Source organism: Adonisia turfae CCMR0081, assembly GCF_011009555.1.
Lineage (GTDB): Bacteria > Cyanobacteriota > Cyanobacteriia > Phormidesmidales > Phormidesmidaceae > Leptothoe > Leptothoe turfae.
In genome coordinates, this window is sequence record NZ_QXHD01000003.1 from 493268 (window position 1) to 544967 (window position 51700).

The 51700-nt window shown below is 47.9% G+C and carries 48 protein-coding genes, 1 pseudogene and 1 CRISPR repeat array; of the genes and pseudogenes, 30 read left to right on the top strand and 19 right to left on the bottom strand.

Translation table 11 applies throughout. From position 1 onward, the window contains the following. The 4 genes from DXZ20_RS02800 to tsaA all read left to right on the top strand — a co-directional run. Nucleotides 1-885: phosphohexomutase domain-containing protein (locus tag DXZ20_RS02800; RefSeq protein ID WP_489670941.1), on the top strand; the 885-nt coding region annotated here is incomplete at its 5' end. A gap of 108 nt (nucleotides 886-993) precedes the next feature. Further along, nucleotides 994-1551, top strand: a complete 558-nt coding sequence (locus DXZ20_RS02805; protein WP_163671390.1) for a sigma-70 family RNA polymerase sigma factor — start codon at nucleotides 994-996, stop codon at nucleotides 1549-1551. Then, nucleotides 1548-2297, top strand: a complete 750-nt coding sequence (locus tag DXZ20_RS02810; protein ID WP_163696286.1) for an anti-sigma factor domain-containing protein — start codon at nucleotides 1548-1550, stop codon at nucleotides 2295-2297. Before DXZ20_RS02805 ends, DXZ20_RS02810 begins: the two co-directional genes overlap by 4 nt. Before the next feature lie 85 nt (nucleotides 2298-2382). Beyond that, entirely contained in the window at nucleotides 2383-3126 is a 744-nt protein-coding gene (gene tsaA, locus DXZ20_RS02815; RefSeq protein ID WP_163671388.1) for a tRNA (N6-threonylcarbamoyladenosine(37)-N6)-methyltransferase TrmO, read from the top strand. Nucleotides 3127-3176: 50 nt separating this feature from the next. Here the strand turns inward: tsaA and DXZ20_RS02820 are convergent, their stop codons facing one another. Both DXZ20_RS02820 and DXZ20_RS02825 read right to left on the bottom strand, forming a co-directional pair. After that, nucleotides 3177-3497, bottom strand: a complete 321-nt coding sequence (locus tag DXZ20_RS02820; RefSeq protein WP_163671387.1) for an AzlD domain-containing protein — start codon at nucleotides 3495-3497, stop codon at nucleotides 3177-3179. Next, a complete protein-coding gene (locus DXZ20_RS02825) occupies nucleotides 3494-4225 on the bottom strand; it encodes an AzlC family ABC transporter permease (protein WP_163671386.1) in 732 nt (243 codons plus the stop codon). Before DXZ20_RS02825 ends, DXZ20_RS02820 begins: the two co-directional genes overlap by 4 nt. A 753-nt stretch (nucleotides 4226-4978) precedes the next feature. Here DXZ20_RS02825 and DXZ20_RS02830 point away from each other — a divergent pair. The 10 genes from DXZ20_RS02830 (at nucleotide 4979) to DXZ20_RS02875 (ending at nucleotide 19904) form a co-directional block, all read left to right on the top strand. Then, nucleotides 4979-6295, top strand: coding sequence for an efflux RND transporter periplasmic adaptor subunit (locus DXZ20_RS02830; RefSeq protein WP_163696288.1), 1317 nt, complete (start codon nucleotides 4979-4981; stop codon nucleotides 6293-6295). 163 nt (nucleotides 6296-6458) lie between these two features. Next, nucleotides 6459-9629, top strand: coding sequence for an efflux RND transporter permease subunit (locus DXZ20_RS02835; protein ID WP_163696290.1), 3171 nt, complete (start codon nucleotides 6459-6461; stop codon nucleotides 9627-9629). Between the two features lie 158 nt (nucleotides 9630-9787). Beyond that, nucleotides 9788-10882, top strand: coding sequence for a TIR domain-containing protein (locus DXZ20_RS02840; protein ID WP_163696292.1), 1095 nt, complete (start codon nucleotides 9788-9790; stop codon nucleotides 10880-10882). A gap of 431 nt (nucleotides 10883-11313) precedes the next feature. After that, entirely contained in the window at nucleotides 11314-14304 is a 2991-nt protein-coding gene (locus DXZ20_RS02845; RefSeq protein WP_163696294.1) for a DUF4347 domain-containing protein, read from the top strand. A 706-nt stretch (nucleotides 14305-15010) separates the two neighbouring features. Continuing rightward, complete coding sequence (locus tag DXZ20_RS02850) at nucleotides 15011-15307, top strand: hypothetical protein (protein WP_006518424.1); 297 nt, start codon at nucleotides 15011-15013, stop codon at nucleotides 15305-15307. A gap of 386 nt (nucleotides 15308-15693) precedes the next feature. Next, complete coding sequence (locus DXZ20_RS02855) at nucleotides 15694-16656, top strand: protochlorophyllide reductase (protein ID WP_163671381.1); 963 nt, start codon at nucleotides 15694-15696, stop codon at nucleotides 16654-16656. Between the two features lie 335 nt (nucleotides 16657-16991). Next, nucleotides 16992-17873, top strand: a complete 882-nt coding sequence (locus DXZ20_RS02860) for an S-methyl-5'-thioadenosine phosphorylase (RefSeq protein ID WP_163696296.1) — start codon at nucleotides 16992-16994, stop codon at nucleotides 17871-17873. A gap of 136 nt (nucleotides 17874-18009) precedes the next feature. Beyond that, a complete protein-coding gene (locus DXZ20_RS02865; RefSeq protein ID WP_163671379.1) occupies nucleotides 18010-18594 on the top strand; it encodes a DUF3611 family protein in 585 nt (194 codons plus the stop codon). 211 nt (nucleotides 18595-18805) lie between these two features. Then, nucleotides 18806-18970, top strand: coding sequence for a hypothetical protein (locus tag DXZ20_RS02870; protein ID WP_163696298.1), 165 nt, complete (start codon nucleotides 18806-18808; stop codon nucleotides 18968-18970). 85 nt (nucleotides 18971-19055) lie between these two features. Continuing rightward, entirely contained in the window at nucleotides 19056-19904 is an 849-nt protein-coding gene (locus tag DXZ20_RS02875; protein WP_163696299.1) for an EamA family transporter, read from the top strand. Nucleotides 19905-20034: 130 nt separating this feature from the next. On the opposite strand, the gene DXZ20_RS02880 is transcribed toward DXZ20_RS02875, so the two are convergent. The 6 genes from DXZ20_RS02880 to bchB all read right to left on the bottom strand — a co-directional run bounded on the left by DXZ20_RS02880 (nucleotide 20035) and on the right by bchB (nucleotide 26073). Continuing rightward, nucleotides 20035-21201, bottom strand: coding sequence for a nucleotidyltransferase family protein (locus tag DXZ20_RS02880; RefSeq protein WP_163671376.1), 1167 nt, complete (start codon nucleotides 21199-21201; stop codon nucleotides 20035-20037). 392 nt (nucleotides 21202-21593) lie between these two features. Then, complete coding sequence (locus DXZ20_RS02885; protein ID WP_163671375.1) at nucleotides 21594-22448, bottom strand: segregation/condensation protein A; 855 nt, start codon at nucleotides 22446-22448, stop codon at nucleotides 21594-21596. A gap of 343 nt (nucleotides 22449-22791) precedes the next feature. After that, nucleotides 22792-23148, bottom strand: coding sequence for a lipopolysaccharide assembly protein LapA domain-containing protein (locus tag DXZ20_RS02890; protein WP_163696301.1), 357 nt, complete (start codon nucleotides 23146-23148; stop codon nucleotides 22792-22794). Between the two features lie 136 nt (nucleotides 23149-23284). Further along, nucleotides 23285-23962 (bottom strand): DUF3153 domain-containing protein, encoded by a 678-nt coding sequence (locus tag DXZ20_RS02895; RefSeq protein WP_163671373.1) that lies wholly within the window; start codon nucleotides 23960-23962, stop codon nucleotides 23285-23287. Further along, entirely contained in the window at nucleotides 23950-24456 is a 507-nt protein-coding gene (locus DXZ20_RS02900) for a tetratricopeptide repeat protein (RefSeq protein ID WP_163696303.1), read from the bottom strand. The genes DXZ20_RS02895 and DXZ20_RS02900 overlap by 13 nt, the downstream gene beginning before the upstream one ends. A 90-nt stretch (nucleotides 24457-24546) precedes the next feature. After that, nucleotides 24547-26073, bottom strand: coding sequence for a ferredoxin:protochlorophyllide reductase (ATP-dependent) subunit B (gene bchB, locus DXZ20_RS02905; protein WP_163671371.1), 1527 nt, complete (start codon nucleotides 26071-26073; stop codon nucleotides 24547-24549). Between the two features lie 353 nt (nucleotides 26074-26426). Between bchB and DXZ20_RS02910 the strand changes: the two genes are divergently transcribed. The 4 genes from DXZ20_RS02910 to DXZ20_RS02925 all read left to right on the top strand — a co-directional run bounded on the left by DXZ20_RS02910 (nucleotide 26427) and on the right by DXZ20_RS02925 (nucleotide 28932). Beyond that, entirely contained in the window at nucleotides 26427-27158 is a 732-nt protein-coding gene (locus DXZ20_RS02910; RefSeq protein ID WP_163671370.1) for a tetratricopeptide repeat protein, read from the top strand. 197 nt (nucleotides 27159-27355) lie between these two features. Then, on the top strand, nucleotides 27356-28153 hold the full coding sequence (locus DXZ20_RS02915) for a PhzF family phenazine biosynthesis protein (RefSeq protein ID WP_163671369.1): 798 nt from the start codon (nucleotides 27356-27358) through the stop codon (nucleotides 28151-28153). Nucleotides 28154-28282: 129 nt separating this feature from the next. Continuing rightward, complete coding sequence (locus DXZ20_RS02920; protein ID WP_250565575.1) at nucleotides 28283-28711, top strand: nucleotidyltransferase substrate binding protein; 429 nt, start codon at nucleotides 28283-28285, stop codon at nucleotides 28709-28711. Continuing rightward, nucleotides 28657-28932, top strand: a complete 276-nt coding sequence (locus DXZ20_RS02925; RefSeq protein WP_431732066.1) for a nucleotidyltransferase domain-containing protein — start codon at nucleotides 28657-28659, stop codon at nucleotides 28930-28932. The genes DXZ20_RS02920 and DXZ20_RS02925 overlap by 55 nt, the downstream gene beginning before the upstream one ends. A 20-nt stretch (nucleotides 28933-28952) precedes the next feature. Here DXZ20_RS02925 and DXZ20_RS02930 read toward each other — a convergent pair whose 3' ends face one another. After that, nucleotides 28953-29228 carry a hypothetical protein gene (locus DXZ20_RS02930; protein WP_163696590.1) on the bottom strand — a complete coding sequence of 92 codons (276 nt, stop codon included), beginning with the start codon at nucleotides 29226-29228 and terminating at the stop codon, nucleotides 28953-28955. A 106-nt stretch (nucleotides 29229-29334) separates the two neighbouring features. Here DXZ20_RS02930 and DXZ20_RS02935 point away from each other — a divergent pair, with 106 nt between their 5' ends. Next, complete coding sequence (locus DXZ20_RS02935) at nucleotides 29335-29562, top strand: helix-turn-helix domain-containing protein (protein ID WP_163696305.1); 228 nt, start codon at nucleotides 29335-29337, stop codon at nucleotides 29560-29562. A gap of 158 nt (nucleotides 29563-29720) precedes the next feature. Here DXZ20_RS02935 and DXZ20_RS02940 read toward each other — a convergent pair whose 3' ends face one another. Then, nucleotides 29721-30665, bottom strand: a complete 945-nt coding sequence (locus DXZ20_RS02940) for a helix-turn-helix transcriptional regulator (protein ID WP_163696308.1) — start codon at nucleotides 30663-30665, stop codon at nucleotides 29721-29723. Nucleotides 30666-30779: 114 nt separating this feature from the next. On the opposite strand from DXZ20_RS02940, the gene cas3 reads away from it, so the two are divergent. The 9 genes from cas3 to cas2 are packed head-to-tail and all read left to right on the top strand — an operon-like array spanning nucleotide 30780 to nucleotide 40630. Continuing rightward, nucleotides 30780-32903, top strand: coding sequence for a type I-D CRISPR-associated helicase Cas3' (gene cas3 / locus DXZ20_RS02945; RefSeq protein WP_163696310.1), 2124 nt, complete (start codon nucleotides 30780-30782; stop codon nucleotides 32901-32903). A gap of 32 nt (nucleotides 32904-32935) precedes the next feature. Next, a complete protein-coding gene (cas10d, locus tag DXZ20_RS02950) occupies nucleotides 32936-35893 on the top strand; it encodes a type I-D CRISPR-associated protein Cas10d/Csc3 (RefSeq protein ID WP_163696311.1) in 2958 nt (985 codons plus the stop codon). A 47-nt stretch (nucleotides 35894-35940) separates the two neighbouring features. Then, entirely contained in the window at nucleotides 35941-36930 is a 990-nt protein-coding gene (gene cas7d / locus DXZ20_RS02955; RefSeq protein WP_163696313.1) for a type I-D CRISPR-associated protein Cas7/Csc2, read from the top strand. A gap of 12 nt (nucleotides 36931-36942) precedes the next feature. Continuing rightward, complete coding sequence (gene cas5d / locus DXZ20_RS02960) at nucleotides 36943-37674, top strand: type I-D CRISPR-associated protein Cas5/Csc1 (RefSeq protein WP_163696315.1); 732 nt, start codon at nucleotides 36943-36945, stop codon at nucleotides 37672-37674. Then, entirely contained in the window at nucleotides 37658-38458 is an 801-nt protein-coding gene (cas6, locus tag DXZ20_RS02965; protein WP_250565576.1) for a CRISPR system precrRNA processing endoribonuclease RAMP protein Cas6, read from the top strand. Before cas5d ends, cas6 begins: the two co-directional genes overlap by 17 nt. 40 nt (nucleotides 38459-38498) lie before the next feature. Continuing rightward, on the top strand, nucleotides 38499-38741 hold the full coding sequence (locus DXZ20_RS02970) for a hypothetical protein (protein WP_163696319.1): 243 nt from the start codon (nucleotides 38499-38501) through the stop codon (nucleotides 38739-38741). Nucleotides 38742-38763: 22 nt separating this feature from the next. After that, nucleotides 38764-39351 (top strand): CRISPR-associated protein Cas4, encoded by a 588-nt coding sequence (cas4, locus tag DXZ20_RS02975; protein ID WP_163696320.1) that lies wholly within the window; start codon nucleotides 38764-38766, stop codon nucleotides 39349-39351. 8 nt (nucleotides 39352-39359) lie between these two features. Beyond that, nucleotides 39360-40337, top strand: a complete 978-nt coding sequence (gene cas1d / locus DXZ20_RS02980) for a type I-D CRISPR-associated endonuclease Cas1d (RefSeq protein WP_163696323.1) — start codon at nucleotides 39360-39362, stop codon at nucleotides 40335-40337. After that, nucleotides 40337-40630 carry a CRISPR-associated endonuclease Cas2 gene (cas2, locus tag DXZ20_RS02985; RefSeq protein ID WP_163671356.1) on the top strand — a complete coding sequence of 98 codons (294 nt, stop codon included), beginning with the start codon at nucleotides 40337-40339 and terminating at the stop codon, nucleotides 40628-40630. Before cas1d ends, cas2 begins: the two co-directional genes overlap by 1 nt. 230 nt (nucleotides 40631-40860) lie before the next feature. Continuing rightward, nucleotides 40861-42865: direct repeats of the CRISPR family, unit length 37 nt; unit sequence CTCGCCAAACACTAATCCCGACAACCGGGACTGAAAC. Between the two features lie 381 nt (nucleotides 42866-43246). Here the strand turns inward: cas2 and DXZ20_RS02990 are convergent. Both DXZ20_RS02990 and DXZ20_RS02995 read right to left on the bottom strand, forming a co-directional pair. Further along, nucleotides 43247-44142 (bottom strand): annotated as a pseudogene (locus tag DXZ20_RS02990) (hypothetical protein). 130 nt (nucleotides 44143-44272) lie between these two features. Continuing rightward, on the bottom strand, nucleotides 44273-44473 hold the full coding sequence (locus DXZ20_RS02995; RefSeq protein ID WP_163696325.1) for a hypothetical protein: 201 nt from the start codon (nucleotides 44471-44473) through the stop codon (nucleotides 44273-44275). 111 nt (nucleotides 44474-44584) lie between these two features. Here DXZ20_RS02995 and DXZ20_RS03000 point away from each other — a divergent pair, with 111 nt between their 5' ends. Next, nucleotides 44585-44824, top strand: coding sequence for a helix-turn-helix domain-containing protein (locus tag DXZ20_RS03000; RefSeq protein WP_163696326.1), 240 nt, complete (start codon nucleotides 44585-44587; stop codon nucleotides 44822-44824). A 252-nt stretch (nucleotides 44825-45076) separates the two neighbouring features. Here DXZ20_RS03000 and DXZ20_RS03005 read toward each other — a convergent pair whose 3' ends face one another. The 3 genes from DXZ20_RS03005 to DXZ20_RS03015 all read right to left on the bottom strand — a co-directional run bounded on the left by DXZ20_RS03005 (nucleotide 45077) and on the right by DXZ20_RS03015 (nucleotide 46247). Beyond that, nucleotides 45077-45466: a type II toxin-antitoxin system VapC family toxin gene (locus DXZ20_RS03005; RefSeq protein ID WP_163696328.1), complete on the bottom strand. Its 390-nt coding sequence runs from the start codon at nucleotides 45464-45466 to the stop codon at nucleotides 45077-45079. Beyond that, nucleotides 45456-45677, bottom strand: a complete 222-nt coding sequence (locus tag DXZ20_RS03010) for a hypothetical protein (RefSeq protein WP_163696329.1) — start codon at nucleotides 45675-45677, stop codon at nucleotides 45456-45458. The genes DXZ20_RS03005 and DXZ20_RS03010 overlap by 11 nt, the downstream gene beginning before the upstream one ends. A gap of 81 nt (nucleotides 45678-45758) precedes the next feature. After that, nucleotides 45759-46247: an ureidoglycolate lyase gene (locus tag DXZ20_RS03015; RefSeq protein ID WP_163696331.1), complete on the bottom strand. Its 489-nt coding sequence runs from the start codon at nucleotides 46245-46247 to the stop codon at nucleotides 45759-45761. A gap of 296 nt (nucleotides 46248-46543) precedes the next feature. On the opposite strand from DXZ20_RS03015, the gene DXZ20_RS03020 reads away from it, so the two are divergent. After that, on the top strand, nucleotides 46544-47695 hold the full coding sequence (locus DXZ20_RS03020) for a pyridoxal-phosphate-dependent aminotransferase family protein (RefSeq protein WP_163671352.1): 1152 nt from the start codon (nucleotides 46544-46546) through the stop codon (nucleotides 47693-47695). Nucleotides 47696-47899: 204 nt separating this feature from the next. On the opposite strand, the gene DXZ20_RS03025 is transcribed toward DXZ20_RS03020, so the two are convergent. The 4 genes from DXZ20_RS03025 to DXZ20_RS03040 all read right to left on the bottom strand — a co-directional run. Beyond that, nucleotides 47900-48433, bottom strand: a complete 534-nt coding sequence (locus DXZ20_RS03025) for a DUF192 domain-containing protein (protein WP_163671351.1) — start codon at nucleotides 48431-48433, stop codon at nucleotides 47900-47902. Between the two features lie 118 nt (nucleotides 48434-48551). Next, nucleotides 48552-49241, bottom strand: coding sequence for a response regulator transcription factor NblR (gene nblR, locus DXZ20_RS03030; RefSeq protein ID WP_006518405.1), 690 nt, complete (start codon nucleotides 49239-49241; stop codon nucleotides 48552-48554). 651 nt (nucleotides 49242-49892) lie between these two features. Beyond that, a complete protein-coding gene (locus DXZ20_RS03035) occupies nucleotides 49893-50042 on the bottom strand; it encodes a hypothetical protein (RefSeq protein WP_006518404.1) in 150 nt (49 codons plus the stop codon). Nucleotides 50043-50162: 120 nt separating this feature from the next. Beyond that, a partial coding sequence (locus tag DXZ20_RS03040) for an FAD-dependent oxidoreductase (protein ID WP_163696592.1) occupies nucleotides 50163-51700 on the bottom strand: 1538 nt, incomplete at its 5' end.

The window sequence follows — 51700 nt, forward strand, 5'->3', positions numbered from 1 at the left end:
TTTGCAGATGTGATGCATGGTTCTGCTGCAGGCGGGTTTGAAAAAATCCTTGGCATGCCCATCCATGAAATTAATGGCGACGCAGACCCTCTGTTTGAAGGGGGGGCTCCTGAGCCCTTGCCCAAGTATATTCCCAAGCTCTACAAGGCCATCAAAGAGCGTTACCAGTCTGGTGGCAAAGGTTTGACGGTCGGTATTATCTTCGATGGTGACAGTGACCGGGTAGCTGGCATGGATGGCCAGGGCGAGTTTTTGAGCTCCCAGGTACTCATTCCTATTTTGATTGAGCACCTGAAGGAACGCCGTAGTTTTGAGGGTGAAGTGATCAAAACCATTAGCGGCTCTAACCTGATGCAAAAGGTAGCTGAGCTCCATGGCCTATCGGTGCATGAAACGCCCATTGGCTATAAGTACATTGCCGATCGCATGCTAGAAACTAAGGTGTTAATCGGCGGTGAAGAATCTGGCGGCATTGGCTATGGCCATCACATTCCTGAGCGAGATGCGCTGTTATCGGCGCTGTATCTGCTAGAGGCTGTGGTGAAAAGTGGTAAAGATTTTGGTCAGCTGCACCAGGCTTTACGACAGCAGACTGGTTTCACAGGAGCCTATGATCGGATTGACTTGCCCCTGGCCAATATGGATGTGCGGGCTAAGCTGCTGGACCAACTCCAAAATGCTACACCGACTGAAGTTGCCGGTAAGGTCGTAGGCGATGTGCTTTCCATTGATGGTTATAAGTTCACCCTGGCGGATGGCAGCTGGTTATTGATTCGCTTTAGTGGCACCGAGCCAGTACTGCGTCTCTATTCCGAAGCAGCCACCCTTGAAGAAGTGCACAAGCACTTGAACTGGGCTAAGGATTGGGCTAATTCAGTGGGCTAGTCCTTTATTTGGATTGGTTCAAACTGAGATGAGGATCATGTCCCTTGGGGTGTGGTCCTTTTTATATACTCGTTAGGTAGGCGGTCAATTACCCCAGTACCCTAATACATGGCTCGTTTTTCTACAGATGCTTCTGATAGTGAGTTAATTCGTAGCTTGAGAGCTGGACACCAGGAAGCACTTACTGTTCTCTACGATCGCTATGGTGGCTTAGTTTATACGGTTGCCTTGAGATTTTTAAAACAACCCGCTGAAGCTGAAGACCTCACCCAGGAAATATTTTTTAATTTTTGGAAACAGGATAAGTATGACCCTAATCGGTCTGTCTTAAGTACGTATCTAAGCCTGGTGACTCGCTCGCGAGCCTTAGATCGAATTGCTAAGCGCAGTACCCAAAAGCGTTCTCTACAGCAATTAAAATCCTTACCGGATCGCACCATAACGCCCCTGGAAAATGCCACCTTATCAGAACAGCAAGAAACCTTGCGACAAGCCCTCTCACAACTTAAAGATCAGCAGCGTCAGGTTCTAGAAATGAACTTTTATCAGGGCATTAGCCATGCAGATATTGCTCGACAGTTAAATATGCCTTTGGGAACTGTAAAAACGCGAGCGCGTCAGGGGCTCATTGAACTGAGGAAGCGATTAGGGGATGTGGTTGAATGATGAGCAACAACAGGCCCGGTCCGTTGCCAGAAGAAAAATATATGTTGCTCTCAGGTTATGTGCTGGGGGACTTAACCTCGGAAGAGGTGGCGCAGGTGGAGCAGCTGGCCCTTGATGATCCGGCAGTTTTGAAAGAATTGCATTCTCTGGAGGCGAGTTTTGAGCTGCTGCCCCAAGGATTAACGCAGATATCGCCACCGGCAAGTTTACGGGAGCGGTTTTTCGTACCCTCTAAGTCACTTGAAACGGCACCTGTTCTGCCCCAGGGTTCTAAGGGAGTTATTTGGAAAATTTTGGTGGGGCTGGCTGCGATCGCAACCCTAGCCCTAGCCACTGACAATCTAAGACTACGGCAGCAACTGGCCCAACAGCTCGAAGAAGATCGAGTGGCTGCCATTTTACAACAGCCCAACAGTCGGCTAATTGCGTTGACGGGCAATGGCACCAACGCGGCTGGCACACTATTATTTACCCCCGGTAATTGGCAAGAGGTGATTGTCTCATTAGGCGATTTGCCACCGCTGCCACCAGACGAGGTTTATCGGATGTGGTTAGCGTTAGAGAACGGAACAGTTATTTACTGTGGTGAGTTTAATACGGGAGACGATGGTTCTATATTTGTCAGATTTACCCCCAATGAAACACCACCGGAGGGGGTAAAAACCACAGAGTTATTTGTCACCATTGATGGCCGTCAAACGGACCCTGACCCTTCGGGTGTGCGGGTAATGACGGGGGCAATTTAAGGGCGTGAACTTAGGCAATGTAGGGGCGTTACATGCAACGCCCCTACATCGATTATGCTTGGGAGGTGTTTGATGCCGCTGTCTGATGGTTGCCGAGGTTACGTTTACCCCCATAGCTTATATTCAATCTTGTTATCCCGATCGATTTGGCATTCCTCGGCAGGCGGGGTTGGTAGAGTCGGCCTACGCAGATATTGTTTTTGAGGCTACAGAAGAGAATAAATTAGCACTGCGGGGCATCCAGGAGTTTTCTCATCTGTGGGTTTTGTTTATATTCCATGGGCAATCCTACGGTGATTTTAAGCCCCTGGTGAGACCCCCACGCTTAGGGGGTAATAAGAGTGTTGGCGTCTATGCCACCCGTAGCCCCAACCGCCCCAATGCCATTGGCATGAGTGCTGTCAAACTGTTGGGAATGACTGAAAAGAAGAGAAAATTGCGTTTGCAGGTGCAGGGAGGAGACTTTTTAGATGGTACGCCGGTTATTGATGTCAAACCCTATGTGCCCTATGCAGATGCAATTCCCACAGCTGATGGAGCCTGGACGGTGGAGCAGCAAATATTGTTGCCAGTGCGCTGGAATAACAACGCTGAATCAGTTTTAATTGAAAGCCTAGAGCCTGAACCAGAGAAACTACGCCGTTTAATTGAAGAGACCCTAGCGCAGGATCCACGTCCAGGATATGAACGTGGAAAAGATGGCCGAGAGGGGCAGCGCTGGAATATGCAGGTCAGCCATTACAGCGTCTTTTGGACCGTGAAAAATGGCATAGCTGAAGTTGTGAAATTAGAGCGAGTTGAGAGGAGACCCACCCCGAAAACCCTGTAGGGGCAGTGCCTTGTGCCTGCCCAGAGATAACATACGCCTATGCTGCGATGTCAACTAAAAAGAGTTTGCCACAACAAAAAGACTCCCATGCCGACAAGAATTGTTAGCAGCAGATTCTTTTTCCAAAGCCCCACCCCTAACGCAGCTAGAGCACCCATCAGACGCGGATTACCCACCCCGAGCCAAAGGTTACCGCCTTCTATGAGGACGCTGGGGACAATAATGGCAGTTAATACCGCCGGAGGGACATAGGTTAGGGCCTGCAGTAGTCGAGGTGGCAAGGTAATGTGACCACTCATGGCGAGGAGCGGGTAGCGGATCAAGAAGGTGACAAGGGTCATGCCGCCCAGCAGTAGTACTTCGTTCGTCATAGTTCTTCTTTGAGCTTCTTTGAGTAGTTTTCGAGTAGGACACCCACAAGGATGCCTGCGATCGCAGCGACCATCAGACCCAATTGATGGGGCAAGCCTCGGGCGAGCAGAGCCGTAACGCCTGCCGTGACAACCGTAGCCACCATGGGTCGATTCGTTAAATAGGGAATTGTCATGCCAATAAAGGTGGCGACCATGGCAAAGTCCAACCCCCAGGCACTGGCATTGGGAATGCTTTGACCCAGTGTCAGCCCCAGCAGGGTGCACAGTTGCCAATTAACATACATGGCCAGGGCTGAGCCAAACTGAAACCAATGTTTGTGAGGGGATGGATCATCCTGGCGATAGCGTTGGATGGCCACCATAAAATTTTCATCAGTCAGCCAAAACCCCAACGGTAACTTCCATGTCTGGCTAAGGTGTTTGACATAGGGAACAAGGCTAACGGCGTAGAGCAGATGTCGCAGATTGACCACCCAGGTCGTCAGAATGATAATACCGATGGGGGTATCCGCTGCCAACAGCCCCAAGGCAATAAACTGGGACGAACCAGCAAAGACAACGGCTGACATACCCATCGCCCCCCCAAAGGAGAGTCCGCTGGACTGAGCCAGGGTACCAAAGATAATGCCAAACGGAATTGCGCCGACGATCAGGGGGATAGTTTGCCGAGCCCCCGCCCAAAACTCATGCCAGGGACGCTGGGTCAGCTTAGAGACCATAGTCATGGGAATATCTAATGCAAGATCACCCAAAGCTTAGATCGGCTTAACTAGGCCTGTCTTGAACGTTTTTGCACTAAATGACGCTCATCGAGAAAGTAATAATCACCAGAGGAATAGGCATCTTCTTTTGAGTAGCTAGAGTCCACTATAAATTGAGGGGGTCTAGCAGCAGATGTTGTCAGGGGAATATCGGTAATACATGATACACACCTAAAAAATCGGCCCTGACTGCCTGAAAATTAACTGTGAGATCGCTAATATCCCTGGCCCACCAGCATTGACTGAATACAATCCTGATCATGAATGCCACTCATGGGATTCCATCAAAAAAACACGCCCCATAAAAAAATAGATATGCGCTATGGTGGACCATATCAGGCCCTAGTACAGCGTTTACTAGGCGTTTGACTTATTCAACCTGCACCAGTCGCGTTTTTTGTTGTACGGAGTTTTTTGAGAGTTACTTTCTAGCCTATTTTTAGTCCCACAAGAGAATTTAAACACAACGTTGTTGTAATTGTTCAATGCCATGGGGCATCCGTTAAATTGAACGATGGTTTGTCTTTTGGTCCTTAGGTGATCCAATTGTTTTTCCACCTGTTTATTGTCTGAACATTATCCGAACTTCGGTTTGAATCTGTCAAAGTTCGATAATATGGAACTATCGACCAAGGATCGCTGCTAGCGGCTCCTGTCAGTTTTTTAGCTTTTATGACTTCACACTCTGGTTCTTCAACAGCATTAGAGACATCCTCCATGCAGTCCTCCTCTGTGTCATCTCAGGTCCCAAGTCAGCGTAACTGGTTGATTTGGCTGGCAACTTTGATTGTGTTGGCTGGAGGAGGCTTTGCACTGTGGCTATTGTTAGGTAGAGGTGGCGGACCATCGGGTATGCCCATGGGGGGTGCTGTTCCTGTCACAATAGAACAGATGCGGCCAGAAACTTTACGCGATCAGGCTACGTTTGTTGGCACGTTAGACGCCCAAGCGGGGGTGGTGCTGCAGCCGGAAGCCGATGGTCGGATTACTCGCATCTATGTTTCATCCGGTGACCAGATAGCGGCAGGTGATCCCATTATGGAGCTGAGTGCCGATCGCTCTCAAGCTGAGCTGAGTGCAGCGTTGGCCAGTGTCAGTGCAGCGCAATCGGCTCGGGATAACTCTCGGGCTCAACTGCAATCGTTGGTGGCGCAGCGTATTCGCATAGAAGCAGATGTGAAGTTACAAAACACTGAATTTGGGCGTACACAACGTCTTGTGGAGGCAGGGGCTCAGTCACAGCAGGAATTGGATGAGGTAGAACGCGATCGCGACGCGGCCATTGCGTCTTTAGAGGCTGCCACAGAGGAAATTGAGGCGGCTCAGGCAAGTCTGAGCCAAGCCGAGGCATTTCTAGAACAGTCCCAAGCCACAGCAGAGGCCACCCGTGAAGACTTGCTGGATAAAACGGTGACCGCACCGATTGCCGGTGTGGTTGGCGATATTCCAGTGGAACTGGGGGATTATGTGCAAGTGGGGGGGACATTGACCACCATCACCCAAAATGAAGTGCTGGAGCTGGAGATAGATATTCCTGCTGAACAGCTCGGTGAAATTCAACTGGGCATGCCGGTGGAGCTACTGACCTTTGGTGCTGGCGAACCCGTGGCTACTGGTGCTCTAAGTTTCATTTCACCTCAAACAGATGTCTCAACCCAAACCGTATTGGCAAAGGCTCGGTTTTCGAATTTAGCAGGCAATTTACAGGATAACCAGCGCGTAGACGTGCGCGTTATTTTAGATGAACGTCCTGGTCTATTGATTCCAGCGACGGCCATTACCCGTTTAGGGGGACAATCCTTTGTTTATGTAGCAGCTGATGCACCACCGCCAGAAGATGGGCAGCCCCCCATTGAGGGACCGGTTGCTCAGCTACGACCAGTTACATTGGGCGCTATGCAGGGCAACAACTTTCAAGTGCTAGAGGGTCTCTCCGCCGGAGAAGAGATTGTGACCACTGGTCTATTAAATTTGCAGGACGGTGTGCCGATTACTCCCCAGGAAGAAGCGGCTGAGGCCGGTGTATCTCCTTAAGTCTGTTGTTGGATCATTTCAATTCCTCTTCCGCCCAGGGGAAGTACAGGACTACCCCATACGTCTAGGGTAGGTACAAGACCAGCCCCTACGTTGCCTTTTTTGCCTAAGCAATTAACAATACAAGACCAGCCCCTACCCCCCACCCTATTGGCATCTTTCCATGGTCAACTATTTTATTAAGCGGCCTGTTTTTGCCACCGTCTGCGCCATTATCATTCTGTTGATTGGTGCGGTGAGCATTCCTACACTGCCCATTGCCCAGTATCCAGACATTAGTCCCACCCAAGTTAATGTAACGGCCACCTATATTGGTGCCGATGCCGAAACCGTTGAGAAAGCCGTCACCACCGTGTTAGAGCGGGAGATTAACGGGGTGGAAGGGATGCGCTATATTTCTTCCAACAGTAGTAATAGCGGCATTAGCAATATTGTCGTCACCTTTGACGCCAGCCGCGACAAGGATATTGCAGCCGTCGACGTGCAAAACCGGGTGTCGCTGGCAGAGCCCCAGCTACCGGAAGAAGTGCGGCAGACCGGTGTGGTCGTGTCCAAGCAGAACAGCAATATTCTGCTGGGCATGAGTTTGTTTTCAGAGGATGGCACGTTTGACAGTGTGTTTTTAAGTAACTACGCCGATTTATACATTGTGGATGCCCTGCGACGGGTGCCCGGTGTTGGGGATGTGGTTATCTTTGGCGAACGTACCTATGCGATGCGCCTGTGGTTAGATCCGCAGCGTTTGGCCAGACGAGAGCTGACGGCTGATGATGTAGTCCAGGCTTTGCAAGAACAGAATATTCAGGTGGGTGCGGGTCAAATTGGTCAGCCTCCCTCACCGGAAGACCAAACCTTCCAGATTGACCTGCGGGCTGTCAGCCGTTTGCAGGAAGTCTCTGAGTTTGAAGAACTGGTCATTCAAACCGGAGAGAATGGCGCTTTGGTAAAACTCAAGGATGTGGGACGAGCTGAGCTGGGGGCAGAAAGCTATAACACATTCCTGCGATTTAATGGCAATGAATCGGTAGGTCTTGGTATTTTCCAACTGCCGGGCAGTAATGCCTTGCAGGTGGCCCAGGGTATACGAGATGTGATGGCAGAGCTGGCGGACGAGTTTCCCCAGGGCATGGAGTACGGTGTTGGTTTCGACACGACAGAGTTTGTCCGCCAGTCTCTTGCTCGCGTAGTCTGGACGCTGGTTCAGGCAGTGGGTCTGGTGGTGCTGGTGATTTACCTCTTCCTCCAGGACTGGCGAACGACGCTTATTCCGGCGATTACCATTCCGGTGGCTCTGATCGGTACCTTTGCCATTGTTAAAATCTTTGGCTTTTCCATCAACAGTCTGACGCTGTTTGGTCTCACCCTGGCCACAGGGATGGTGGTGGATGATGCCATTGTGGTGGTGGAAGATATTGCCTCGAAGATTCAGAATCGGGGCATGTCGCCGAGGCTGGCGGCGGTGGAGGCGATGCGGGAGCTGACCGGGGCGGTCATTGCCACATCCCTAGTGCTGATGGCGGTGTTTATTCCGGTGGCGTTTTTCCCAGGGACTACGGGGGCGCTATATCGGCAGTTTGCACTGACCATTGCGTTTGCGATCGCACTTTCCACTTTCAACGCCCTGACCCTCACCCCCACCCTGGCCGGTTTGCTGCTGCGCCAACATACCGGCAGCCACGGCTGGCTAGACATTATCTTCAATCCCTTTAACCGTTTACTTGACAATATACGCGCCCAGTATGGCGGTGCCCTACAGATTCTCAACCGGTTCAAAGTCTTTGTTTTAGCAGCATTTGTAGCATCTTTGGTATTGACCGGCTGGCTATATAACAGTGTGCCATCAGCGTTTTTACCCGATGAAGACCAGGGGTATTTCATTACCTTGATCCAGGGTCCAGAGGGGTCTTCCCTAAACCAGACCAGTAAGGTCATGCGTCAGGTGGAAGAAACCATTTTGGCCCAGGACGGTGTACGAGCCACATTTGCTGTGGGTGGATTTAGCTTTAACGGTAACACTGCTAACAACGGTGTCGTCTTCACGACACTAGAACCTTGGGAAGAGCGACCACCGGGCATAACATCCTTTAGTTTGATTGGTCAGCTTTTTGGCGAATTTAGCAGCATTACTGAAGCGCGTGTCTTTCCGGTAAACCCACCCTCTATTCAAGGTTTAAGCAGCTTTAGCGGTTTCCAGTTTCAACTACAGGATCGACGTGGCAATCTGACCATCGATACCCTGGTGCAAAACATGTTTGGCCTGTTGGGCGCAGCCAATCAACACCCTAATCTCAATGCAGTGTTTAGCACCTATGCAGCGAACTCTCCTCTGATTGAGATTGATGTCGATCGCGATAAGGCTAAAGCACTGGATGTGGACATCGACGAAGTCTTTGGCACATTGCAGACATATCTCGGGTCGCGTTACGTTAACGACTTTACGTTGCAGGGACGCACCTATCGGGTATATGTTCAGGCCGATCAGCAATATCGTTCAGCTCCAGACGATATCAACAAACTCTATGTCCGTTCTAACAATGACGTGATGATTCCCATGGGTAGTCTGGTGAGTCTGAGTGAGACCACTGGAGCCCAAACGATTAACCATTACAACCTCTTCCGCTCTATTGAAATTAATGGCGCGGCGGCACCTGGTGTCAGTTCTGGTGCGGCCATTGACACCATGGAAGAGGTCGCCGCTCAGGTATTGCCAGCCAGCCTTGGCTATGAGTGGACGGGCAGTGCATTAGAAGAGATTGAATCGGGTAGTCAGGCTCCGATTATCTTTGGCTTGGGGATTATCTTTGTATTCCTGGTATTGGCAGCCCAGTACGAGAGCTATGTGGACCCGGTGATTATTCTCTTTGCGGTACCGCTAGCGGTATTTGGAGCCTTGTTGGCTCAGTCGATGCGGGGATTACCGAACGATGTATATTGCCAGATTGGTTTGGTAATGTTGATTGGTTTAGCCAGTAAGAACTCGATTTTGATTGTGGAGTTTGCCAATCAGCTGCGGGACCAGGGGTTACCCATTGTCAAGGCGTCGTTAGAAGCCGCTCAGTCAAGGATGCGACCAATTTTGATGACCGCAATTTCCACACTGAGTAGTATTTTCCCACTGGTAATTGCAACAGGTGCGGGCGCGGGCAGCCGTCAGTCGTTGGGGACAGCGGTATTTGGCGGCATGTTTGTGGCAACCTTCTTGAGTTTGTTTGTTGTGCCGATTTTGTACATCGTGGTGAAGAGTTTAAGCGAACAGTTTAAGCCTCCGAAGGGTCCAAATGATGGTGAGCAAATGGCTGTATATGAGAGAAAAATGACGGGAACAGGCGTTTAACCCACCCCGCTTACAGCTCCCTCCGAGGAGGGAAAATCTGCAGATAGACTTGACCTCTGCAGATTTTTTTTGGCTAAAATTCCGAATTTCTGTATCTAGTAACTGACTGGCTAAAACTAACAGGCTATATTAAGAGCGACTTACTCCATGCTCTATCAATGCCTAAAATCCTGATGCTTGCGGCGAATCCGAATGATACTGCACGTTTACGGATAGGTGAAGAAGTTCGGGATATTAGTGAGGGACTGCAACGGGCTAGTCATCGTGATGAGTTTGAGATTGTGCAACGCTGGGCTGTACGTCCTCGTGATTTGCAGCGGGCGATGCTAGAAGAATCGCCGCAGATCGTTCATTTTTCTGGGCATGGTGCTGGCGATGCAGGCCTGTATTTTGAGGATGTGTCGGGTAATAGTCAGCTGGTGTCGGGAGCTGCTTTAGCAGGTTTGTTTCAGCTGATCGAGCAGAAATCGCCGATTAACTGTGTGCTACTAAATGGGTGTTACTCGCAGGCGCAGGCACAGGCAATTGTGGAGCATATACCCTATGTGATAGGCATGAGTGACGCTATGGGTGACCGTGCTGCGATTGAGTTTGCAGTAGGGTTTTATGATGCGCTGGGGGCTGGGGAGTCGGTGGACTTTGCGTTTGAGTCAGGCAAGGTGGCAATGGCGCTCAATAGTACGGGGGATGAGGATGTGCCAGTATTGTTGAAGGGGAATGTGAAAACCAAAACTCAGCCAGCGTCTCCACCAGCATCTCCACCCGTGACCAATCCTGATCTAAATGAACCGCTAGGTGTATTTATTTCCTATTCCCATAAGGATGAGGGCCTTAAAGAAGAACTAGAGATTCACTTGTCGGCACTAACGCGACAAAAGAAGATTAAGCCCTGGCAAGATCGGGCGATTGAAGCAGGAACAGAATGGGATGATGCGATCAAATCTGAATTAGAAGTTGCGCAGATTATTTTGTTGTTGGTGACACCTCGGTTTATGGCATCAAACTATATCCATGATATTGAACTGGCGCAGGCCATGGAACGTCACAAGGCTGGGACTGCGCGGGTGATTCCTATCATTTTGAAGCCGGTGGACTTTAAAGGAACACCATTTGAGAAGCTACAGGCGTTACCCAAAGATGCAAAGCCAGTGACTCGATGGGATGATCAGGACGAAGCCTTTCTGGATGTAGTACAGGGAATTCGGCGTGTAGTAGAGTCATGGCATGCCATGACTCTACCTGAAACCCCTTAGCACTCCATGGTAAACACCAGCAAAAATCTACCGAGCCATGTTGTTAACTTTAGCGACTATAGGACCAAAAACACAACACAAAAATCCGCTACTGCCTTATTGTGCCTTGATCTAAAAGATTTCATCAAGTTTTTCTACTTGTAGATGTCCTGGCTTTAAATATTAAATTCACAATAATTATGTCTTTATATTAAGACGCTGTAGAACTTGTTACTACCGGGTTCTCAGATATAAATTCTGTTTTTATTCTTAATTTCAAAGCACAAGGATCAGCATCTCCAAACATGAAGCACGTGAAAAGCTCTATCTACCTTGGGTAAAGGTGGTGTGTTTTTGCACATCAAAACAGTCTTTTCATGCTTTATTTTTATGCTTTATGTTTTTCATTTTCAAAGACGGTTCAACTCAATACTAACCCAAGTTTTTAATCTATGCCACTACTAAATGTGCTGACCCACACTCGTATTGTTGATGTGGTCAACCCACGCGTATCGGTGGCCTGCCGCCGTGGAAAAACATCTATTACTCCAAAGACTGTTATTTTTGATCCACACATTGATAACCTAAACTTACTGTTAGATGGTTTACAGGCCAATGTTCAAGCCTATGTGCTGACGAAAGAGCGTGATGGCATAGAGCAAATTACAACATTTCTACAGCAAAATCCAACCCACGATCTCACCCTAATTGGCCATGGCTTCCCTGGTGGCATGGGTCTTGGATCGGCCACACTAGAGCTACATAACTTAGACGATTATGCACAACAGTTAGAGCGGTGGTTTGCCTCGACTAACCAGGCTAAGCTTACCCTGATGGCCTGTAATGTTGCCCAGGACAATGTGGGTCAAGACTTTATCCAGCGCCTTACCGAGATCACGTCAGCTACAATTATTGCTAGCGCCAAAGTGCTCGGTAATGGTGAATGGTTACCTGTTGCTAACTCGTTGTTTACACCAGAAACACTACAGGGCTATCAAGGCACGCTGGCATGGACTCAGGTGGGATCTGGTGCCATTTCTCAAGATATTGCCAATGACTTTGATATTGAACTGGATAGTCAAGGTAGGCCCTACATCATTTTTCAGGATGGTGGCAACGACTTAAAACTTACGGTCAAGCAGTTTAATGGTGTCGACTGGGTAACTGTGGGAACACCAGGGTTTCCTGGCGGTAATGCAAGTTTTGCAGGGTTAGAGTTTGACTCTAACGATACGCCCTATGTTGTCTTCAAAGATAGCGCTAACAGAAACCGGGCCTCTGTCATGAAGTTTGACGGGAATGACTGGGTCTATGTCGGCAGACCTGGGTTTTCTGCAGGTGGTTTGAAAGATATTAGCCTCACCTTTGATGGGGATAGGGCCTACATTGCTTACACCGATAGAAACCAGGATGGACGAGCCACTGTTCAAACGTTTAACGGTACTACTTGGGTAAATGTTGGCCAGCCTGGATTTTCGAGTGGTGAAATTGAGGCCGCTGATCTGAATGTGGATGGTAATGGTGTTCCTTACATTGCGTATCTTTCGGCCAGTGGCCGCACCAATAGGGTAACTGTACAACGGTTTATCAATGGGCAATGGAGCGTTGTTGGCACAGAGGCATTTTCGATTGGGGCAGAGTCCTACGCGCCCGACATCGAGTTTGATAACAACAATGTGCCCTATGTGGTTTATCGCGCCCGGGGCAATGGTGAAGGGAATAAAGCCATTGTAGAAAGGTTTAACGGCACTGATTGGGTGCAGGTTGGCAACAATAATGCCTCCACCGCAGGTGGATTTCACCCTGATATCGAGTTTGACAACAATAATGTTTTACATCTGGCCATTGTTGATCAAGCCAAGAAAGATAAGGTTTCGGTCAGAGTTCTAGAGAATGACACTTGGGTTTATCTGGGGGACAGTGGGTTTTCCATTGGACCAATGAACTTTCCTGATCTTGAATTTGATGTTAACAATATTCCCTATGTTCTCTATCGAGAGACTTTTGATGCTGAGGGAGCTATTGTTAAAGGTGCTGTTGTGAAACGGTTGGGAGAACCACCCGAGGTTGTTGATGAGATTGCGCCTGTACTAGAGAGCATTCGTCGCAAGGCTCCTACCGATGAAGTTGTTAGCGGCGATACAGTGGTCTTTGAGGTCACATTTAGTGAGGCGGTGACTAACGTTGGCCTAGAAGATTTTGTGATTAATGGGGATCCAACAGCCACCATCGATTCCGTGACTGCCATAGACAGCACTCGCTATGAAATTTCTGTTACGGTTAATGCGAGTGCCCCACCTAACAATATCGTTGGCATTGACTTGGCTGGGAATCCAGACATTACGGATATTGTGGGCAATGGGTTAACTTTGCGCGAACCGACCATTGACGAGGTGTATACAATTACTGAGCCGGAACTCCCGGACCCTGTGGAGGAAGAAGAAGAGCCTGTGGTGCCGGAGCCGCCTGTGCCTGACCCCGAGGTACCAGTCACTAATCCAGACCCTGAAGAGCCTTCAGAAGAGCCGCCCACGGCTGGTCCTGACAATGGCAATGATGATTCTCCTCCATTGAACGGCTTACTCACGGTCTTGCCGTCCACCAACGGGGTGGAAGTGACGGAACTAGGTAATGACAACACTATTCGGTTAACGTTTCTCCAGGGGACGATAACTGAGGTTAAGGATGTTATGGTTTTTGGTGCTGGGACATCGCCTACGGACTTTGGAGAGCCCATTGGCCAGTTTTCGTTACTGAACTATAACGAGCTAGCCATGAATACGCTGCCTCTGTTTACGGTCGATAGCGATCGCATTGATCCCGGTGAACAACTCCAGTTTGCTATTCGAGATAATGGTCAGACTCTGTTTGCAACATCAAGCTCAGTGTCTGATTCTGAAGTACTACTAGACTTTAGCAATGGTGTCAGCTTGAGTGTTGAGTTGGCCACTGCAACTGTGAATACAAACCTGCTGGTTAACGATGCTCAGTCTATTGATTTAACTGCTCAATCCTCCGAACTTGCCATGAGCTTCTCGGTATATCGAGAGGCTGCAATGGATAATACGATTGATTTTTACACCACTGACTTTGCCAATGGTGGAATTATCGATACCTTCACAGGACAAACCTTGATGCCTGGAGATGTAGGGTATGAAGAGGCTGCGATCGCAAACCGATTAAACATCAACCTATCGGGTACTAACGGTCAGACAAATACCTTTGAAGCATCCCTCACTGGCGGTCTGCACCTGGGCATCTTTGTCATTATTGATGGCATAGACCCAACTGTGGACGAAGTCGTATTTAGTCACAGTGGTGCTAATACTGGCAATAACGACCACATTAAACATCTGGGTGACAACGCCTTTGGCATCGAAGATCAAGCGGGTCTTGGTGATCGAGACTTTGATGATGTTGTTGTTCGATTTTCCACTATCTAGCTTTTCGCTAGGGCATGATTGATTGAACCCTAAACCATTCCCATGAAAGGACCGGCTGGATATCCAACCGGTCCTTTCATAGTTAAGATGCGCTGAAACTGTGAGATGGTTCAACGGGGAACCAGTGAACTACAATCTTTCAATATCAGCCCCCTGTAAAGAATTGCTTGCGCGTTCACGTCAAGAAACTTTCAGTGATTCTGCAAAAACCTCAGTATATCTTTATACTTAAAACTTCAAATGCTTATAGGGCAAGGCTTTAGGGCTTTGTAAAAAACTTGAAAAAACATCCGGGTAAACCCGTAGCTGTACGAAGAGTAGAACGGATAGAAAGTCTCATACGAGGTTGTATCACAAATAGCATTTATCAACCTTAGATAGTCAGCTTACCTGATTATGTCCAATTAATCACCACCGGCTTAGTCAACTTCCTTGCCCCGGGAAGCCCGAGATCGCCAACCAACACTATCGAATTCGATAGCTGTTGTTGCCTGCTGGATATTTATCAAAAAAATTCTTTCTTTTGTTAATGCTGGCCCTGATTTGGGTAAGCAAACGCTAGTGCTACCTGCTAGAAAATAGTCTGTAATCATTTAACTATCTCAGACTATTTTTCTCCTAGCATCAACACTTTTACGTATATTTCTAGCCTCTTTAACTTTCTATTGCCCGCAAATCTTTCTCCGTTCTTCTACAGCGCATTGTCATGAAACAACAACGTTTTTGGCATACCAAACGCCGTTGCCATATGTACCTGCCCATTTCTAACTCCCCCGGCATGTTTATGTTTATGGGTAAACCCTGGACCCCTAAGGCGTTACAAGCTCTGGGCTTGGTACAGGAACCAAATGAACAAAAAGTCGAACATCAGCCCAAACTGGTCTTTGGCGATCCCGAACGATTTCAAGGTACCTTTTGCAAGACCCAAGGCAAAGGTTCTTCCCCGTCTTGGGGCGCTACCGGTGGTTCTGGCGGCAAAGTTGCACGATCACCTAAGAGTTAAGGGGACTGCACAAAAATAAAGACCCAGGTTGGGGCTATAGATGGGTGGATGAGTGATGGAATAATGGGGTGCTTATTTAATTTAAGTGCAAGCGCCTAAATGTTATCCAAATTGAAGCTTAGGGCTACCTGTATGATACAACAGCCATTCTGAATAAACGCATACGGGAGATCGGAGAAAACGTCTATCTCCCGTATTTTGTATCCTATGACCCAAAGTGCGATCTTCGAAGCCGTAACATTACTTAATATATCTCCATAAGCCCTAACCTAGCCCCATATTGCTTAAGGTTTATTTCAGATAGCTATTAGCGCTCAACCGTATGAGATCCTAGGGTACTTAACGGATCAAAACCACTTTAGACTCGCTTTTAGACATCAACACCCATGGACCAATCTCAGCAATCAACGGCGGTAGTTACCGGGGCCTCCTCCGGCGTTGGCCTATACGCAGCAAAGGCTTTGGCTGATAGAGGCTGGCACGTGGTAATGGCCTGTCGCAATCTGCCTAAAACTGAAAAAGTGGCAAAGGAAGTCGGTATGCCCGATGGTTCCTATTCCATTATCAAGTTAGACTTGGCCAGTTTAGATAGTGTACGTAGCTTTGTAAAAGACTTTCGTGCCAGTGGCAGAACATTAGATTCCCTTGTTTGCAATGCCGCTGTCTATTTACCACTGCTCAAGGAACCCATGCGTAGCGAAGACGGTTACGAGCTGAGCATGGCAACAAACCACCTGGGGCACTTCCTGCTGTGCAACCTGATGCTGGAGGACCTGAAAAAATCGTCCCATCCTCGTCTGGTCATCCTGGGTACTGTAACTGCTAATCCCAAGGAACTAGGCGGCAAGATCCCATTCCCTGCACCACCAGACCTGGGTAACCTTGAAGGTTTCGAGCAGGGCTTCAAAGCACCGGTCACTATGGCCAACGGCAAAAAGTTTAAGCCCGGTAAGGCCTATAAAGACAGCAAGTTGTGCAATGTGCTAACCATGCGCGAGCTGCATCGTCGCTATAGCGAGTCTACCAATATTGTATTTAGTTCTCTCTATCCTGGTTGCGTTGCCGAAACCCAACTTTTCCGCAACCACTACCCAGCATTTCGGACCATTTTCCCCTGGTTCCAAAAGAACATTACCAAGGGCTATGTGACCGAAGCCGTCGCTGGCGATCGCGTTGCTGCTGTGGCTGCTGATCCTGGTTATGAGCAATCGGGTTACTACTGGAGCTGGGGTAACCGCCAGCAGGAGGGCCGTAAGTCCTTTGTGCAGGAAATGTCGAATGAGGCTCTAGACGATGTGAAAGCGCGTCGTCTGTGGGAGCTAAGCGAGAAGCTAGTCGGCATGGCATAGGGATTGGTTCCCCTAAGGACAACCAGATCTAAGGTCATCCCCTCTCGGGAGAGGTGCTGGTTAGACGGGGTGGGTTTCGACCGATGGCGTAAGCGGTCAACCCACCCCGGAGCCCCTCCTTGGAGGGGAAGTTTTTGGTAATTAGCAATAGGTATTGATAGCCCTGGCGTTTGACTTCTTTTTCAACCCCAAAAAATTCTCTTATCAGCAGCCGTTATTCAGGCAACTTCGCCATCACTCATCTATAAACAGATCCCAAAAAATCGGCTTTAGCAGGTCTCACTCCTGTACTATGGCGTGCGAGTAACTCAACGCAGTTTCAGAACAGGATCTCTATGGTGCAGGCAGATATTGGCATTATTGGCGGCAGCGGTCTCTATAAAATGGATGCCTTGACCGATGTCGAAGAGATGACAATCGATACCCCCTTTGGTGACCCCTCCGATGCCTTTATTTACGGCAAATTAGACGGTACTCCCGTCGTTTTTTTGGCACGTCATGGTCGGGGCCATCGGCTGATGCCTACGGAGCTTCCCTTTCGGGCAAATATCTACGCGATGAAGAGTCTGGGGGTGAAGTATCTGGTATCGGCATCGGCGGTGGGCTCTCTAAAAGAAGAGGTGAAACCGGTGGATATGGTCATCCCGGATCAGTTTATTGACCGGACAAAAAATCGGGCGGCCACATTTTTTGGGGATGGCATCGTTGCCCACATCGCTTTTGGGGATCCGGTTTGCAAAAATCTGGCGACTATCCTAGGTGATGCTGTCGAAAGCCTAGACCTGGATGGGGTGACACTCCATCGAGGTGGCACCTATGTGTGTATGGAAGGACCTGCGTTTTCTACAAAGGCAGAGTCTAATCTGTATCGCAGCTGGGGGGCGACGGTGATTGGCATGACCAATTTAACAGAGGCAAAACTGGCGCGGGAGGCGGAAATTGCCTATGCCACCTTAGCCATGGCAACTGACTACGACTGTTGGCATCCCGATCATGACAATGTGACAGTGGAAATGGTGATCGGTAATTTACAAAAGAATGCTGTCAATGCCCAGCTTGTCATTCGTGATGTTGTGCGTCGGTTAACAGAGAATCCACCGTCGTCAGAAGCCCATGCCGCTCTGAAGTATGCTGTGATTACGCCGTTGGACATGGCACCTGCAACGACAAAAGATAAATTGAAGCTATTACTGGAGAAGTATCTGCCTACGGACTAACGGTTAGCCTTAGCTATGATCTATGGTCTAAGGCATTAAGGGTGCTGGATCTGTGCTGGGCCAGTGTAACGTTCAAGCAAGGTTTACCAATTGGTTCAAGAATGCCTAAGATATGTAGACGCTTCTGGAATACATTATGACCGGTGAACTTGGTTATTCTTTACCCCCAGCTGTCCGTCGGATTGCTAACAATTTTCGCCTCGTAGGCTGGGTTAGCTTCTGGGTGCAAATAGTGAGTGGTGTGATTGCCACGCTGTTATTTGTCACGTCTTTGTTGGGGCTACAGTCGGTCAGTAATCGCGGTGGTGCCGAGAATGCTGCCGCAGGCAGCGGTTTCTTTCTGGCTGCCGTCGGTTTAGCTGCGGTGTATGTAGGTGTGTTCTGGGCGTTTCAATACACACGCTTTGCCCATAGGCTCAAATCTAGCAACCCAGATTTAAGGCCGAAGCCTAAGAATGCGGCCAAGATGATTGCCACAGGTTTAATCATCAGTGTTTTAGGGATGTTTTGTGGTTTGCTGGGTGCTGGCGGTGTCGTGGGTGGCCTAATGCTAAAGGTGATTTCTCAGCCCCAGTCGAGCATTGCGGTGGCAAACCCCACCCTGGCTGTGGAACCGCTGGATGTGTTTTTAGTGCAAGCAACCATCAATACCTTGATTTCTCACTTTGCTGGCATTGTTGGCTCGCTATGGCTCTCTTGGAAAATTAACAAACAATCTTAGAACACCTAATTTTATAAGCAGTTCGGCTATCTGAACAACAACAATTCAGGAACAGCGAGTACAACTCTTGTGGCCCATTTGGGAAACGATAGGCATCTGCTCCATTGGTTTCATATCGACCGGTGTAGCATTTGGCACGTCTCAACCTTCCATTTACGGAGGCTTAGCTAGAGTAGATGAGATGACCCCGTGAGTTCCTGGAAGGTGCACTATGGAAGAAAAAGCTGCTGTTACATGCGATCGCGTTTGGTTGCTGTACCTACAGGGGCGGCTCTCCCCAGCTCAGCTACTGGCATTGTGTAAGGTTGCCTCAGAAAACAGACTCTCCCCAGAAAACAACCAAAATAATGTGAGCCAGCAGTCGTCTGCTGCCTAGGCTGGCATCAAGCATAGAATAAGAGTCCGTCACCAGGCAGATATACGATTAACCCCACGGTTCATTACTCTTATTACGACAATTCATGAAATCATTGGCAGACCGCATTCCAGCGCCAACGCTGGTTATTTTGGCGGGTGTGACGGTGCAGCTAGGGTCTGCCCTGGCAAAGTCTGTATTTGAACTGGCGGGTCCCTTGGGCACCGTATTTCTACGGGTGGCCCTCTCGGCAGTGTTGTTGTTTGTGCTGTGGCGTCCAGGCTGGCAAGCGACCCGTAAACACTGGCCTTTAGTGATGGCCTATGGCGGTGTCTTAACGTTAATGAATACGTCTTTCTACCTGGCCATTGACCGCATCCCATTAGGGGTGGCGGTGGCAATTGAGTTTATTGGACCATTGGGGCTGGCGGTGATCAAGTCGAGACGCTGGTTAGATGTTGTGTGGGTAACCCTGGCAGCCTTGGGGATAATCTTGCTGGCACCTTTGCAGGGTAGCGGCTTAGACCCTCTGGGGTTAGGGTTTGCGGGTCTAGCAGCGATGGCTTGGGCTGGCTATATCCTGCTGGCGGCAGCAACGGGGAATGTGGTGGCCGGGATAGAAGGATTGGCTTGGGCCATGGTGTTTGGTACCTGTATATTGACGCCCATTGGCATCAGTGCGGCGGGTACAGCGTTGTTGGATGGACGTCTGCTGGTGACTGGCCTGGCTGTGGCCGCGCTCTCTTCGGCCACCTATGCCCTGGAACTGGTGGCTCTACGACGGATACCGGTGAATGTGTTTGGCGTTTTACTGAGTGTGGAGCCGATGTTGGCGGCAGCCTCTGGCTTTTTAGTTTTGGGCGAAACGCTAACGGTGCGATCGCTCATTGCCATTGTCTTGATTTCCATCGCTGCAGCTGGGTCGGCGCGCTACGGTGTGCCCGTTAAAGATTAGGCCTGGATTAGGTCTGGGAGATGAGGTCTGGGAGATTAGGCCTGGGAGATGAGATAGACAAAAAGCACCCCCCGAGTGCGATCGCACTCGGGGGGGTAACGTGTTCTTAACTCTGGTTAAAACGAAACGTTCATACAATTGCTTCGTTGAGCAGCTCAGTAATGGCACGATGCTCAATGGGAGGCTCAGCCAGCACTGCTTGACGGGTATCCGTAATCAACCAGTCGAGGGCAGCCTCTTGCATATCGATGGATGCGCCGGTCTTATCCACGCAGTAACGACCAAACACCAGCTTGTCCATTAGGCGCACCCCAGGACCGATGCGTGAATATTCAAAGATCACGCTCTTATCCACCAGGGCACCACTGCAAATGCAGCAATTAGGACCGATCATACTAGGACCGATGATGGTGGCACCATCTTCAATCTCAGCCATCCCACCGATGTACACAGGACCTTCGATGGTGATCTTGTCCCAGTTGGCCTTCACATTCAGACCCGTGAAGACACCAGGTTTTACTTCCTGACCAGGAATGCCAACACCTTTTACCTGACCAGTCAGAACATCTTGGATGGCCTGCCAGTAATCAGGCACTTTACCGATGTCCACCCACTCAAAGTCCATGGTGATACCGTAGAACGCTTCGTTAGCTGCCACCAGCTTGGGGAACAGGTCGCCACCGATATCAAACTCCTGACCGGAGGGAATGTACTTAAAGATCTCAGGTTCAAAAATGTAGATACCTGTGTTGATACTGGTGCTGAGAGCTTCCTCGACCTTGGGCTTTTCTTGGAAAGACTTGATACGACCCGTATCATCAGTTACCACCACACCATAGCTAGGCACCTGCTTTAGAGGCACCGACTTCATCACGATGGTGGCGATGGAGCCCTTTTCCTTGTGCTGCCGAACCGCCTCAGTGAGGTCCAGGTCAATGAGTGCATCACCACAAAGAACGACAAAGGTATCATCAAAAAACGGTGAAAAGTCCTGAATTTTACGCATACCACCAGCAGAGCCCAGGGCATCGCCCACTAGCTCACCATTGGTAATGCGACCTTCAAAGGAATAGGCCAGTTCAACACCAAAGCGTTGACCATCTCTAAAATAGCCTTCAATTTCATTTGCGAGGTGGCTCACATTTGCCACAACCTGCGTAAAGCCGTGCTGTTTTAGCAATTCTAATAGAAACTCCATCACTGGCTTTTGCAGGATGGGGATCATCGGCTTTGGAATGGTGTACGTGATGGGACGTACACGAGTACCTTTCCCTGCGGCCAAGATCATGGCTTTCATAAATGCTCTCTCTATTCCTTAACTAACAGCGTAAGAGGTAAAAATAAAAACGTTGCAGCTGCAAATAACCTGCAACGGCAACAAGCACGTGGCTTAAATGCACGAACTGACAAGAGCTATCGAAAGACAAATTTAAGTAAGTTCCTAAAATTTGCCATTACCGACAAAAACTGACACCTGCAAGCAAGTAAAAGCTCGGCAATGTCAAGATAGTAGCAAGCATGTTTATAGTATACCCACGCTTATTGATGGTCTTCATTGATGCCTTACAGAGCCCCGGACAAATATTGATTTTTGTAGATTTATGACATCGCCTGACACTAGCCAAATGTACTTTACTACGGACATGCGGCTAAATGCAATATCAATCAATCTGTCTCAATCTGTCTTGCCTAATCAGGTAGTACATACGCCGGAACATCTTTCAGGGTGGCCTCATTTAGCTGTCTCACTTTAAGGTCGCGATAAAATCGTTCTTGAGCCAGCTCTACCTTAGATTGGGACGATAAGAATAACAGCCCCCAAAAAACACCAACTTTTTCATGGCGATAGTCTTCGTCGGTTAGTTCTGTGGTAATGGGACCGCCTAAAACATCGGGGCGAAAATGGGCCCAATGCTCTAAGAGGCGCTCAAAGTCCATCCATTCAATGGCGCTTTCTAGTTCTTCCCAATATCGGTCTAGGAAGGAGGAAAGAGCGTCGGCAATTTCCGATAGGTTTTCCTGGTGGGCTAGCTGGGCAATGGTGCTAATGGCCTTGCGTTTGGAATGGGGCTTAGCACCGCGATGACGATTGCGGGGGGTGGGGTTAGCCATGGCGACGGCCATCATTTCCAGCTGGGAGATCAGTTCCTGGAGGGTGACCTGACGCTGTTCCGGTGGGTTGGCCACCGCCCGACGATGGATGTAGCGCTCTAAATTAGGAGGCAGGCGTTTAGCGTAGCCTTGGGGCTCAAACGCTTCTTCAGGATCTTCGAACTCATCAACCTCTTCTTCAATCTCAGCGCGAATGAGGGTGTCGGCCTTAAGTAGCACCAGCATTGCTGCGTAAAGAAAGGCTTGACCTGATTCAGCTAGATTTTTCTCGTAGGGCGACCGACCGTTATGGGCGATGGGCGCTTGCTCCTTGAGGCTTTTGAGAAAGCGGTCAACCACGTCGATGACATTGACATCCCACGGATCAATTTCACCGCGTTCGGAAAGGTCAATCAGAAATGCGATCGCACGTTGAGCTAAAGAATTAGCCATAAACACAGCCTGGTATTTTATTTAGCCGACGCTACTATTAGCTGACGCTACATCTAGCGTGAACAGATGCACTATAGCTTAGAAGAATTGAAAATTCAAAAAAAACTGTCCAATTCAGTTACAAAGACCCATCGACCGGTTTAGAAACGAGTAAAAAATGACCATTGAACAAATGTTCTACAGCACTAGGTTTAGATCAACCAATTATTTATCGAAAATGAAAAAAGAGACCTGAGCCGGGTGGGAAATATCCCATTGCCCTGTTCACGTCCCTTTTTACCTCATGTGAGTAGGGCAACGCCCAGGCTACCCGCATAGCGACGCGCCTGCTAGCGACACCTACCTAAGCAACCGCTTCTTCAGTACCAGCATCTTTATTGGCAGTACCTGGCAGCATGGGCTGTAGGTCTTCCAGTTCCACTCGATAGCGCTCGACATCTTCTTCTAGCTGCTGAATGCGCATTTCCCGCTGCTGGACTTGAGGGTTGATATTGAAATATCCCTGTACCTGCACCCACACGCTAAATACCCAGGCGAGAACCGCACCGACACCCAGAGAAATCATGAGCTCGATACACAGTGGTGCTTCAATATTCACCCCACGCACAACATGGATAGTAGCGGACTCTGTATTCTCAATGCCAAACAGTACGAGGGCTAAGCAAATGACAAAGATAACGACAAAGTTAATCTGCCGCATAGCAGTCACCTCAAATCGTGTTTTATATAGGTCAGGTACAGGCTACTACAGGACAGTCAGAATCGGGAGAACATTTTTATTTATTAAAAGACTGTCAGGCTGGCATTATTTGATCAAACCCTAAAATTATCAGGCGTTACCTTCGATTAAATCCATACCGCACCCCATAGCCAGCAGCACAGATCAGGGCAATGACCACAGCCCCAATTCCAATCGGGCTAGGGAGCCAAAATGTGGTGTCGATGGTGTTCACCTGGCCGGGTTTCAAGGGCCACTGGTGGGTTTTACCCAGGGAACCTAACTGAAAACTGAGGGTTAAGGTGCGCCAGCGATCTAAGGCTCCACCATCACCAATGGCGCTATCGGCTTTTAGGGCACCCAGGTCAATGTCAGCCTGGAGATGATTGAGCAGAGCTACACCCCAATTTTGTTGGGTAAGGTCCAAATGGGCCAGTACAGGTGGAGCCCCTGGCACCTGGGTCATCAGTCCATCTTCGGCAAAAAGTTGATTAAATTTCTGCACTAAGTCAGCACCGTTGTAGAAGTCGATGCGTATTTGGAGTGCGCCATCGTCTAGAGAGGTTACCTTGCCTGAAAAGACTTTAGCTTCTTCGATAAAAATCTCCAGCCACTGCTGCCGGACATTGTTATTGAGGGCAACAAACTGATCGTCAAGGTGCAGAGTTTGGACTAAAACACCGTGGGTTTGACTGCCAAACTGTATGCCCAATTGATAATCGACACAGCCTGTTAACCCCAGGGATAGGGCTGTAATCACCAGTAGTCGAACGATCAGATGCCTTAACTTAGCCACCAAAGCCCCCCCAGTACAATGGCGCTACCCATCAAGGCAAACCATACAAAGCCATTATCTTCAGTATTAACTTCACTGAGGGGCAGGGGCGGTGGTGGTGGCTTGAGGCGACGGGACTTGGGTGGACGGGGTTGCCAGGGTTTTTCCTCGCTACTTTCCAGGGTCGCCAGATCTGGGATCTTAGTGAGCCATTCTTCCCTGGCCTGTAGTTTTGGAGCCTGGATAATGTACAGCACCCGTTTGCTTTGTTTTCTGACGTCCAAGTCTGGATGCAGGGCCAGCTTGCCACATAGCTCAATGGCTTCTTGACGCCGATCTGAAGCGGCTAATGCATTCACGAGCCATAGTTTTAACTCCCCATCTAAAGCGATACTCGGTTGCTCAGCGATGCCCTGTTCAAAGGCGTTGACGGCATCGGCATAGCGGCCCCGCTCAAAGGCCTGTTGCCCCAATTGAAAGGCGGCTTGGGCACGTTGATTGGCTGCATTTGGCATTGCGGCTAGTCTCTGGTCTAATATCCTGGTGCTCAGATATTTTACGGTGAATTGTGTAGGGACGTTCCATGGAACATCCCTACACGATTTCTAGGCCCCAACCGCTTCTTTGGCCGCATAAATGACTTCAGCCGTAATTTCCGTATAGCCTTGCTCGCGTGCAAATTTTTCAGTATTGCGCTTGACCTTGCCTCTGACAAACCCTGGAACGCGTTTCAACTCGGTGAGGCCATCGGTTGTCCAGTTTAAGTCGGCATCGGCAGACAGTGTGTGGGTGATGACTTCCTTGGTGTCGTGACCACCGAAGATTTCTAGCAGGTGATCTTCCATGCCCAGGGTAAAGGAGTTGTAGATCAAGTCGACTAGCTGATTAGCGCCTTCATAGCCAAGGAAAGGACGATAGCCAACGGGAAAATTTTGGACATGGATGGGAGCAGCAATCACCCCACAGGGGATGTTGAGACGCTTGCCCACATGACGTTCCATTTGGGTACCAAAAATGGCGGCGGGTTCTAGCTGGGCAATTTTATCTGCGATCGCACCATTATCCTCACTAATCAGCACCTCGTCACAATACCCTTCCACCTCCTGGCGGAACCAAGCTTCGTCATACTTGCAATAAGTACCCGCTAATACCACCTTTAGCCCCATTTCCCGCGAGAGAACTTTGGTGAGGGCCGCAGCATGGGTATTATCACCAAAGACAACGCAGCGTTTGCCCGTCAGATTTTGACAGTCGATAGAGCGAGAGAACCAGGCCGCCTGTGAGGCAAACCGAGTTTGGTCATCAATAAACTGGTCATAATTGGCAGCAACACCGCGCTCATTTAAGAGTTTTTGGATTGCACGAATACAGCGGGCCGTTTCGACTACACCCATGGGCGTAATATCCACATAGGGCATCTCAAACTCACGCTGCAAATATTCGGCAGTGAGTGAGCCAATCTCCCGATAGGGGATCAGGTTAAACCAGGCTTTGGGCAAATTCTTAAGGTCATGGACCGAAGCACCTTCAGGAATTACGGCATTGACCTCGATCCCCAGGTCTGCCATCAGCCGTTTTAACTCGGTCACATCATGGTTGTTGTGAAAACCTAGGGTGGTAATGCCGATGATATTGACCGACGGCTTTTCCGTTCTCTCTACAGGTAAGTCTCCCTGCTTGGCCGCCTTCTTTAGATAAAATTCAACAATCTGTTGCAGCGTGCGGTCAGCCGCCTGTAGCTCATTGGCGCGATAGTGATTCACATCTGCTAGCATGACATCACCTTGGGCATCCATCTGAGCGCGCTCAACAAAGTTAGCCAGATCTTCTTGCAAAATGCTGGAGGTGCAGGTCGGTGTGAGAACAATCAGATCAGGATTTTCTTCCTTATCTTTACGGGTAATATTATCGACAACTTTCTCTTGAGAGCCTCGCGCTAATACATGACGATCGACAACGCTAGTCGTTACTGGCGTAAAATCTCGCTCACGAGACAGCATAGAGCGCATGACATTAAAATAATCATCCCCTAGTGGGGCATGCATGATGGCATGGACATTTTTGAATGAGCTGGCAATACGCAAGGTGCCGATATGGGCGGGACCTGCATACATCCAATAGGCCAGTTTCATAGACAGCGCTCCGGTGGAAAGATTCTGGGATGGGTTAGGGCAATGTCCCGATGATGGGGAGCCCAACCCTCAGAATATGGGAGTCCTTCATCAGACACGGGTATCGCTAAACGATTCGCAACGGTTTGTAAGAATGGGTTACAGCTAACGGAGTAAATGATGCAAATGAAGGGTCGTTGCAATCATGTAGGGACGTTCCATGGAACGGCTCTACAAAGGTTCCTGGGTACCATAAAATTTTGCCATAAAGTTCCTATGTAGTTTCAAATACCGTCCCGATTGTTCTGGAACGGTAGCTTTACCATGTGGAGTAATCCATATCAATGTTCTTCAGTGTTCCTTAGGAGGCCAACATGCGGTCCATAGTCAGTAGTTTAGGTGTGATGGGCGTATTGCTGGGATTAGCCATGCCCGTATCAGCCGAGGTGCTGCTACAGGCCGGTGCAACAGAAACAAAGTTGGTAACAGAGGATACTTACCAACCCCTAAGGCATCAGCTGACGGCTGAAGTGGGGCAAACGGTGGCGATTAAACTCAAGTTAGCCAATAACAATCCTGGTATTGTTAGTCGTGTTGCAGTTTATGTTGCTGGCAAGCATACGCCTCTTTTTGTTGAGAACCAGGTGAGCTATCGCACGGTTGATCCCACACAGAAATCACAGATTAGTCATCTTGTTGTTTTGACCCTACCCGGTGAGCATAAGGGTACTCCGATGAGCTACGAGATTGAGCCTCTGTTTGATTATGAAGTTGAGCCTCAATTCGCCGTAGACACTGATATTGCAGCTGCTGAGACAACCTCGCCATCGACGGTGCGCTATCGAATGACAGTAGAAACAGCAACCGTGTCTCAGCGGTTGTTGTTAGAGGCTCAAGCACAGCAGATTAGTCAGGACTATGAAGGTGCGCGCTCAACCTACACCCGTGCCATTAATCTCAATCCTGACATTGCTGAGTTTTATGCCCAGCGCAGGGATGCCTATCTATCGCAAACAGACATTGCCAGTGAGATACTTCAAATGAATGAAGCGACAGGCCATGACTATCGTGCTACAGCGCTCCGAAATCAGTTAGAACTGTTTTAGGTCTTTAAGCAGCTTTGATGATCAAGGAGTGCCCCATTCTCGTTTATTCTAATGACAACTTTGTTTAGGTCAGATTGAGGCCTGGTTTTCTCAAAAAAGAAAACCAGGCCTTTTTATGATTATCATTTTTTCCGTTCCCCGCCATCCCTACCCACAGCGCGATACTATTTCCCACAGGTCCCCTTAACAGCTAACCGATGAAACAGCCCGTCATTCAGGTAGACGCCTTTACAGATCGCCCCTTTGGCGGTAACCCAGCTGCCGTATGTGTGAGTGAAACCCCTTTGGATGAATCTCTAATGCAGCAGATTGCCAAGGAAATGAATTTGTCAGAAACGGCGTTTCTCTATGCCCTTAAAGATGAGGGTAACTATAGTTTGCGATGGTTTACACCAACGGATGAAATTGAGTTATGTGGCCATGCCACCTTGGCCAGTGCCCATGTACTTTGGAGCGAAGGACACCTATCGCCTGACATTACAGCCCGTTTTCAGACCAAGAGCGGAGAGCTGTTGGCCTCTCGTAACGGTAATTTCATTCAGCTTGATTTTCCAGCTCAGCCTGTCCATGATGCATCTATTTCTCCAGCTATGGTGGCGGCCATGAACCATGCGGATATTGTCCATGGGGCGCGTAATGATGTGAATTATTTGGTAGAGTTGCGATCGCATCAAGCTGTTGCTAACCTCGCCCCAGATTTAGATAGGCTCGCAAAATTACCCTACCAAGGTGTCATTGTCACCAGTGTTGGAGACTCCCCCTACGATTTTGTCTCCCGTTATTTTGCACCGGCCATCGGTATTCCTGAAGATCCGGTGACTGGTTCGTCCCACTGTTCTTTAGCCCCCTATTGGCAAGCAAAACTGGGCAAAGATACCATGGTCGCTTATCAAGCATCACCCCGTGGTGGCGTACTACACGTAGAATGCACACCAAAGCGAATTTATATCAGTGGGAAGGCTGTCTCGGTTCTGCGCGGTGAGCTATTGCTGTGATTAGGGTGAAGTAGCACTGAGCCAATGAAGACAATGTGGCAGAGCGCCGAGCAAAAGCTTTAGAAGAGCGATTAGCCGCCCTTGGGATTGAGCCGAACGAAATTTAATGCTGGGTAGATAGGCTAACCGATGATAGATCCAGATATTCGATGGAAGCAGCGTTTTGCCAACTACGAGAGAGCTCTGGCGCAGCTTACCAAGTTTATTGATAAGGGTGAATTGAATGAACTGGAAGAGCAAGGGCTAATCCAGTCGTTTAAATATACCCATGAGCTAGCCTGGAATGTCTTGAAAGATTATTTGCAGTATCAAGGTAATCAGAACATTTATGGCTCACGGGATGCCACCCGTCTTGCTTTTAATGTGGGTCTGATTGAAGATGGTGGAAGCTGGATGGATATGATTAGAGAGCGAAATCGGACTAGTCATACTTATAATCAGGCAACGGCTCAAGCTATTGCAGAAAATATAAAAGACAGTTCACTAAAATTGAACGGGTTATCCTGTACGGATCACGAGCTAAAGGTAATTATCGGCCAGGGTCGGATATTGATTTGACCCTAATGGGTAGGGATATTTCCCATGAACAGTTATTGGCTATCGAACATCAGCTAGACGATTTGCTGTTGCCATATCTGTTTGACCTATCGATTTTTAGCCATATTGAGAATCCTGATGTGATTGCTCATATTAATCGAGTTGGGCTTACTTTCTATGAGAATAAGCCGTCGATTGATGAGCAACAGGAACCTACTCAAGTATCTAATAGTAGATGTTAGTGCGGCTAGTCAATAATTTACTAACGGGGCAGGTATTTCACCAAGGCTCGCATAGATTCGCCGGGTTGGGGTTGGATGGGGCGATCGGTGGGGAGGAATTGGGTCCACTCAAATGGTTCGGCGAAGTGGTGATGGTGGAGGCTGTGGATGATGGTGTTGACGACTGCCTGGGAGCCGATGATAAGGATTTTGACGGGCTCGCGGTCAGGTTTTGGGACTGAGTAGAGCTGGAGGGCTGACTCAGGGGTGGTTATTTCAGTGGTTAGAGCGGGTGTAGCCAGAAAGCTGGTGTACATGGCAACGTCGTCCATTTGGATGTCTAGAATCAAATTAGACGACTACTAGGACGACTGTCAACCATTGGGCTGGTACAGTGGTGAAAACCTCTGACAGGATGTGCCCATGGGAAAAGCGGGAAAGGCGCTCAAGCAAGTGCTTGAGTCCTATGAAATTAGTCAATATAGTCTGTCAGTTGCGATGAATGTGGAGCGCAACAATGTTTACCGTTGGGTAAATGAAAAACGTGATCCGACGGCGGAAACGGTAGTTGAGATTGTTAGGGCGTTAAAGACTCTGAATCCTGAATCAGCAAACGCTTTTATGCAAAGTTACTTGGGGGATGAGGTTTAGCTATTCAGCTGTTTCGGGCAATCCATCACCCCTTGGCGGTTAGCCTGTTTAAAACTCGCGATAATGGTGCGAGAAATTCTAAATCTGCCACCAGTAGTGGCAGAAATCCAAAACTCCCATTGTTGGTGGGAGAAATTTTCTGTTCCATGAAACTTAGTTCAATTAGTCTGGTAATTCTGGGCAGAGCGGAGCATCTCAGCTGCTATCTTTTTGACAAACCATTCTGGTGCTAGAAGCCGTATGTTCTCTCCATACTGGAGTAGACGCTGGCGGAACCAAAATAAAGACTCTTCTGTTGTGCTGATCTCAACCCATTGGGAAGTTTTGGCAGAATCTCGTTTGATTATTGTTTCATTGGCTCGACGTGGTTGATATCTGCCGAGTGGTCCGGTCATTCGGTAGGTTAAGTCGATGGATGGGAATGTCAATCTGCCCCAGGGGATATTGGAGGCTGCTCCTACAGTGAGAATGCGATCTACTCGAAAGATTTGATTTTTTTCGACATCATGATGACGAGCTGAAAAGTCAGGGGCATAGGCAAATAAGTAAAGGACGCCATTGTGTAATCGTAATTCTGAGCGGTCTAGATCCCAGGGACGTTCTTGGCCACTGCTACTGCGATAGCGAATGGTGTAACGGCGATGTTTTTGGAAACGGTCTTGCAGGGTTTGGACAACGGTATCTAGGCGATCTTCTCCGTAGTCTACTGGAGGGCTAAAGTTGACCTTTACCTGTGATGGTAGTTGGCTTTGCTCGAAGCCTGAGATTTGAAGTATCTGGCTAGCTTGGCTAGAGAAGCCCATGTCATTAAGGATGTAGGCGGCTAGAGCTAGTGCTTCGCGTTGATACGGAGTGAGAATAACTGGAAAGTTAGATTGAACTAATTCATAAGTACGATTGGGAGCACTCTTTATTTCAAAGCCACAGTCACGCATTTTCCCTATCATGCGGCTGATTTTACGCGTTGCGTCGTCTGTGGATTGGCCATTTTCCTCTAAAAACTGATACAGCTCCTCACTGAGGGTTTTAGGAAAATATGGTTTCTCTGCAAGTTTTTGAAGAATTGCGATCGCAAATTTCAGTTGATTAAATCCTGCTGGCATCGCTTTGACTCCCAGAATAACTAGAGAGTTCTAAAATAAATTTAGATAGAGCCAATATATGGCGTTATCTATTTTAAGAAAGGGTCTAGGATATGGCAAGCAAGGATGAGTGCCATGAAGATTCTAGTCAAACCACTCTATTCACAAGTGAATGCAGGTTTTGGTGCCTGTCCCCTAGGTTGCCAGCAATCATGCCGAGTAACTGACAAATCGTCTGATTTTCAACCGATGGATGATTGCACCTGTCCCCTATCGAGTCATCAGGCAGAAACGGCTGCTGCCGTTTTTGATGGTGAAGCTGACATTATTTTTAATACGAGTGTGACGGGTGATGGTAAATCATTGGCCGCAACTCTGCCCATTTTGCTTGATTCGCAATATCGCATGGTGGGGTTATACCCAACCAATGAGCTAGTTGAAGATCAGCTACGAGGGCAGCAAGATTATCACCAAAAATTTGGACTGAATGCTCAAAAACGAATTGATTTGCTTTACGGCCAGGAGTTAGCTCGTCGGGTAAAGGCCAATGACAGAAATCGTTTTCGAGAATTAGAACTAGCGATTCAACATAAACCCGTTTTATTAACGAATCCAGACCTGTTTCATCTGATGCTGCATTTTCGGTATCGCAATGCCGCTTATGACAATGCGGAACTCCCCATGTTGATGGCCACATTTCCTGATTATTGGGTCTTTGATGAGTTTCATATCTTTGGTCCTCACCAGGAAGCCGCTGTGCTCAACAGTCTCTGTTTTATACGGGCATCTGCCCAGGGAAAGCGTAAGTTTCTGTTTACATCGGCAACCCCAAAGACGACATTTATTAAGCAATTAGAAGCCTCTGGGTTTAAGGTGAAGTCTATTTCTGGGCAGTACGCTAGCGAAGCTAGGACAGGGTATCGACCGATACTACAGCCTGTAGAGCTGGAGTTTGTAAAACTAAAACCAAAGCAAGGAATCTTAGATTGGCTACAGGATAATGTAGGGCTACTCCAAAATTTACTGCTTGCTGAAGCCAACGGTCGTGGTCTGCTGATTTTGAACTCTGTGGCCCAGGCAGGGAGGGTTGTTCGTCTATTGAAAACGTTGCTACCTGATAATTTTGAAATTACTGAAATCAGTGGACGGATTGATCGTCAAGAACGGCGCAAGACGCAGGAAAAATTAAAAGATTCTCCACATCCTGTTCTTGTTGTGGGTACATCTGCTGTGGATGTGGGTGTTGATTTTAAGATTCACCTGCTGATTTTTGAGAGTAACAATTCGGCAACTGTGATTCAACGGCTGGGACGTTTGGGGCGTCATCAAGGATTTCACAAGTACCATGCGTTTTGTTTATTACCTGGTCATGCACCCTGGATTTATTCGCGTCTTGAAAAGTCTTTAAATGAGGGTCAGGTCGTTGAGCGACAAATGCTTAATGATGCGATTCGCTCTGTCTTTGAAGAACCGAAGGAGTTTGAGCAATATCGTCAACAGTGGGGTGCATTACAGGCTCAAGGAATGCTCTGGCAGATTAAACAGGTGAGTGAGTCTGCCAAGGTGATGGAACCGATTTGCGATCGCATCCTCTCTGCCCTCATCCCAGTCTATAGCGAAGCCAAGTTAGAGGGTGCCCGCAAATGTTGGCATGCCATGGGCAATGACTCTATTGGCAAAGCTACCCAGGAAGAGCTTTTGAGATTTCGAGGTGGCACAACGTTACAAGCCGCTGTATGGGATGACCATCGCTTTTACACTTATGATTTGCTCAGGCTGTTGCCCTATACGCATGTAGAAATCATTGAAGAGTCTGACTTTTTGGCTGCTGCTGAAAAAGCTGGATATGGAGAAGAGTTTTTCAGCTATGCCAAGGTCTACATTAAAGTTCAACAATGGCTAGATGAACGTTTAAATATTCGTTTAAGTTGCCGTTATGACGGTAGTCAGCTAACATGCTGCGATCTAATTCAGATTAAAGGTCTGCGGATAGAAAATCACCCACAAATTGAAGTTGTTCGTGCTCTTAGTCAAAGAAAAGTTTTAGCCTTCCTAATACGCCTTAAAGAAGATCAACGTCACTGGGATGTTGGGAAAATATTATATCTCAGCCCTCTATTTGGACTGCATCACTTAACAGATGCTTCTGAGCAGTCTTATGCCTGTGCATTTAATCAAGATGCACTCCTTCTAAAAGCCTTTGAAAAAAACTGTCGTCTGAAAAAAATTTGCCAGCAGGCAGATTCTTTTTTCTTCTAATTTACTCACTTACACCCTTTCTAATTATTACTATGGCGACTCTACTACAAATGCTACTGATTAGCACTTTATCCTCTGATACAGATCCAACCCTTCGGCAGTTCATTGACACAGTTCTCCCTTCAATGGAGCAAGAGTTTAGTTCCATTACTGCTTTAGGTGGTTCCTATGAGGTTCATCTTTCGCGCTTAAAGCATAAAGAGACAGCGAAGAGATGGTCAGAAAAAGCTGATCAAAGCTTACTAGTACACGTTCTAAATGGATTACTAACTGCCTGGAACCTAATTCCATTTCTGGATGATAATCCATTAAATGATGACGAAAAACGGTTACTATGTCTGGGATTAACCTTGCATGACTATAATAAATACTGCCAGGGAGAAGAAAAAGACTCTCCAAAAGCCTACGAAGTAGACAGTATTTTGGCGCTTTGTCAGGAAATGGGGAAAAGACTCAATTTTGGAAGTTTCTGGCCTGAATGGAAAAGCTATTTATCAGAAATTGGATTTTTAGCTCAAAATACTCAACGTAAACATGGCTCGAATTTAGTCCTAGCAAACTGGCCAAATTTTAAGTTACGTCGTCATCGCTTGCTCAATCCATTACGACTGCTACTCACTTTTGGTGATGTGGCAGTTCATATGACTAATCCAGCTGAAGTTATCACAACAACTCGTGGTGATCGATTGCAAGATTGTTTAGATGACCTCTGTATACCTCGGAAACTTGTTTATCATCGTCTGCGAGATGTGACCGGCATTTTAAGCAATGGTATACATAATGCTGTTTTAGCATTTACCAAACAGGAAAAGTGGCAGCCAATCTTATATTTTGCTCAGGGAGCTGTATACTTAGCACCCCAAGGAACAAAAGTTCCAGAATCTGAAAAACTGAAAAGTGTTTTATGGAATGCCATTGAAAAAATACTTTCTGGTGCTATGTTAGGGGGAAATATTGGCTTCAAACGTGATGGTAAGGGTGTAAAGGTTTCCCCTCAAACATTAGAGCTATTTTCCCCTGAGCAGCTTATTCGAGGATTACCAGAGGTAATTACAGCCAAAGTCAGAAATGATAAGGCCCCAGCAACACCAAAACGACTTGCTAGTCTGGAGCTAAGTGAATCTGAGCTAGAACGCTTAGCAGCAGGATCTGACATACGGAGCGACCAGTTAGCAGAGCTCATTGGTCTTGTTCAAAAGGAATTTTTTAGTAAAACGCCTGAATTTACACCATGGGTTCTAGAGCAGCTAAAAATTCAGGATGAAATAACGACTGAACAAACCCAGGTACAAAAAGGTGGTGTTAACTATGGTTGGTACCGAGCTGCCGCTGAATATGTTCTAAAACATCAAACATTGGACACAGAGCAGTTTGCTGAAATGTTGGGCCAATTTTCTACCGCGCTTGCTGACTGGGCGATAGAGAAACAACTATTACCAGAAACTGTTAATTCGACTAAAGATGCTTTTCTCAGTTACCTCGATCAGTATCTTGAAATATCTGGTTGGGATAGTATAGGAGGTTCATTTCAGCAAGAACTAGAGCGCTATACCATTGCTAAAACCAAAGCTTCCAAACAGCCCATTTGCTCTCTAAGTTCAGGTGAGTTTATCTCAGAAGATCAGATGGACTCTGTCGTTCTCTTTAAGCCTCAGCAATACAGTAATAAGAATCCGTTAGGTGGTGGCCAAATCAAACGAGGCATTTCCAAAATATGGTCCCTTGAAATGCTATTACGGCAGTCAAAATGGGCTGTACCTCCTGGAAAAATGGAAGATCAAAACCCCATTTTCTTATACATGTACCCTGCGTATGTTTATTCTCCCCAAGTTGCTCAAGCGGTGAGAGTATTTGCCAAAGATCTTAGACAGATTAACTTTTGGGAATTACACAAATTTTGGATTAATCACAACTTAGACATACATGCCTTACATCAGTTTCCTTGGCTATCAGAACCTGATCCAGAAGAATGGAAACTAAAGAATACACAGATATATGGCAGCACAGGACCTAAACAAGACTTACCCTTCTTGGGTATTAGTTACACCACAACACGAGGTAAAACCCATACCGATGCTTGGGCAGAGCCTGCCTTTCTCTCCCTTGTAATTGCCAAGTTCTTAGGGATTAAAGTGGTAGCCACAGCTAGCCAAACACCTTTATATCGAAGTGACAGCGATTTTAGAGAATCTATCAAATTAGATGGCCTTGCTAACTTCTGGAGTGTTCTCAACTTACCTGATGCTATTCACCTAGAGGAACATCACCAGGGACGTATTCAACGCATCGAAGATTTTATGCAGCGTCTACTGATCGCCTACAGTGTTCACTTAGAAAACCAGGCTGATAAACCAGATCCACGCTGGCGCGCCTTGCCAGACACCGTGCGACAGCTAATGAGTAATGTCCTGAATCTCTTTAGCCTGGCAGAGTCAGGCTGTCGTAAACGAAAACGTGATCCTACTCCAGACGACGCCCAACGTTATTGGAAATATGCTCAACTTTGGTCTCAAGGAGATGCCATCATGGAAGAACAGATATCTCTCGTTAAGCGCCTAGCTCAGGAATATCGACAGTTTTATAAAGTCCGTAGCACCGCATCAAGTCATGCAATTTTGCTGCCTCTGACAAAAGCTCTTGACACTATTTTGTCTGTACCGCCAGATCTTCCTGAAGAAGACTTGATTTTAGAAGGGGCTGGCCAGCTCAAAGATGCGCTTGAGCGTCAGGAAGTTTATACCAGACCTCTCTTGCTAGATAAGTCCAAAGATATTGCTCTACGCAAAGCACTGGAACTGCAAGCCATTCAACAATTTATGACTACCTGTGTCGAGCAGCTGTTTAAGGAACAGTACCAAAAGGATATTGCCTTACTTCAGGAAAATCGAAACAGAATCAAGTCTGGTGTTGAGTTCGCCTATCTGATGCTGAATTTAGAAGACGTACAGCAAGAAGCGGAATCAGAAACAGAAACTGAATCAGCAGCCTAATTTTGTCCAAAGAAGCCCACCAAAATTCATCAAAGGAACTTTGTGTTATGTCTATTCTCGAAACGTTAAAGCCTGAATTGCATAGTGCCTTTCCCCGTCTTGCCTCTGGTAAATACATTCACTTTTTGATGCTACGTCATAGTCAGTCATTTCCAGTGTTTCAAACGGATGGTGTACTAAATACAGCAAGGACACAGGCTGGTGCTAAAACTAAAGAGACAATTAGTCGCTTAGTCATGTTCAAACGGAAACAGACGACACCGGAACGACTAGCTGGAAGAGAACTGCTAAGGGCATTGGACCTGACCAGTGCAGACGAAACTGATAAAGCCAAATATTGTGAATACAATGGCGAAAAATCTTGTAAACATTGTCCAGACTGTATTATTTACGGCTTTGCCATTGGTGATAGTGGCTCTGAACGATCTAAGGTTTATTCGGATTCTGCTTTTTCGTTAAGCCCCTACGAAATCTCTCACAAAAGTTTTACCTTTAATGCACCGTTTGAAGGTGGAACCATGAGTGAAAAGGGTGAGATGCGGAGTTCTATTAATGAGCTGGACCATATTTTGCCTGAAGTCACCTTTCCAACGGTTGAAACTCTGAAGGATTCGACTTTAGAGGGCTTTATATATGTATTGGGTAATTTACTGCGCACCCGACGGTATGGGGCTCAAGAGACTCGAACTGGAACGGTCAAAAATCATATTGTTGGCATTGTCTTTACTGATGGTGAAATATTCAGTAACTTACATTTTACTCAAGCTCTATACGATGCCAGTAAGTCAGATCTATCAGCACCGATTGACACACTCTGCCAACGTGCAACTGGACTAATTGAGCCACTATTAGAGAATGAACCTGTGCGTAAAAATCAAGTTATTCTTGGTGATGAGTTAACCCAGTTACTTGGAGAGGTTTCTGCCATTTATCAGGATGAAACTCAACTTAGCGAGAAGCTTCAGACCCTATATGAGCAAACCACTGCCTATGCCACGACCTATGGCGCAATGGCCAAAGGCAAAAAGAAGAAATAGGGAGTCAAAGACATGCATATTTATCAATGCAATCTCACACTCCATGACAATGTTTTTTTTGCCACCCGTGAAATGGGGACACTCTATGAAACTGAGAAGTACTTACATAATTGGGCATTAACCTATGCTTTTTTCTCAGAAACTCATATTCCCCGTCCTTATCGAATGCAGGGTAAGACAGCCCAACAACCAGGCTATCTTGATCCAGACCATGAGCAAAATCTATTGCAATTGAATGGTTCAGGGCTGTATCTCTTTCCTGCAAAACCATTGCGGTGGAGCTATCAAGTGAATACGTTTAAGGCGGCTCAGGTTGCCTATTATGGCCAGTCTAAACAGTTTGGTGCCAAAGGAGCCAAGCGTAACTATCCAATCAATTTTGGTCGTGCCAAAGAGCTAGCGGTGGGGAGTACCTACCGCACATATTTAATCTCACCTCAAGCGCTAGAGATAAAGACTCTACCGCAATGGATTCGATTAGGAAAATGGGCCGGGAAAATCCATGTGCAATATTTTCCTCTGGCTGATATCGAGCGAAAACAAGGAACCTTCATCTGTACTCATCCTTTGAACCCTATGGATTTACCACCACAGACCCAGCTAAAGCTCTATGACCGCATTGTGATGCCACCTGTGAGCCTCGTGAGTCAGGCCCAGCTAGAAGGAGCCTACTGGCAATTGCCTAACGGGAAAAATTTACCGGCTGATTTAGCCTATGGAGTTGGATATGCTGCCACAGCTTAGTGAATCAGATAATTTGCATGCGATCGCAATACAACTAGTCGCATCAAAACAAGGTGCCTTACCCAGAAACCTAAACCGTGCCACCCATGCTCAGATTATGACCTGGCTAAGTAATGCGGATCCTGAGTTGGGTAGTCAAGTGCATAACATCCAGGGAGCCCCCCTGAGTATTTCAGGGCTGATTGGGCATCGCCGTAAAAAAAACTTTGTCAAGGCGGGTGATGAATTCACCTTAAGAGCAGGCATTTTGCATGGAGACCTGATTTCACCCCTACTAAAGGGACTAGAAAATCATGGACTAGGGAAAGTTGTCATGGTAGATTTCCCGTTTTCCATCAAGGCAATATATGCCATGCCAGGAAGTCATCCTCATGTCGGCTCTTCCCAGTATTCACTTTTAGCGAAAGCCCCCAGTCTTGGTCAGGACATTACCCTTGAATTTCTCTCTCCCACCAGCTTCAAACAAGACCAACACATTCAACCCTTTCCTTTAGCCCATAGCGTCTTCGGTAGCCTCCTCAAACGCTGGAACACCTTTGCCCCAGAAGCCTTAGCCTTTCCCAAAATCCAATGGAATGGTTGGGTTGCTGCCTACGACCTTAAAACCAAAGCCATTCGAATGGAAGGAGGTCCCCAAATCGGCTCAGTTGGCTGGGTTAAATATAACTTTCCCGATCCAGAGCAAGCTCGGATTGCCAATATATTGGCCCACTTTGCCTATTTTGCAGGCGTAGGCCGTAAAACCGCCATGGGTATGGGCCAAACCCGTCTTAAACAACGATAATGAAACCAGATCAAGCCCACAGCAAGTCAAGGAGTACAGCATGACTCAGGTGCTTAAGCCCGATCAGTCTTATACCTTTAGCAAAATCTTTGAGCTGAAGATACCGGCTGATGAACTGGCCCAGGAGCTAGGCTATACCTTGAGCCGCAAACGGCTGGACCTACCTCGCTTTCCAGGTGGACTAGACCGGATTCAGGAACTGTGCGATCGCATCGAAGAAATCCTACCCTACGTAAACCTGGCCAGCGAAACCTCAAGACGAGAAGTTCTATATAAACTTTAGTCGCAGCCCTTTCACCCTAACCATGAATGAACATTATCTTCCCCTCGCATACCTGAATGCGTGGGAATATTGTCCTCGTCGTTTTTATCTTGAATACGAACTTGGCGAAATGCAAGACAATGCCCATCTTGTTATGGGTCGTCACCTCCATCGTAACATTGATGAAGAGACTATTCACCAAGAAGGCGATACGCGCATTTACCAACAACAATGGGTCTGGAGCGATCGTCTGATGGTCTCCGGCAAAATCGATGCCGTCGAAGAAACCCATGGTCAGCTTGTTCCCCTCGAATATAAAAAAGGTCGTATGGGCCAACACCTTAGCGATCACTTTCAGCTCTGTGCCGCTGCCCTATGCATCGAAGAACGCACAGGTCGAACGATTGACTATGGCGAGATTTTTTACCATGCTAATCGTCGACGCGAGCATGTAGCTTTTACCGATGCGTTAAGACAGGCAACAGAGGGTGCGATCGCGAATGCTCAAGCAGCCGTTACTCAATCGATTCCTGCCCCCATCGATCATCGCAAAAAATGTCAAGCATGCAGCCTTCAGGAAATTTGTCTTCCGATGGAGACCAAATCTCTCCAAGCTAGTGTCCACCGCTAATTTTTACCATGTCTTCTCTTTATATTACTCAACCGGACGCTGTTCTTAGCAAAAAGTACGAAGCTTTCAATGTTGTTCTCAAACAAGAGGATGGCTCGTGGAAAAAACAATCGATTCCTGCTCAGACTGTAGAGCAGGTAGTGTTAATGGGCAATCCCCAGGTAACGGGCGATGCTTTAATGTATGCCTTAGAGCTAGGCATGCCAGTGCACTATCTATCGACTTTTGGTAAGTATTTGGGGGCTGCATTGCCTGGCCACTCACGGAATGGTCAGCTACGGCTTGCTCAGTATGGAATGTATCGCGATACTGAGCAACGGTTACTCTTGGTGAAGGCAATGATTACTGCCAAAATCCATAACCAGTATGCGGTGCTTTATCGCCATGGCCAAAAAGATAATCCACTAAAACAACGCAAGGACATGGTTGCTCAACAGAAAACCTTGGATAAAGTACGTGGGATAGAAGGGTTGGCGGCTCGCGAATATTTTGCAAATTGGGCAAACATGTTAGACAAGTCCTGGCAATTTACAGGACGCAATCGTAGACCGCCTACTGATCCGGTCAATGCGTTGTTGAGTTTTGCCTATGCGCTTTTACGCAGTCAAGTTACGGCGGCGGTCCATATTGCTGGCCTTGATCCTTATATTGGTTATCTTCATGAGGTTCATCATGGCCAGCCTGCTATGGTGCTAGACCTGATGGAAGAACTTCGTCCGTTGATCGCTGACAACTTGGTTCTAGCAGCCATTAACAATCGTGCGATTCAACAAAAAGATTTTACTGAGAGTTTGGGGGCTTATCGGTTGTCAGATAATGGTCGCAAGTCGTTTTTGCAGGCTTTTGATCGTAAAATGAATGATGAGTTTAAACATCCTGTTTTTGGTTATCGGTGTAGCTATCGACGGGCAATTATTTTACAGGCAAGATTGTTGGCTAAATATCTGCAAGAGGGAATTGAGTATAAGGGTTTGATGTTGCGATAATGACGACGCTCTTTTACCTAATTATTTACGACCTACCTGATTCTAAAGCTGCTAATAAACGCCGTAATCGGTTGCATAAGCTCTTATCTGGCTATGGTACCTGGACTCAGTACAGTGTGTTTGAGTGTTTTCTGACAGTTATGCAGTTTGCTAAGTTACAGACTCAAGTAGAGACGTTGATCAAGCCAGATGAGGATTCTGTTAGAGTCTATGTCTTGGATTCGGGAGCCGTTAAGCGGACGATTACCTATGGGTCTGAGCAACCGCGTCAGGAGACGGCTATTATTCTGTGATGCTAATTTTTCTAAATGGCTAATGCCTGATTTCTGATTTGTTTGGCAAACTGAAGTGAGGGCAAAATCCCTTGGGGCTTGCCAAATGGCTAGAACCTTGATAATTGAATAGTTTTAGGTTTCTTAGATGGATGGGTTGCGATCGCAATCAGATCAATCTACTGCTTGGTTTTGACCTTTGCCAAAATTACAGGTAGAAGCCTTATCTGGTAAGCGTTTGGGCCTACGGACTCGCCAAACACTAATCCCGACAACCGGGACTGAAACACAGCACACATCATGAGTAGATAACTAGAGAAACCTCGCCAAACACTAATCCCGACAACCGGGACTGAAACTTCCTGAGCTGATAAGTACTTCAAAAGGGCTTTAACCTCGCCAAACACTAATCCCGACAACCGGGACTGAAACAAGCGCTTCGAGTTGGTCTTGAACGTCTTTCAGGGACTCGCCAAACACTAATCCCGACAACCGGGACTGAAACCCCTGCTCCTGGGGCTGCCCCTGCCAATTTTCCGGGGGCTCGCCAAACACTAATCCCGACAACCGGGACTGAAACACTTTTCCCGTGGCTATCATCACTCAGCCCATCGCAACTCGCCAAACACTAATCCCGACAACCGGGACTGAAACGCTATAAACCACTTGCCTTTGCTCTTGTAAGCCCACCTCGCCAAACACTAATCCCGACAACCGGGACTGAAACACATCGCCTAGAAACATTATCGATACAGGTGAGCCTCGCCAAACACTAATCCCGACAACCGGGACTGAAACAGACAATTGCCCCAGATGAAATCCGGCGTTGATAGCTCGCCAAACACTAATCCCGACAACCGGGACTGAAACTTCCGCAACGTTGAGGCTGCCAAAAAACGGGCCTCAACTCGCCAAACACTAATCCCGACAACCGGGACTGAAACGCCCCAGCGAGACGGCAGGGGGACTACTTCTATTTCCTCGCCAAACACTAATCCCGACAACCGGGACTGAAACAGCAATCCATACCCAGCTGTAGGCGGTGTAGCGGCTGCTCGCCAAACACTAATCCCGACAACCGGGACTGAAACACCTGCGACAAAATCTATATAGTAAGGGTTACGTTGCTCGCCAAACACTAATCCCGACAACCGGGACTGAAACTCTCCCCTAACCTTGTCTCTACTCTTAAATCCTCACACTCGCCAAACACTAATCCCGACAACCGGGACTGAAACCGATTGATGGTTCCACGCTGGATGTCACAGCCGCAGCTCGCCAAACACTAATCCCGACAACCGGGACTGAAACTTAGGAATTAGCCATGGGGAATAGTAAGTATTCCCCTCGCCAAACACTAATCCCGACAACCGGGACTGAAACCAAGGACGAGGAACGACAAAAATGAGAATTGAAAGCTCGCCAAACACTAATCCCGACAACCGGGACTGAAACATCACCACATTTATTTCTATTCTACCAAAGTAATACTCGCCAAACACTAATCCCGACAACCGGGACTGAAACAGCAGTTGACATTCTAGAGGTTTCATGCAGACATCCTCGCCAAACACTAATCCCGACAACCGGGACTGAAACAGGCGGTCGCCTTCGTTGATGGAAGCGATAGAGAAACTCGCCAAACACTAATCCCGACAACCGGGACTGAAACACTTCAGTGGACATATCATCAATAGGCGTAGTCTGAGCTCGCCAAACACTAATCCCGACAACCGGGACTGAAACATGGCTCGTTTTTTGTTTAGTCGATTGTAATTTGGCTCGCCAAACACTAATCCCGACAACCGGGACTGAAACATTCTAGTTATTCCGAATAGTCGTCAAGTTCAGCTCTCGCCAAACACTAATCCCGACAACCGGGACTGAAACTCTATTCCCCAGTACCCATAACCACAGTAATTGGGCTCGCCAAACACTAATCCCGACAACCGGGACTGAAACACCTTTCGGCCTGACGCTTTCTTGGGTCCTGAGTGAGCTCGCCAAACACTAATCCCGACAACCGGGACTGAAACGGCTGAATGTACTTGTGAATTATGGAACTGATGAAACTCGCCAAACACTAATCCCGACAACCGGGACTGAAACCCTGCTTCTAATCCAAAACAGTTTCCAGCGATAGGCTCGCCAAACACTAATCCCGACAACCGGGACTGAAACGAATCCTATAGAAAGAAGTCTCTGCCCAAAACCAAGGACTCGCCAAACACTAATCCCGACAACCGGGACTGAAGCCTGCATAGCACACCTGCCCTCTGGGAGCGAGTAAGCCCTGGAGTCTTTTGGTAGGGCGTGAAGCACAGGCAGACAAAAAAAGCCCAGCACTGGGCTGGGCGTTAGTACTATCTGCGCATAAGTGAGCGGCATGATCGTACTATAGGACATAGACTGCCAATTGGGTAGTCTACGTTACGCAGCTAGAGTCACGGCAAAACAGCTCTAGCTGCTGCAACGCACCTGTTCCCTGGGGGTGAATAGTCGCTCTCAGGGTTTTGTTTAACAGCGCTTGCTCGCCAAACACTAATCCCGACAACTACTTTATCGATAATAAGGCTACTATAGGCGAAACCCTATGGGGTGATCAGGTTTGGTATACCCGATTCATTACTCTAACCTCTACGCTCGAATGATGGTAATTGACCGCTGCCCATTTGACCGTATAGTTTCTGTGGCTAAACGTTCTGCCATGGGGAGTGCCTGAGTACGACGGTCAAAGATCACTAGCCAACCGTGGTCTTGATCTAAGCGGGTCAAATAGTGATCTAACTGTTCCAAACCTTGCTCTAGAGGATCAGCCTTTTTGTCTCGCCATACTTTTAGCTCAATACCCAGGATGACATCGCCATAACATAGGCAAAGATCCATGAGATCGCTACCAATGGCTTATTCGCGATCCAATGTGCCCCCACTGTTTACCACCCGGTGTAAAAATGCCATCAGCACCAGATGGGGAGCAATTTCGTGATACGCCGCACTATTGAGCAATGGTTCACCATGCTGTCGCCAAAAAGCTAAAAATGCATCTAGCAGCGCTTTAGTATCCAGCTGGCCTGCTGCCGTCAGCCAGGTGGGTGCAATCATTGGCAAACTATTTCGTCGATAAAAAGGACTAGCGGCCTTGGAATCGCCTGACTCCAAGCTGTTAAAGCAGCTTCAATGCGTTGCCCCGTTGATGATTCTGGCCAGGATGGCGGCTGACAATCTTTGGGTAAGTGCATGTGGGCATTGCCGCGCTAACTGTTTAGCATGGCTAGCTCGGTCACTCCTGGATCGTCTGAAAAGGGAGCCCCTAGTTCTGCGGAGACGACCAGGGCGGCATACTGCCCTGAGTCGGTTAGTTTTTTAGCCAGGGCAAGCATAGCGGTGGTTTTACCCACTTGCCGGGGGGCATGGAGGACGAAATAGTTGCGCTGAGCGATGAGGCGTTCTAGATTTGGCAGACGGCTACTGGATGTCACGGTGTAGTGAATCTCGGTATCACAGGGACCTGTTGTGTTAAACCAGCGAACCATAGGGTGTTTAGCGAAAAGCTTTTAATAGTCTACTAACGGGGCAAATACTTCACCAGTGCCCGCATAGATTCGCCGGATTGGGGCTGAATGGGGCGGTCGGTGGGTAAAAACTGAGTCCATTCGCTACGCTTTAGCGCATGCCCCTTGGGCTATAGGGGTCGGCAAAGTGGTGATGGTGAAGGCTGTGGATGATGGTGTTGACGGCGGCCTGGGAACCGATGATAAGGATTTTGACGGGCTCGCGATCAGGTTTGGGAACTGAGTAGAGCTGGAGGACTGACTCAGGAGAAATAGCAGGATCAGACAAGGCTAAAAAGCTTCGGAGTTGCATAGTCGACACATATACCTAATGGTTCACGCTTTTAATTTAGTTGTCCACTAGGCATACGTCAACTAATAGGTATACTTTTGTGGTGCATGATCCTCTGACACGATGTGTGTCATGGGAAAAGCTGGACGTGTTTTAAAGCAGGTTTTAGAAACCTACGACATTAGTCAATACAGCCTCGCTGCCACATTGGGTATCGAGCGTACAAATGTGTATCGTTGGGTACATGAGATGCGTGATCCTACCTCTGAGACGTTGGTGGATATTGTTAAAGCGCTACGAACACTTAACTCAGAGGCCGCTGAAACATTTGTTCAGAAGTATTTAGGTGATGTAGCTCAAGGTCTAGATTGAAAACCCTTGAATTTACTTAGGATAATGAGAATAAAAAGTTACTCAAGTAATGGAGCCACGCAGAGAGGATTATCAAAAACTTGAGCCTATTTTGGTAAGTATCCAGAAGTTGAAATGCGATATGTATGACGATGCTATTGTGCCAGTGGCTTTAGCTAACAAATTAGTATCTCTATCTAACAGACCGAGCAAAGTTTTACTTGAAAAATTTGCCTCACAAAAAACATCTGGAAGTTAATAGAAAAGCTTGTTTTACCAAGAAGCAATTTGAATACCATCAATATGCTCAAAATGCTTATCTCGAGTTACCAGAGTCCATTGATTTTCCAACGATTGAGCACCAATCCAAACATCATTCTCGGGAATGGGTTTACCCTTTCGCTTGAGGCTCAGCCGTACCTGTGAGTAACAAAGCGCTGTCTCACGGGACATAGGAACCACAGTACACGCTTCGATAAACTGTAAATACCGAGCTAGATTTTTAAGTGGCCTACCAGAGTTCTCAGCTCCAAACAACAACTCGCCAACAACAGGCAACGGTAAAAGAACATTGGATAGCTGACTCACTTTTTCAACAACAGCCTCGTTACCGTTAAGCAGCTGAATCGCTACTGAAGTATCCAAGGCGATTTCACCACGCATTTAAATCAACCTGTTCAAATTCCTGAGTGATAACCTCTTGAATATCTTTAGCCTCAGCATCATCCAAAATGCCTACAAACTGCATCCATGGTTTATCGTTTGCAGCCTGAGTTTGCTTTGGCCTTAAAAGAATCAAAAAGTCCAGCACAGCCTTTAAAAGCGTTTCAGGTAGCTGCTCCAACTCTCGCAAAATTAACTCTTTGGTGGTCATCACACTACTCCAAACCTACTTAAGGGCTTGCCCAAATTATACCCAAATCAAAATCAAACCACCTTGTTACGATTTTGACCGCTATTCAACAATCTCAAAACTCATCCTATAGGTCTGACTTAAATTGCACGTATCGTGATCCACAATATTTGTATCACTTAGTTCTAGGTTATAGAAATTAATCACATCTGTCTCAAACAAAGGTCCTGCATGCCAGGTGCCCACTTCAAGTTTAATAAAACAATCTCCAGGAATCTTAAACGCTCGAATTTGCTCCGGGTCTGGTGCACTGCCCTCACAGGCAGGAGCCACTGCCATCAGCCACTCTTTTCCCTCCAGCGAACCCAAACACTGCGTACAGGCCAAATGCCGCGTAATCTGATCAAACCGCCTACCTTTACGCTCTAGCTGCATGATGTAAAAACGCGGAATACCCCCGTCCAGTTTTAGTTGGGCCTCCTCAGAGTCATAGGATTTACCATCCCACTGGGGGCGTAGCACCTGCCCAAAGGGCCGAAACAATTCAGCAGTCAAAGGTTGAGCCGTCAGCTGTTGCAAAGTAGTTTCCATGGCGATGTTAGGGGGAGCAATCCCTATATTTTGCTGACTATTTCAAGTTGCAACAAGTCAGTTTGACGGTACGTAATCTTCCACTAACGCTTATATATTCAAAGATCGGTCAGGGGCCATAATCCCGCACCAGATTCAAAACCTAGCGCTAATTGATGGCTGTCCACTCAAGGGACAACGTCGATTGTGCCGTTTGCGATCGCACCCAAACCTTACAACACATCAAAAATGCGGCAAGGTACGTCAGAACTTATGCGATTCTGGGGAATGCACTTTTGATATGCTCTCCCAACCCCATGGATAATAAAGCAATGCTAATGATTCCGGGACCCACACCGGTGCCCGAAAAGGTCCTCCAAGCGATGGGCAAACACCCCATCGGCCACCGCAGCGGTGACTTTAGCAAAATCATCGGCGAAATCAACGAAGGTCTTCAGTGGTTATTCCAAACCAAGAATGAAGTATTAACCCTATGCGCCAGCGGGACCGGCGTTGTCGAAGCAGGCATTATCAACTTCCTCAGCGCTGGCGATAAGGTCCTCGTCGGCAGCAACGGTAAGTTCGGCGATCGCTGGGCCCAGATTTCTAAAGCCTTTGGCCTGGATGTACAAGTCATTCAAGAAGACTGGGGTGTCCCCCTAAAGCCGGAGGATTTTGGCGCAGCCCTGACCGCCGATACTGACAAGGCGATTAAGGCCGTCATCGTCACCCACAGCGAAACGTCCAGCGGTGTGCTCAACCCCGTAGAAGCTATCAACGAGCACGTCAAAGCCCATGGTGAAGCCATCATCATTGTCGATGCTGTGACCAGTCTGGCGTCCTACGATCTGAAGGTGGATGAGCTGGGTCTAGATGTGGTTGCTTCCGGTTCTCAGAAAGGCTTTATGCTCCCCCCTGGCATGGGTTTTGTCTCCGTCAGTGAAAAAGCCTGGGCTGCCTATGGGAATGCTACGCTGCCTAAGTTCTATATGGACCTGGGTAAGTACCGGAAATCCTTTGCCAAAAACAGCACGCCCTTTACCCCACCGGTTAACCTGTACTTTGGCCTCCAGGCCGCTCTGGAAATGATGAAGGCAGAAGGACTGGAAAATATCTTTGCTCGCCACGAACGTCAGAAGCAGGCTTGCCGCGCCGCAATGAAGGCTCTGGGGCTGCCACTGCTGGCTCCCGATGATTACAGTAGCCCCGCAGTCACTTCCGTCATCCCTGGTGACGTTGTGAATTCTGAGGATATTCGGTCCACTATGCGCAAGCAGTTTGACATTGCTCTAGCAGGCGGTCAGGACCATCTGAAGGGCAAGATCTTCAGAATTGGACACTTGGGGTTTGTGTGCGATCGCGACATCCTCACCACCATCGCGTCCCTAGAAACGACGCTACAAATCCTCGGGTATGAAGGCTTTGCCCCCGGCAGCGGCGTATCGGCGGCAAGCCAGGTATTGCGGTAGAGCAATGGTCTCGGCAAAATGCTAATGCTTTCAGTTGTCCAGGCTCCCTAAATCCCCCTTTCTTGAATGCCCCTTGGGCTATACGTTGGGGGGCTTTGAGTTCCCTAACGATGATAAATCCTAAGGAAATTGAGTTTCTGAAGCCCCCATTATTGGGGGGTGGGGGCCTCCAACCAAGTTTGCCTTTTGACAAAACCTCTAAGCCTATTCCCCCGCCAAAAACGTGATCTCAACTTGATCACCTTCTTTTAACCCCAACTCCGCTGCCCGACCCAGGCGTAGCTCAATGACATTGTCCACCAGCAGATTGCCTGGACCATAGGTAGGGCAAGGGTCTGCCCCACAGGGCGGGGCCTCGAAAATGCCCTGCACTTCGCCTCGATATAAAAACACCATATCCAGCCCCACGGGCACATTTTTCATCCAGAACCGGGCAGGTCGTGGTCGACTAAAGGGAAATAACATCCCTCGGTTATCGGGTAGAGCCTCGCGAAACATCAGACCTAGCTGTTGCTGGCGCGGGGTTGCAGCCACCTCTAAGTCAAAGGTTTCACCGACAATGGTCGCTTGAGCGGTAATGGGAAGCACTTGGCCAGGTCCAGTGAGTACGATGGAATCAGAGGCAGCGTCTGTCACAGAAGTGCCAGAGGAAGCTGTAGGTTCTGTGCTACTACAGGCCAGCAGCAGACAACATAGAGCGGGTAACAGAAAATATTGCTGCTTATGCCAATCGGCCACGCTTGTCTTCCTCTAATGAACATCACAATTTTTGTGGGCTACGTTGTTGCTGTGTCCCTTCGGCTCCCGGTTACCTCAGGGCACCCACAAGAGTATGCCCCTACCAGATTTGTCCACCCTACGTTTCACGTAATACGTATCCAACGCCGCGAACGGTTTGGATTAAGCGCTTTTCGCCTTCTCCATCGATTTTTAAGCGCAAATAGCGAATATACACTTCAATCACGTTGGATTCACCCATGAAGTTGTAGCCCCACACGTTTTCTAGGATCTGTTCGCGGGTCAAGACTTCGCGGGGGTGCTCCATTAAATATTTGAGCAGCTCAAATTCTTTCATGGTCAGGTCAATAACCCGGCTGCTGCGCATGGCCTGACGGTTGGTGATGTTGAGGGTAAGCTCACCAAACACTAACTGTTCAACACCGTACTCACTGGGCTGTAAATACGCGCTGACCAAGGCTAGAAATTCATCGCTGCGGTAGGGTTTGAGAAAATAATCGTCGGCCCCAGACTCAATACAGGCCACCCGGTCGTCCAGGTTGTCACGAGCCATCAATAGCAGCATGGGGGTACGATCACCTTGCGATCGCAACTGCTGACACAGGTCTAATCCCGACTCGCCCGCCAACATCCGATTGACCACAATCAGCGCCGGGTGACGAGTTTGAACTTCCTTAATGCCTGAATCTATCGTGGTCGCTACCAACGGAATGTAACCGGACTCACGCAGATCGTTACTGACATCCTGGGCCAATTCTTCATTGGCCTCCACTAGTAAAACACAGGGGGCCGCATCAGATGCACCCATAGGATCAACCTCCCGCTTTGTATACGCGCATCGCAAACTGTAACTTTAAATTCGCGGATTATTACTACGCAAATACTAGCGCGTGCTCATCCAAACACCATAAGTTAAAAAATGTATACAAAAGAGCGACCCTGTAAAGGGCGTCAGTATCCCCCCTAAGCAACGCACCGCCATCGAGACATGTTATGCAAACTCAGGGTCGGATGAACTGTATTCTCAAGAACCTGGATAAAATGTCCGCAGAAGAATATACAACAATACGAGAGAATGCTCACCCATGGTATCAACAGCAAATCTCTTAGTAACACTTCATAGTTCCTAGACATTACATCTAGTTACTTTAGGCAACCATAAAGAATGCTCAGAATAACGGACATGAGGGTTTACAGGAGATCGTTTTCTCCTATTATTATTAACAAGCGTAAAAAGCTCAGTAAGCCATCTGAGCTCGGACTCAGAGTGTACTACCAACAAGCAGCTCTTATGAGCAGGACACAAACCATTTAGGGTGCATCTCTTTTACTCCTTGCTCTCGCTTATAGAACACAAGTTTGTTGCTAGCTAAACACAGTATCGTTTAACTAGGCCCAGAGTTGTTAACTAACTGAGCCCAGAATTAAGCTTACATGGCATTTTTACGCTAGGTGTCTATTAAACATTTTGAGCAGACCAGGCGGCAATTGCCAATTCTAGCGCCTCAACAACAACTGTATTCATAGACTGTTCTTTATCACACGCTAGTTGCTTGATTGCCTTCTTCACCCGAGGGGGTACATAAATTGTCATTTGTTCAGTTGGCATGGTTCGTTCTGGCTATGACTTATAAATTGAGTTTAGGACACTCAATTAGGCAACAGTACGGGCAAATGGCCGATATTAGTCGTCACAAAGGCGCAACTAGTCCTGTTATCAAAAAAATGTTCAGATCGCGAGCTTAGCTTTCAATAACGCATACAATACCCGTGAGAGATCTCGACGCTGAACAATGCGCCGATCCCTTGGCGTACCGACAAAGGCGGCTTCATGGTGCTTAGGCATTGCTTTTTTGACTAAGAAGCCCAGCTGCTGACGAGTCATGGCCTGGTCTGGAGCAAACCGCCCCCGCCCCACACCCGCCACCATATTTTGGGCCTTAAGGGTTTCAATATTGCTATAGGCCCAGTGCTGGCCAGGTTGTACATCTCTGAAAGATGGCTGAGCTGGAGTATTTTTTTCTAGCCCTAAGAGACTAACTAAGGCTGTACAAACAACCGCACGGCTAACGCTGGCATAGGGGCGAAAATGCAGGTTTTTCTCATTCTCGCTATTGACGATTCCCGCCGCTGCCATTACCTGAATGGCTTCAAAATCTTGGTCCGTATGGGCTACATCATCAAACCATACAATGGGAATACCATTGCGGGTCAAAAAGCCCTGTAGCTTGCGTAATAAGGACTCATTCCGAACAATCTCACGGGGTTGTTTTCCAGTCCACACACTAAAGGCTGCCAAAAAGCCACCAGCCTCACCAATTGCCCATTCCACCGGGTGCATCCGATAGGCGGCATTGGTAATGTGGGTGGTGCCAATACTTTTAGCTGATAAAACTAAGCCATCTGTATTGATAGGAACCAGTGCCCCCGCTGGTAAAGTGAAGGGTAAGGCAATGACATCTTTCCCGGTAGGGCTCACATGACCATCCACCAGATTGCCATGGAGGTCTAAGTAGTGATATTGACCAATGCCCAGCGTATCGTTAAAAGTACGGGCACGTGCCTGATTCGGAAAAAAGCTAGCAGCCACGTCTTCATGGCGAATGGTGGTCATAGCAATGCCTCGACGGGCCTCTCGAATGTAGGGTTCCAGGGCAATGCCATCCTTGGTCCAGGTGAGATCTCCTCGGGGTTTGAGATCAGGTGAGCCATTGGTTTGCAAGTAGTGAATATAGGCCTGCGCTCGGGTACGTGCCCGGGCAATCTGTTGTTGTCGCTCTGAGCGATCAAGCCCCACCAGGTAGCCAGTGCGATAGTCGTTACCACAGCACTGACCCCGCTCCGGGTGGCTCGATGTTCCCCAATTAATCACGGCCACATCGCCAGGGGAGATTGTTTTTTTGTACAGAGAACGTCGTAACAAGCGACGATAGCGAAAAATACCAAACGCATTAAAGAAATCGCGTTTTTTCCAAACTGTGTTTTTGCGGACCCAAAAGTCTCCAGTAAATTCTTGTAGGTTGAGCCATGGTACCCGTCCGTATTCTGTTGGCATACCAATGGGCACCCCTTTTCCAGGCTGCGTACGTTCCACTAACACATCAAAGGTAAATGACTGTTGGCACTGGGGTCGGGCGTCCTCTGGCAAAATTGCTTCGTCTGTTTCGCTGCGGGCCTCTTGTCCCACCCGTGAGGGTACATCGCCCACCTCTAGCAGATCGCCTAAATCAGTGGCTTCTACCACGACCTTGGCATACACCGTAAACC

Bases quoted from the DNA above. Each gene is read 5' to 3' on its own strand.
- DXZ20_RS02805 (WP_163671390.1), top strand. From the start codon at position 994: ATGGCTCGTTTTTCTACAGATGCTTCTGATAGTGAGTTAATTCGTAGC.
- DXZ20_RS02810 (WP_163696286.1), top strand. From the start codon at position 1,548: ATGATGAGCAACAACAGGCCCGGTCCGTTGCCAGAAGAAAAATATATG.
- tsaA (WP_163671388.1), top strand. From the start codon at position 2,383: ATGGTTGCCGAGGTTACGTTTACCCCCATAGCTTATATTCAATCTTGT.
- DXZ20_RS02820 (WP_163671387.1), bottom strand. From the start codon at position 3,497: ATGACGAACGAAGTACTACTGCTGGGCGGCATGACCCTTGTCACCTTC.
- DXZ20_RS02825 (WP_163671386.1), bottom strand. From the start codon at position 4,225: ATGACTATGGTCTCTAAGCTGACCCAGCGTCCCTGGCATGAGTTTTGG.
- DXZ20_RS02830 (WP_163696288.1), top strand. From the start codon at position 4,979: ATGCAGTCCTCCTCTGTGTCATCTCAGGTCCCAAGTCAGCGTAACTGG.
- DXZ20_RS02835 (WP_163696290.1), top strand. From the start codon at position 6,459: ATGGTCAACTATTTTATTAAGCGGCCTGTTTTTGCCACCGTCTGCGCC.
- DXZ20_RS02840 (WP_163696292.1), top strand. From the start codon at position 9,788: ATGCCTAAAATCCTGATGCTTGCGGCGAATCCGAATGATACTGCACGT.
- DXZ20_RS02845 (WP_163696294.1), top strand. From the start codon at position 11,314: ATGCCACTACTAAATGTGCTGACCCACACTCGTATTGTTGATGTGGTC.
- DXZ20_RS02850 (WP_006518424.1), top strand. From the start codon at position 15,011: ATGAAACAACAACGTTTTTGGCATACCAAACGCCGTTGCCATATGTAC.
- DXZ20_RS02855 (WP_163671381.1), top strand. From the start codon at position 15,694: ATGGACCAATCTCAGCAATCAACGGCGGTAGTTACCGGGGCCTCCTCC.
- DXZ20_RS02860 (WP_163696296.1), top strand. From the start codon at position 16,992: ATGGTGCAGGCAGATATTGGCATTATTGGCGGCAGCGGTCTCTATAAA.
- DXZ20_RS02865 (WP_163671379.1), top strand. From the start codon at position 18,010: ATGACCGGTGAACTTGGTTATTCTTTACCCCCAGCTGTCCGTCGGATT.
- DXZ20_RS02870 (WP_163696298.1), top strand. From the start codon at position 18,806: ATGGAAGAAAAAGCTGCTGTTACATGCGATCGCGTTTGGTTGCTGTAC.
- DXZ20_RS02875 (WP_163696299.1), top strand. From the start codon at position 19,056: ATGAAATCATTGGCAGACCGCATTCCAGCGCCAACGCTGGTTATTTTG.
- DXZ20_RS02880 (WP_163671376.1), bottom strand. From the start codon at position 21,201: ATGAAAGCCATGATCTTGGCCGCAGGGAAAGGTACTCGTGTACGTCCC.
- DXZ20_RS02885 (WP_163671375.1), bottom strand. From the start codon at position 22,448: ATGGCTAATTCTTTAGCTCAACGTGCGATCGCATTTCTGATTGACCTT.
- DXZ20_RS02890 (WP_163696301.1), bottom strand. From the start codon at position 23,148: ATGCGGCAGATTAACTTTGTCGTTATCTTTGTCATTTGCTTAGCCCTC.
- DXZ20_RS02900 (WP_163696303.1), bottom strand. From the start codon at position 24,456: ATGCCAAATGCAGCCAATCAACGTGCCCAAGCCGCCTTTCAATTGGGG.
- bchB (WP_163671371.1), bottom strand. From the start codon at position 26,073: ATGAAACTGGCCTATTGGATGTATGCAGGTCCCGCCCATATCGGCACC.
- DXZ20_RS02910 (WP_163671370.1), top strand. From the start codon at position 26,427: ATGCGGTCCATAGTCAGTAGTTTAGGTGTGATGGGCGTATTGCTGGGA.
- DXZ20_RS02915 (WP_163671369.1), top strand. From the start codon at position 27,356: ATGAAACAGCCCGTCATTCAGGTAGACGCCTTTACAGATCGCCCCTTT.
- DXZ20_RS02920 (WP_250565575.1), top strand. From the start codon at position 28,283: ATGATAGATCCAGATATTCGATGGAAGCAGCGTTTTGCCAACTACGAG.
- DXZ20_RS02930 (WP_163696590.1), bottom strand. From the start codon at position 29,228: ATGTACACCAGCTTTCTGGCTACACCCGCTCTAACCACTGAAATAACC.
- DXZ20_RS02935 (WP_163696305.1), top strand. From the start codon at position 29,335: ATGGGAAAAGCGGGAAAGGCGCTCAAGCAAGTGCTTGAGTCCTATGAA.
- DXZ20_RS02940 (WP_163696308.1), bottom strand. From the start codon at position 30,665: ATGCCAGCAGGATTTAATCAACTGAAATTTGCGATCGCAATTCTTCAA.
- cas3 (WP_163696310.1), top strand. From the start codon at position 30,780: ATGAAGATTCTAGTCAAACCACTCTATTCACAAGTGAATGCAGGTTTT.
- cas10d (WP_163696311.1), top strand. From the start codon at position 32,936: ATGGCGACTCTACTACAAATGCTACTGATTAGCACTTTATCCTCTGAT.
- cas7d (WP_163696313.1), top strand. From the start codon at position 35,941: ATGTCTATTCTCGAAACGTTAAAGCCTGAATTGCATAGTGCCTTTCCC.
- cas5d (WP_163696315.1), top strand. From the start codon at position 36,943: ATGCATATTTATCAATGCAATCTCACACTCCATGACAATGTTTTTTTT.
- cas6 (WP_250565576.1), top strand. From the start codon at position 37,658: ATGCTGCCACAGCTTAGTGAATCAGATAATTTGCATGCGATCGCAATA.
- DXZ20_RS02970 (WP_163696319.1), top strand. From the start codon at position 38,499: ATGACTCAGGTGCTTAAGCCCGATCAGTCTTATACCTTTAGCAAAATC.
- cas4 (WP_163696320.1), top strand. From the start codon at position 38,764: ATGAATGAACATTATCTTCCCCTCGCATACCTGAATGCGTGGGAATAT.
- cas1d (WP_163696323.1), top strand. From the start codon at position 39,360: ATGTCTTCTCTTTATATTACTCAACCGGACGCTGTTCTTAGCAAAAAG.
- cas2 (WP_163671356.1), top strand. From the start codon at position 40,337: ATGACGACGCTCTTTTACCTAATTATTTACGACCTACCTGATTCTAAA.
- DXZ20_RS02995 (WP_163696325.1), bottom strand. From the start codon at position 44,473: ATGCAACTCCGAAGCTTTTTAGCCTTGTCTGATCCTGCTATTTCTCCT.
- DXZ20_RS03000 (WP_163696326.1), top strand. From the start codon at position 44,585: ATGGGAAAAGCTGGACGTGTTTTAAAGCAGGTTTTAGAAACCTACGAC.
- DXZ20_RS03005 (WP_163696328.1), bottom strand. From the start codon at position 45,466: ATGCGTGGTGAAATCGCCTTGGATACTTCAGTAGCGATTCAGCTGCTT.
- DXZ20_RS03010 (WP_163696329.1), bottom strand. From the start codon at position 45,677: ATGACCACCAAAGAGTTAATTTTGCGAGAGTTGGAGCAGCTACCTGAA.
- DXZ20_RS03015 (WP_163696331.1), bottom strand. From the start codon at position 46,247: ATGGAAACTACTTTGCAACAGCTGACGGCTCAACCTTTGACTGCTGAA.
- DXZ20_RS03020 (WP_163671352.1), top strand. From the start codon at position 46,544: ATGGATAATAAAGCAATGCTAATGATTCCGGGACCCACACCGGTGCCC.
- nblR (WP_006518405.1), bottom strand. From the start codon at position 49,241: ATGGGTGCATCTGATGCGGCCCCCTGTGTTTTACTAGTGGAGGCCAAT.
- DXZ20_RS03035 (WP_006518404.1), bottom strand. From the start codon at position 50,042: ATGCCAACTGAACAAATGACAATTTATGTACCCCCTCGGGTGAAGAAG.